The sequence below is a fragment of the Acidibrevibacterium sp. genome (assembly GCF_049965395.1).
Classification (GTDB): Bacteria; Pseudomonadota; Alphaproteobacteria; order Acetobacterales; family Acetobacteraceae; genus Acidibrevibacterium; species Acidibrevibacterium fodinaquatile.
Window position 1 is genome coordinate 112,626 of record NZ_JBMFWJ010000001.1, and the last position, 54,391, is coordinate 167,016.

A 54,391-nucleotide genomic window follows, 5' to 3' on the forward strand; every position below is an offset into this window, starting at 1 on the left:
CTTGGAATTGTCGGCGGTTCGGGCTCAGGCAAATCGACGCTCGGCCGCACGCTTATCCGGCTTTTGGAGCCGACCGACGGGCGCATCGTCTTCGATGGGCGCGACATCACCCATCTCGACGAAGGCGCGTTGCGGCCGCTGCGGCGTCGGTTCCAGATGATTTTCCAGGATCCGCTATCCTCGCTCAATCCGCGCCGCCGCGTGAGTGGCATCATCGCTGCACCGCTTCGTCTTCATGGCCTCGACGCGATTGAACGCCGGGTGGACGAGGCGCTCGATCTTGTCGGCCTGCCGCGCAGCTTTCGCAGCCGGTATCCGCACGAGCTTTCGGGCGGCCAGCGTCAGCGCATCGGCATTGCGCGTGCCATCGCGCTACGGCCGGAATTCATCCTCGCCGATGAGATCGTCTCCGGCCTCGATGTCTCGAGCCAGGCGCAGGTGCTCCACCTGCTTGAGGATTTGGTGAAGGCGTTGGGGCTGACATTGGCTTTCATCAGCCACGATCTCTCCGTCATCCGGCGCCTCTGCGACAACGTGATGGTGTTGCATCGGGGCGAGATTGTGGAAATGGCGCCAACCGCCGAGATCTTCTCGGCACCGCAGAATGACTATACGCGTGGGTTGCTGGACGCGATCCCGCTGCCCGACCCCGATCAGCCGAACTGGCATCATTAATCTGGATTTCTCACGCGGGCATCTGACGACACGGCTGGCGCCGGGTTTGGCGGTGTGACTGTGAGCCCGCGCCTTAAGAGCGCGCCTCCGGCCGTCAGTCGCCGCCGCGTGCCTCGGTCTCGAAATCTCCCTCTGCCTGAGTCCAGATCGCGCTTGCCGGATAAGCCTCGGCGAAAGCGGCGAGGATTTCGGCGCGCGGCACATCGCTGAAGCTGCCACGGGTGCGGACATATTCCATGTGCCGGCGGCCGCTGGCATCGAAGGGATGGAACACCGAATCCTCCCGTCCATCGAACTCGAGGGGCAGGATCCCGGCCTTCTCGCAGAGTGAGCGGTTGAAGGCAGGCGTCGCCTTCACCCACCGCCCGTCGAGCAATATCTCCGTATAGCCATGAAAAACAAAGACATCGGTTTGCATCGTGGCGCGCAACCGAGGGCTGGTGAGGTGGTTTTTCACGTCCGCGAAGCCGAGCCGCGCGGGGATGCCGGCGGCGCGGGCGACGGCGGCGAGCAGGGCGGCTTTGGTGATGCAAAACCCATAGCCGAGGGTGAGGGAGCGGCTGGCTTTGAGCCCGTCCTCGCTGAGATCGATCCGATAAGGATCATAGCGGATCTCATCGCGCACGGCATAATAAAGCGCAACCGCCCGCAACCGCGTATCTTCCTCGTCGGCATGGGCGCGCGCGAAAGCGACGATCGCCGGATGGTCGCTGTCAACGAAGCGGCCAGGGGCGAGATCGGCGGCGCTGGGGCGCACCGCGCGCCCTGTGGCCGCAGCGCTGTGGGCTTGGGCCAAACCGGGGGAAGACTGCATGTCGATGGCATCCATTGCGTTACGGGAAAGCGCCTAAATAACGTAATATCACTCCATTATCCGTGGCGGATGGGGTGGGATTCGAACCCACGATACGCTTTTCACGTATGGCGGTTTTCAAGACCGCTGCCTTAAACCGCTCGGCCACCCATCCCAATCCTCCCCTACCCATGGAGAAGAACAGGAGAACGCATTGCGGAAGCATCCGGCCGTCTCATCAAATCGTGGTCTAATGATCTCGCGCATCATCCCGACACTGCGCGAAGGATTTTCCCTATTGCATCCGTTTCCGTTCATACTGCTCGTTTTGTCGCGTCACGAAGCGGCGGCGCTGGACTCGGCGTCGGTCGTCATACTCGAGCGCATTCATGCCTCCGCCGCAGATGTGGCGTCATCATTATCGAATTGCCGCGGGCCGCTATCTTGGCCTTTGGCCGCCGGATCGCGATCAACCAGCTCGATCACCGCCATCGCAGCGGCATCGCCATGGCGAATGCCGGCTTTCAAGACGCGGGTATAGCCTCCCGCGCGCGACTTGTAGCGATCCGCCAGCGCAGTAAACAGCTTGGCAACAATTTTTTGGTCGCGCAATTCGGCTAATGCGAGACGGCGGGCGTGCAAGCCACCGCGTTTGCCGAGCGTTATCAGTTTCTCCGCAACCGGGCGCAGTTCCTTCGCCTTCGGCAACGTCGTGGTAATTTGCTCATGCTTGAGCAGCGCCACCGCCATATTACGGAACATGGCGTGGCGATGGCTTGAAGTGACACCGAGCTTGCGGCCGGCGATCCCGTGGCGCATGGTCTTTCTCCCCGCAGGCTTAGAACGGCTCGTCGAGCCGTTTGGCCATATCTTCGATATTCTCCGGTGGCCAACCCGGCACCGTCATGCCCAGAGAAAGCCCCATGGTCGAGAGCACTTCTTTGATTTCATTTAGTGATTTGCGGCCAAAATTCGGCGTCCGTAGCATTTCCTGCTCGCTTTTCTGCACAAGATCACCAATATAGATGATATTGTCGTTCTTCAAGCAATTCGCACTGCGGACGGAGAGTTCGAGTTCGTCGACCTTGCGCAGCATGTTGCGGTTGAACGGCAGATTATCTTGCGGCTCATCAGACCGAACATGCTGCGGCTCGTCAAAATTGATGAAGAGCTGCAGCTGATCCTGCAAAATACGCGCAGCCAGCGCGACCGAATCCTCTGGGGTGACGGCACCATTGGTCTCCACCGTCAAAAGCAGCCGATCATAATCCGTGACTTGACCGACACGCGTCGGCTCAACCTTGTAAGAAACCCGCCGGACCGGCGAGAAGATCGCATCCACCGGAATGAGGCCGATGGGGCTGTCTTCCTGCCGATTTTGACTGGCCGCGATATAGCCTTTGCCGAGTTGGACCGTGAATTCGATGCCGAGCTTAGCACCGTCGTCGAGAGTGCAGATAACGAGATCGCGGTTCATGATTTCAATGTCATGCCCGGTCTGGATCTGCCCCGCCTTGACCTCGCCCGGCCCCGTTGCCGAAAGCACCATGCGTTTCGGCCCCTCGCCATGCATGCGAAGCGCAAGCTGCTTGATGTTGAGCACAATATCGGTGACATCTTCACGCACGCCGGGAATGCTGCTGAACTCATGCAACACACCGTCGATCTGCACCGAAGTCACCGCGGCGCCCTGCAACGACGAGAGCAGAACACGACGAATAGCGTTGCCGAGCGTCATGCCGAAACCACGCTCGAGCGGCTCGGCGATGATGGTTGCAACGCAGGACGGAACCGCGCCGGATTCAACTTCCAGCTTTTCCGGCTTGATCAACGATTGCCAGTTTCTCTGGATGACCACGCTTGCCTCATCTGCAATGAATGCGCTCACGAAAGCGCGGAACTTTACCTCGCTGCCGCAGATCTCCGAGCCGAGATCCCGAGCGGAGGCGACGATCAGACGCGACGCCTCTTACGCGGGCGGCAGCCATTATGCGGAATGGCGGTGGTGTCGCGAATGGCGGTAATCGCAAAACCGACCGCCTGCAACGCGCGAAGAGCGCTTTCGCGCCCAGAACCCGGGCCGCTGACCTCGATCTCCAAGGTTTCCATCCCGTGCTCGCGCGCCTTGCGACCCGCCTCTTCCGCAGCCACCTGCGCGGCATAGGGCGTCGATTTACGGCTACCCTTGAATCCCTGACTCCCCGCCGAGGACCACGCGATCGCGTTGCCTTGAGAATCGGTGATGGTCACCATGGTATTGTTGAACGTTGCCGCGACATGAGCAACGCCAGAGATAATATTCTTGCGTTCCTTCTTGCGCGGGCGCGCGGCCTGGGCGGGCTTGGCCATGAATTTTGTCCTATCGGTCGGCTATGGATGATGGCGAGGGCGGGATGATGGCGAGGGCGCGGAGGCGCCAAAATAGGGGCAAGCGCTATTTCGTCACTTTCTTCTTGCCGGCGATCGCGACCGCCTTGCCTTTGCGCGTGCGGGCATTGGTGTGGGTGCGCTGGCCACGGACCGGCAAGCCACGACGATGGCGAAGCCCGCGATAGCAGCCGAGATCCATCAAGCGCTTGATGTTCATCGCCACCTCGCGCCGCAGATCGCCCTCGACGCGATATTCGCGATCGATCAATTCACGGATACGCAGCACCTCATCATCGCTGAGCTGATTGACCCGGCGCTCGTCCGGGATCCCAAGCGCAGAACAGATTTCCGCCGCCTTCGCCGGACCAATGCCATAAATATAGCGAAGGCCAATCGTTACCCGCTTATTGGTTGGAATATTCACCCCAGCGATGCGCGCCACGCTTCTTCACTCCTCACCAGCCGGCCAAACTCAGCCGACATAACCCATGCCTGTCAAAAACAAGAACCGCACCCCGCAACGCCAATGCGCCCAGGTCGCCCAACTTTCCGCCTTAACTTTCCCCACACCCGAACACACCCCATTCCCCGGGGCGCCGTGTGAGGCGCGCACTATACAAGCCAGTACTTAGCTGTCAATCTTGTGCGATCATTTTTTCGTGATTTACGCCTCAAGGCCAGACAAAACCCGTTCCACCGCCACTGTCACGTCGTCAATCGCAGCCATGCCATCGACGCTATAGAGCCGCCCCTGCGCCGCATAATAAGGCAAGATCGGCGCCGTCTGGCGATGATAGGCGGCGAGCCTCGCGGCAACCGTGTCGCGGTTGTCATCGGCGCGGCGGCTAAAGGTCGTGCCACCACACACATCACAATGGCCCGGAATTTTCGGCGGCTTGAACACGTCATGATACCCTGCGCCGCAGGTGGCACAGATGAAACGCCCGGCGATGCGCTCGACCAGCGCCGCGTCGTCAACCTTGAGTTCGATCACCGCGCTCAACGTCAATTCATGTTCACCGAGCATGACGTCGAGGGCCTCCGCTTGCGGAACAGTGCGCGGGAAACCGTCGAGAATGAAGCCTTTCGCGCAATCCGGCCGCGCAATCCGCGCCGAGAGCATGGCGATAATGATCTCATCCGGCACCAATTCGCCGGCTTCCATGATCGCCTTCGCCTTCTTGCCGATCTCGCTCCCGGCGGCGACCTCGCCGCGCAACATGTCTCCGGTTGAAATTTGCGCAATACCGTAACGCTCTTCGAGCCGCTTCGCCTGCGTGCCTTTCCCGGCGCCTGGAGGGCCAAGCAGGATGAGGTTAAGCCCCCTTTTGGCCGTCATCAGCGCACCCGCCCGCGCACCCGCGCCTTGCGAATGAGCCCCTCATATTGATGGGCAAGGAGGTGTGATTGGATCTGGGTGATGGTGTCCATCGTCACGGAGACGATGATCATCAAGCTGGTGCCACCGAAATAGAACGGCACCCCATAATGACTGATCAGAATTTCCGGCAGCAGACACACCGCCGCAACGTAGATCGCACCGATGGTGGTCAGCCGCGTTAGAATATAATCGAAATACTCCGCCGTCGCGTTGCCAGGGCGTATGCCGGGAATAAAACCGCCATATTTTTTGAGATTATCCGCCGTTTCCTGCGGATTGAACACGACGGCCGTGTAGAAATAGGCGAAAAAGATGATCAGCGCAGCATAAAGCGCCATATAGAGCGGCTGGCCATGGGCGAGTTGGCTCACGATCCAGTTCACCCAAATCGGCCCACCGCCATGCGAAAAGCCCGCGATGGTTGCCGGAATGAGGAGGATGGAACTCGCGAAAATCGGTGGAATGACGCCTGACGTATTGAGTTTGAGCGGCATGTGGGTGGACTCGCCGCCAAACATCCGGCTACCCACTTGGCGCTTCGGGTATTGCACCACGACACGCCGATGCGCCCGCTCCATGAACACGATAAAACCAATCACCAAAATCGCGATGATCATGAAACCAACGATGAACACCGGCGACAACGCCCCGGTTCGCCCGAGTTCGAGCAGGCTTGCCAGCGCATGCGGCAGATTGGCGACGATCCCTGAGAAAATGATCAGGCTAATGCCATTCCCGATACCACGCGCGGTGATTTGCTCGCCGATCCACATCAAGAACATCGTCCCACCGACCAGCGTCACCACCGCGCTGAGACGAAAGAACCAGCCAGGATCGATGACGGCCGGACCGAAACTGCCGCGCATGCTCTCCAGCCCCAAAGTGATGCCATAGGCCTGAAACATGGCGATCACCACGGTGAGATAGCGGGTATATTGGTTCATCTTCTTGCGCCCGCTCTCACCCTCCTTCTTCAGGGCTTCGAGCGACGGCAGCGCCGCCGACATCAACTGAACGATGATGCTCGCGCTGATATAGGGCATGATGTTCAAGGCAAACACGGTCATCCGCCGCAAGGCGCCGCCGGTGAACATGTCAAACATGCCGAGAATGCCGCCGCCATGCTGGGCCATGAGTTCGCCCATTACCGAGGTATCAACCCCGGGCAGCGGAATATACGTGCCGACACGATAAACGATCAGCGCACCGAGGGTGAACCAGATGCGCTTTTTGAGCTCGGTCGCCTTGGCGAGAACGCCAAGATTGAGGCTGGACGCTAGTTGCTCGGCTGCCGACGCCATGCGCTTTTCCTTATCATGCCCGCCCCTTTGCTTTCGCCCCCGACCAACGCCGCCCAGTCACCGACCGCCGATCACGGGGAAGTGTGCCTCGTCACGGCCCTTTAAGGCAAGCCTCCGCCAATCATAGCAGCCCCTCGATGAGGTCGGGCCCACCCAACCCGTCTGTCCCGGGCTTCAGGGCCGCCGACGCCGGTCCGGCACGCCACCCACACCGCGCTCAGCGCGGCGCCGGCGCCTCGTTGCCGCTCGCGCTAACGCTGACCTCGACCTGGCCGCCGGCTGCCGCCACGCGCTCGATCGCCGCTGCTGAGGCGCCAGAGACCTTGATGGTGACGGCCTGGGTGATCGCGCCCTCGGCGAGTAACCGAACCCCGGCGACGCCGCTCATGCGCACTAACCCCGCCGCGGCGAGCAATGCCTCGGTGATCGGCTGCGTCGCATCGATCCGCCCCTCGTTGATTGCCTTTTGCAACCGGCCGAGATTGAGCGGGGCATAGGATTTGCGGAAAATATTGACGAAGCCGCGTTTGGGCAAACGCCGATAGATCGGCAACTGGCCGCCCTCAAAGCCGTTCAGCGCGACACCTTCGCGTGCCTTCTGGCCCTTGACCCCCTTGCCGGACGTCTTGCCTTTACCAGAGCCGATACCGCGACCAAGCCGCTTCGAGCGCCGACGCGCACCGGGGTTATCGCGCAATTCATTGAGCAACATTACCGCGCGCCCTCCTCGGCCGCAGGCGACGTCTCAGCAAGATCCGCCACCGTGATGAGATGCGCCACTTTCCGGATCATGCCACGCGTTGCGGGCGTATCCGCAACCAGGCGGGAACGGTGCAGCTTGTTCAGTCCCAGACCGATCAACGTCTCGCGCTGACCCGGCTTGCGGCCGGCCGCCGAGGCGATCTGAGTCACTCGCAACATCTTAGGCATCGGCAGCCTCCTGTGCCGCGGGCGCCTCGCGCCGCCCGAGCAGATCGGACACTTTCTTGCCACGACGCGACGCAACACCACGCGGATTGGTGCAGCGTTGGAGCGCGGCGAATGTCGCCTTGACCATGTTATGCGGATTGCGGCTGCCAAGGCTCTTGGCAACCACATCGCCAAGGCCGAGCGTCTCGAACACCGCGCGCAACGGCCCGCCGGCGATGATCCCGGTGCCGGCCGGCGCCGAACGCAACACGACCGCGCCCGCGCCGAAACGCCCTTCGACATCGTGATGCAGTGTGCGGCCCTCGCGCATCGGCACCCGGATCATGGTCCGTTTGGCACGCTCAGTTGCCTTGCGGATCGCTTCAGGCACTTCACGCGCCTTGCCCGCACCATACCCGACGCGGCCTTTCTGGTCACCAACCACGACCAAAGCGGCAAAGGCAAAACGTCGCCCACCCTTGACCACTTTAGCCACGCGATTGATGGAGACCAGTTTATCCATCAGGTCATCGCCGCTCTCGCGCTCTCGGCTGCGCTCGCGACCGCGGCCTTCCCTCGGTTCCCGTGCCATGTTTCGTTCCCTCAGAAAGCGAGCCCGCCTTCGCGGGCGGCCTCGGCCAGCGCTTTGACGCGGCCATGATAGAAATAGGCGCCGCGATCGAACACGACCTCCTTGACCCCAGTCGCCAAGGCGCGCTCTGCGATCAGCTTGCCGACCGCCGCCGCCGCCACCTTGTCGGCCCCGGTCCGAAGTTCCCGCCGCAATGCAGCGTCAAGCGTTGATGCCGCGACCAAAGTGCGGCCCGCCTCGTCGTCGATGACTTGAGCATAAATATGCTTGCCGGAGCGAAATACCGACAAACGCGGGCGCCCACCACTTTTGTTGCGGAGTTGGAAACGCAGACGCTGGCGCCGGCGTGCCTGGAGATCCTGCTTGGCACTCATTACTTCTTCTTACCCTCTTTGCGCCGGATGACCTCGTCGCTATAGCGCACGCCTTTGCCCTTGTAAGGCTCGGGCGGACGATAGCCGCGAATCTCCGCCGCCACCTGCCCCACCAAGCGTTTATCGATTCCCTCGACCTTGATCGATGTCGGCTTCTCGCAGGATATCTTGATCCCCTGCGGGATAGGATAGACGACATCGTGAGAAAAGCCGAGATTTATGACCAGATTCTGACCCTGCACGGCGGCGCGAAAGCCGGTGCCGGTGATCTCCATACTGCGCTCGTAGCCGGCCGAGACGCCACGCACCATGTTCGCAACCAGCGCCCGCGTGGTGCCCCACATCATGCGGGCGCGCCTCTCACCATCACGCGGCGAGACCGTGACCAGCTTGCCCTCGACCTTGACCTCGACATCGTCGGCAAGATCAAGTCGCAATTCACCGAGCCGGCCTTTCGCCGACAGGCTGCGGCCGGCGATCGCCACCTGCACGCCATCTGGAATGGGCACGGGATATTTGCCTACACGCGACATACGTCCCTCCCTCAGAACACGCGACAAAGAACTTCGCCGCCAACATTGGCGGCGCGCGCTTCGGCATCGCTGAGCACGCCACGCGGCGTTGACAGAATCGAAATACCAAGCCCGGCATAGACCTTGGGCAATTCCCGGATCTTCGAATAAACCCGCCGGCCAGGGCGAGAGACACGAGTAATCTCTTTGATCACCGGCTCGCCCTCATTGTATTTCAGCTCGATACGCAGCCGCGCGACACCCGGGCGCAATTCCTCGGCCGAAAAACCTCGGATAAAGCCTTCACGTTTCAGCACCTCGAGCACGTTGGCTCGCAGCCGTGACGCTGGCGCAACGCAAACACTGTGCCGCGAACGCTGAGCGTTGCGGATACGGGTCAGCATGTCGCCGAGCGGATCGGTAAGCGCCATGATCGCTCCTCTTCTACCAGCTCGCTTTGACCAGGCCCGGAATCTGTCCGGCGCTGGCAAGATCGCGTAAAGCGATGCGGCAAAGTTTGAACTTACGATAATTGCCGCGCGACCGCCCGGTCAGCTCGCAGCGCAACCGCACCCGTCCGGCTGCGCCATTGCGCGGCAACTGCGCGAGCTTCAGCGAAGCTTCAAAGCGTTCCTCAACCGGGCGCGTGCGATCCATGATCGCCGCCTTCAGCGCCTTGCGCTTGGCGCGATCGCGCTCTGCCATCTGCTCGCGCCGCTTATTACGATTGACCGCGGAAAGCTTGGCCATGTCGTTCTCTACCCTCCGGAACCTGTCGGGCGTTCAAACACCCAATGGTTTTCCCCAAAATCCCGTAATCCCCAAACCCGGCCGCTCACGCCGCGAACGGAAGGTCAAAACCCTTGAGCAGGGCCTTCGCTTCCGCATCGGTGCGCGCCGTGGTCACGAAAACGATGTCCATGCCGCGAACGGCATCGACCTTGTCGTAGTTGATCTCTGGAAACACGATCTGTTCGCGCATGCCCATCGCGAAATTCCCGCGTCCGTCGAATCCCTTGCCGGTAATCCCCCGGAAGTCGCGCACCCTCGGCAACGCGATCGTGGTCAGGCGGTCGAGGAACTCATACATTTGCGCGCGACGCAGCGTCACCTTGCAGCCGATCGGCAAGCCCTTGCGGATCTTGAAGCCCGCGATCGCCTTCTTGGCAATCGTCTTCACCGCCTTCTGCCCGGCGATCATCGTCAATTCGTTCACCGCCGCATCGAGCTTCTTCTGATCGGCGGTCGCCTCACCAACGCCCATATTGATGACAATTTTCTCAAGGCGCGGCACCTGCATCGGGTTCTTGTAGTTGAATTCCGCCTGCAGCTTGGCCCGCAACTCCTCGCGGTAACGCCGCATCAGGCGCGGCAGCGGCCGATTTTCCATCTCGCTCATGCCGTTCCCCTCAACTCTCGATAACTTGGCCGCTGGCTTTCGCGACCCGCACCTTACGCCCGTCCTCCAAGACCCGAAAGCCAACCCGCGTCGGCTTGTCGGTTTTGGGATCGATGAGCATCAGGTTTGACAAATGGATCGCCGCCTCACGCCGGTCGATACCACCCGGCTGGCCCATGCCGCGCGGCTTGAGATGGCGTTTGACCATCGCCACCCCCTGCACCACCGCCCTATTCTCACGCGGCAACACGCGCAACACCTCGCCGCGCCCGCCCTTGGCGGCGCCGCTGATCACCGCGACCTTGTCGCCTTTCTTGATGCGTGCCGCCATCACAGCACCTCCGGCGCAAGCGAAATGATTTTCATGAAGCGTTTGGCACGCAACTCGCGCACCACCGGGCCAAAAATGCGCGTGCCGATCGGCTCCTGTTGCTTGTTGATCAGAACCGCCGCATTGCGATCGAAACGGATCGCGCTGCCATCGGCACGACGCACCGGAAACGAGGTCCGCACGATCACCGCCTGATGCACGTCGCCTTTTTTCACCTTGCCGCGCGGGATCGCCTCCTTGATGGAAACGACGATGACATCGCCGACCGAGGCCGTCTTGCGTTTCGAGCCGCCGAGCACCTTGATGCACTGCACACGACGGGCGCCGGAATTATCGGCAACCTCGAGATTGGTTTCGGGATGGATCATTCGCCGCTCCTCAAACCTGCGTCTCGGCGTCCGCGACGGCCTCGCCGTTGCGCTCGATCACCCGCCAGGTCTTACGTTTGCTGATCGGCGGACACTCGATGATGCGCACGAGATCCCCGGCCTTGCACAAATTCTCTTCATCATGGGCCGCATATTTTTTCGAGCGGCGGATGAACTTCTTATAAAGTGGATGCATGACGCGTCGATCGACAAGCACCGTCACGGTCTTGTCCATTTTGTCGCTCGTCACGCGGCCAGTCAGGATGCGCTTGGGCATACGCGCTCGCCTCTCAGGATTGCACGGCGGGAAGACGCTGCTTCTCCGCCAGGATTGTCTTGACCCGCGCGATCTCGCGCCGCACCGCGCGCATCCGTGCCGTACCTTCCTGCTGGCCGACCGCGCGCTGAAAACGGAGATTGAACCGCTCCTTGCTGAGATCGAGCAGCAAGGTGGCCAGCTCGTCCGGGGTCTTGGTGCGGATATCACGCGCCTTGCTCATCTCAGGCATCCCCCATCCGGGTGACAAACTTGGTCTTGATCGGCAGCTTGGCGGCGCCGAGATCGAGCGCCTCGCGCGCGAGATCCGGCGCGACACCATCGATCTCGAACATGATCCGCCCCGGCTTGACCCGGCAGACCCAGAATTCCGGCGCGCCTTTTCCCGAGCCCATGCGCACCTCCGCCGGTTTACGAGACACCGGCACGTCGGGAAAAATCCTGATCCAGACGCGGCCGGCGCGCTTCATGGCGCGAGTGATGGCGCGGCGGGCCGCTTCGATCTGGCGCGCGGTGATCCGCTCGGGCTCCATGGCCTTCAAGCCAAAGGCGCCGAAATTCAACGCCGTGCCACCCTTGGCGAGGCCATGGATGCGCCCCTTATGGGCCTTGCGATAATTGGTGCGCTTGGGAGAAAGCATCCTTCGTGATCCTCAGCGCTGCGGGGCCTGCTCCGCGGCGCGCCGGTCTTGCGCCATCGGATCATGAGCCAGAATTTCACCTTTGAAAATCCACACCTTGACCCCACAGGTGCCATAGGTGGTCTTGGCGGTCGCGATCCCGTAGTCGATGTCCGCGCGCAGCGTGTGCAAGGGGACGCGACCTTCGCGATACCACTCCATGCGCGCGATCTCGGCGCCGCCGAGGCGGCCGCCACAATTGATCCGAATGCCTTGCGCGCCAAGCCGCATCGCCGATTGCACCGCGCGTTTCATGGCGCGCCGGAAGGCAACGCGCCGTTCGAGTTGCTGAGCAATGTTTTCGGCAACCAAAGTCGCATCGATCTCAGGCTTCCTGATCTCGACGATGTTGAGCGTCACCTCAGCCTTTGCCATGGCCGAGAGATCTTTGCGCAATGCATCGATGTCTTGGCCCTTGCGCCCGATCACCACGCCCGGCCGCGCCGCGTAAATCGTCACCCGCGGCTTTTTCGCCGGCCGCTCGATCACCACACGCGACACACCAGCGGCGTGCAGCTTGCTCCGCAGCCGCTCGCGCAACCGCATATCATCATGCAGCAAGCGCGCATAATCGGCGTCCGCGTACCAACGGCTATCCCAGGTGCGATTGATACCGAGCCGGAGCCCGATCGGATTGACCTTGTGTCCCATCGGCTACGCTGCCCCTTCCTCAGTCTGCGCTGCATTCGTCGCCGCGAACTCGGGGAGTTCAGCAACGACGATCCGCAGATGGCTGAACCATTTCTCCACCCGCGCCGAACGGCCGCGGCCGCGCGCGTGAAAACGCCGCATCACCACCGCGCGCCCCACCTCGGCGCGGGTGACGACCAATCGGTCGACATCGAGTGAATGGTTGTTCTCGGCATTGGCGATCGCGCTTTGCAGCACCTTCTTCACATCCCCGGCGATGCGTCGCTTGCTAAACGTCAGCGTCGCGATCGCTTGCGCCGCCGGCCGGTTGCGAATGAGCCCGGCTACGAGATTGAGCTTGCGCGGGCTGACACGCAAATTGCGCATCACCGCCTCCGCTTCGCTCGCGTCCAGTCGGCGTTCATGCTTCGGCTTGCTCATCTCAGCCCCGCTTTGCCTTCTTGTCGGCCGAATGACCGGTGAACGTGCGGGTCGGCGAAAACTCGCCAAATTTATGCCCGACCATATTCTCATTGACCTGCACCGGCAGAAACTTGCGGCCGTTATAGACGCCGAAAGTAAGCCCGACGAATTGCGGCAAGATGGTCGAGCGGCGCGACCAGATCTTGATGATCTCGTTGCGGCCCGACGCGCGCACGGCTTCGGCCTTATTGAGGAGATAGCCGTCAACGAACGGCCCTTTCCAGACGGAGCGAGCCATCGGTTCAGCCCTTCCCCTTGTTGCGCCGGCGAATGATCAGCTTGTCCGTGCGCTTGTTCACGCGAGTCTTATACCCCTTGGTCGGCTTGCCCCACGGCGTCACCGGATGGCGCCCACCGGATGTACGACCCTCGCCGCCACCATGCGGATGATCGACCGGGTTCATCACCACGCCACGGTTATGCGGCCGCCGCCCGAGCCAGCGCTGTCGCCCCGCCTTGCCGATATGGGCGTTCGCGTTATCGGGATTGGAGACCGCGCCGATGCTCGCCATGCATTCCGCGCGCACCATGCGCAACTCACCCGACATCAGCTTAACTTGCGCATACCCCACATCCTTGCCGACGAGCTGGGCGAACGTGCCGGCGGCACGCGCGATCTTGCCACCCGCGCCTGGCTTCATCTCAATATTATGAATGATGGTGCCAACCGGGATCGCCGCCATCGGCATCGCGTTGCCGGGCTTGATATCGACGCGCGCGCCGGAAACCACGACATCACCAACGCGCAAACGCTGGGGCGCGAGAATATAGGCGAGCTCGCCGTCCTGATACTTGATCAGCGCGAGAAACGCGGAACGATTGGGATCATACTCCAGCCGCTCCACCACCGCGGGAACGTCGAACTTGCGCCGGCGGAAATCCACCAGGCGATAGGCGCGCTTGTGGCCGCCGCCGCGAAACCGCGAGGTGATATGGCCGTGATTATTGCGCCCGCCTGTTCCCGTCTTACCGCGGGTCAGCGCCTTGACCGGCTTTCCCTTCCACAGCTCGCCACGATCGACGAGAATGGTGCCGCGGAGGCTCGCCGTAACCGGATTGAAATTCTTCAGCGCCATGGTCGATCCTTCACGCCAGACCAACGGTCAGATCAATGGTCTGACCTTCGGCGAGCGTCACATAGGCTTTCTTGACATCGCTTCGCCGACCCGGGCGGCCGCGGAAGCGCTTGGTCTTACCCTTGGTCACGAGCGTATTCACCGCCGTCACCTTGACGCCGAACAACCCCTCGATCGCGGCCTTAATCTCCGGCTTGGTCGCCTCGGCAACAACGCGAAACGCCATTTGATGGCGCTCGCCGAGCATCGTTGCCTTCTCTGTCACCACCGGGCTCCGAATGATGCGATACATCTCTTCGCGCGAGAGATGCGCCGCCCGTTTGCGCGCCGATTGGCCGAGTTTGTATGGCGACGTCATCGCACGATCTCCCGCGTCAGTCGCTCAGTCAAAGAAGCAATCCCGGCCGCGGTGACGGCGAGCACATCATGGCGCAGAATGTCGTAAACATTCGCGCCGAGCGACGGCAGCACGTCGATCCCCGGCACATTGCGGCTGGCGCGGAGAAGCTCGCCATCAACCTCGTGATCGACAATCAGCGCCGAGCGCCAACCGAGGGTCTTCAACTTCCCCACCAGATCCCTGGTCTTACCAACACCCCCGGCGCTCTCCAACACCACCAACTTGCCTTCGGCCCACTTCTTCGAAAGCGCCGAAATCAACCCGAGACGGCGTACCTTCTTCGGCAGATCATAGCCGTGGTCCCGCACCACCGGGCCATGCACCACCCCACCGGTGCGGAATTGCGGCGCCCGCAAGCTGCCTTGGCGGGCCCGCCCGGTGCCCTTCTGTTTATAAGGCTTGCGCGTGGTGCCCGAGACCTCGCCCATCCCCTTGACGGCATGCGTGCCGGCACGGCGCTTGGCCAACTGCCAATGCACCACCCGCGCCATAATATCCTCGCGCGGGCTGGCACCAAACACCGCGTCATTGAGTTCGGTTTTGCCGACCGCGGTATCGTCCAGCGTTCTGATTTCGATTTCCATCACCCGCCCCTCAGCCCGCCAGCGCCGCCGGATACGGCGCATCCGCCGGACGCGGACGCTTGATCGCATCACGCACCAGAACGAACGACCCTTTGCCCCCCGGCACTGCGCCCTTGACCATGATCAAACCGCGCTCGGCATCGACATGCGCAATCTCGACATTGAGTGTGGTCACCCGCTCATCGCCGAGATGGCCGGCCATTTTCTTGTTCTTGAACGTCTTGCCGGGATCCTGGCGATTGCCGGTCGAGCCGTGACTGCGATGGCTGATGGAAACGCCGTGGCTCGCCTCCAAACCACGGAAATTCCACCGCTTCATCGCGCCAGCAAAGCCCTTGCCCTTCGAGGTGCCAGAGACATCGACCTTCTGCCCGATCGCGAAATGCGCCGCCGACAGCGTCGCCCCCGGCTCCAGCACGGCATCAGGCGCTACCCGAAACTCCACCAGCTTCCGCTTTGGCTCAACCTTGGCCTTGGCAAAATGGCCACGATTGGCTTTGCTGACATTCTTCACCTTGGCGCGCCCGAACCCGAGTTGCACCGCAGTGTAGCCGTCCCGCGCGGGGTCGCGCACAGACACTACCTGCACCTCGTCGAGATGCAGAACGGTGACCGGCACATGAGTGCCATCATCCTTGAACAACCGGGTCATCCCCAGTTTTCTTGCCAATAATCCGGTGCGCATGACGTTTTCTTCAGATCAGATGCTTCAGATTTTGATCTCGACGTCCACGCCGGCAGCGAGATCGAGCTTCATCAGAGCATCGACCGTCTGCGGCGTGGGCTCGACGATATCAAGAAGGCGGCGATGGGTTCGGATTTCGAACTGCTCGCGGCTTTTCTTGTCGACATGTGGGGAGCGATTCACGGTGAATCGCTCGATATGAGTCGGCAGTGGAATCGGCCCACGAACACGCGCGCCTGTACGCTTGGCCGTGTTCACGATCTCCTTCGTGCTGTTATCGAGCACGCGATGATCATACGCTTTCAGGCGGATGCGGATATTCTGGTTGTCCATGGGTTCGTTCCAGCTCTACGTTTCGCGCGATCGCGACCTTACGCCTCGATCTTGGCGACGACGCCGGCACCAACCGTGCGACCACCCTCGCGAATGGCAAACCGCAGCCCGTCATCCATCGCGATGGGTGCGATCAGCTCGACATCCATCGAGACATTGTCGCCCGGCATCACCATTTCGGTCCCTTCCGGCAACTTCACGATGCCGGTGACATCGGTGGTGCGGAAGTAGAACTGCGGCCGGTAGTTGGTGAAGAATGGCGTATGGCGACCACCCTCCTCCTTCGTCAGGATATAAGCCTCGGCTTTGAACTTGGTATGCGGCGTGATCGAACCCGGCTTGGCGAGAACCTGGCCGCGCTCGACCTCCTCACGCTTGGTGCCGCGGAGCAGCGCGCCGATATTGTCGCCGGCCTCGCCGCGGTCGAGCAACTTGCGGAACATCTCGACGCCGGTGACGATGGTCTTCTGTGTCGCGCGAAGCCCAACGATCTCGACCTCGTCGCCGACCGTGACCAGACCACGCTCGATACGCCCGGTCACCACCGTGCCGCGCCCGGAAATCGAGAAGACGTCCTCGATCGGCATCAGGAACGGCCGATCCTTCGGGCGCTCGGGTTGCGGAATATAGGAATCGACCGCTTCCATCAGCTTGAGAATAGCCTGTTCGCCAAGCTCCGGGTTGCGATCCTCGAGCGCGCACAGCGCCGAACCCTTGATGATCGGAATGTCATCGCCGGGGAATTGATAGCTCGAGAGCAGCTCGCGCACTTCCATCTCGACGAGCTCGAGAAGCTCCGGATCATCGACCATGTCCACTTTGTTGAGGAACACGACGAGCGCCGGCACACCCACCTGACGGGCGAGCAGGATATGCTCGCGGGTCTGGGGCATCGGGCCGTCAGCCGCCGAGACGACGAGGATCGCCCCGTCCATCTGCGCGGCGCCAGTGATCATGTTCTTGACGTAGTCGGCGTGACCCGGGCAATCGACATGCGCGTAGTGGCGCTTTTGCGTCTCATACTCGACATGTGCGGTCGAGATCGTGATTCCGCGCGCGCGCTCCTCCGGGGCCTTGTCGATCTGGTCATAGGCGGTGAACGTCGCCCCGCCCGTCTTGGCCAGAATCTTGGTGATCGCCGCGGTCAGCGACGTCTTGCCATGATCCACATGGCCGATCGTGCCGATGTTGCAGTGCGGCTTATTGCGCTCGAATTTCGCCTTGGCCATCGTCTTGTTCTCCGTGCCCGGTGTGGCTCAGAAGTTCGTCGGGGATAGGGTTGCTTGATTACCAGCGGTAATGGCTGAAAGCCTTGTTCGCTTCCGCCATCCGATGCGTGTCTTCACGTTTCTTCACTGCCGCGCCACGGTTGTTCACGGCATCCATCAGTTCGTTAGAGAGGCGGTCTTCCATGGTGTGCTCGCCGCGCTTGCGGGCCGCATCAATAATCCAGCGAATCGCCAGCGCTTGTCGTCGCTCGGCGCGAACCTCGACCGGCACCTGGTAGGTGGCGCCGCCAACTCGGCGCGAACGCACTTCCACCGCCGGCTTCACATTGTCCAGCGCCTCGTGAAACATCCGCACGGGATCGGCATTCGCGCCGCCGCGCCGCTTCATGACATCGAGCGCGCCATAAACGATACCCTCGGCGACTGATTTCTTACCATTATACATCAGCGCATTCATGAAACGCGCGATCACGGCATCGCCGAACTTCGCGTCCGGCAGGGTTTCGCGCTTGACGGCGCGGTGACGGCGACTCATCGCTGTTCCCCCGTCACTTCGGCCGCTTGGCGCCGTAGAGCGAGCGGCGCTGGCGGCGCTTGGCGATGCCCTGGGTGTCGAGCACGCCGCGCAGAATGTGATAACGCACGCCGGGCAAATCCTTGACGCGGCCGCCACGGATCAACACCACGCTATGCTCCTGCAGATTATGGCCTTCGCCGGGGATGTAGCTCACCACCTCATAGCCATTGGTCAAACGCACCTTGGCCACTTTGCGTAAAGCCGAATTGGGCTTTTTCGGCGTCGTCGTATAGACACGCGTGCAGACACCCCGCTTCTGCGGGCAGCCTTGCAGGGCGGGAACTTTGTTGCGCTTGCCACGCGGCTCACGCCCCTTGGCGATCAACTGGTTGATGGTCGGCATAGACCTCTTTTCCAATCCCAACAACGGAGCCACGGCCGGAACCTCGGCGATCTGCCCCAATACGACGCACGCCAGACGCCGCAGCATTGCCTTCACGCCGTTCCCCCGCACTGGCCGAAAACATCCGGCCTACGGAAGATCCGTGTCTGCGGCCTAAGAAGCGGGGTCAAACCAACCGCTACGGCGCCGCGGACCTTGCTGCCTGCGAATAACGGCCACCCCCTCGTGAGAGCGGTTGGCTGAGGGCGCGGAACCTACGAGCCGCGTCGCCTCGAGTCAAGCGCCGCGCCGGCAAAAAACATCGCTCGCCACCCACCATCGCGCCGCCAATGCCGCTCATCTCCCAGCCCGGCCGCCAGTGAGGGCGGCATAGCCGCCGAGATAGAGCGCATGCGCGCCGAATCCGACAAATAAGAGGCCCGCCCCACGGGTGAGCCACTGCTGATAGCGGGCGTAAAAATGTCGGAATGGCCGCAAGCCGACCATTACCACCAACAACAGATCGGCGCCGGCGATACCCCCCGCCACCATCGCAAAAAGCGCCGGCAAATGGGCCATGCCAAGCCCTCCCGGCTGCCCCGAGAGCAGCGCGGCGAAGGTCGCAACGGCAACCGGGTAGCCCTTGGGGTTGGTCAGGCCAAAGACAACGCCGCGCAGCAGCGCTCGCCGCGGCACCATGGCCTGCCTCGCGATACCTCCCGCCCTCAGCGCACGAACGCCGAGCCAGCCGAGATAAAGCCCGGAGATGAGGTCGAGCGCGGCGAACACCCCGGCGCCGATCTCCCGCGCCCCGATCAGCGCCAGCAACGCGAGACCATTCCACACCAGATCACCGGCGAGATTGCCCGCGGCGAACCGGAGCGCCGCGCGTCGCCCGGCCGCAGCGCCGAGCGCAAGCAGGGCAAGAAAAGCCGGCCCCGGGATCAGGATATAGATAGCGCCACCCAAAAACGCCGCGATGAGGGGAGAAGACGTCATAACGCGGTGAGAGTGGCACAAAAGTCCACGCGCGCAAAAAGCGGTGCCAAGAATGCGGCAAAAAAAAGACCGGGGACGAAGCCCCGGTCTGATTGCCACCCCATCCTCTCGCCTTACTCGGCGGCAAGATCGCCGCCCGCGAGCGCCGGCGCCTCCGGCAGACGCTGCTTGTCCCGCCCGGCCGCGATGCTGCGCAGCCGGTTCATCACGCTGCCGGTCCCGGCCGGGATCAGCCGCCCGACGATGACGTTCTCCTTGAGGCCGTTGAGGCTGTCGACCTTGCCAGCGGTTGCCGCCTCGGTCAGCACCCGCGTCGTCTCCTGGAAAGAGGCGGCGCTGATGAAGCTCTGGGTCTGGAGGCTTGCCTTGGTGATGCCTTGCAAAACCGGCATCGCCTGCGCCACCCGTTCGCCTGCCTTTTCGCGCTTACGATTCTCGGCCTCGAACTCGAGCCGGTCAACCTGCTCGCCGACCAGATAGGTGGTGTCACCGGGGTCGGTGATTTCCACCTTCTGCAGCATCTGGCGGACGATCACCTCGATATGCTTGTCGTTGATCTTCACCCCTTGCAGACGGTAAACGTCCTGGATCTCATTGACGAGATAATCCGACAGCGCCTCGACGCCGAGCACCTTGAGAATGTCATGCGGCACCCGCGGCCCATCGACCAGGGGGTCGCCACGGCGGACGAAATCGCCCTCTTGCACCGAAACATGCTTGCCCTTGGGGACGAGGTATTCGGTCTCCTCGCCGGTTTCGTCGTTCTTGACGATGATCCGGCGCTTCGCTTTGTAGTCCTTGCCGAATTCGACGCGGCCATCGGTCTCGGCGATGATCGCATGATCCTTCGGCCGCCGTGCCTCGAACAATTCGGCGACCCGCGGCAGACCGCCGGTGATGTCGCGGGTCTTGCTGCCCTCGCGCGGAATGCGGGCCAGCACGTCACCCGCTTGCACCTCGGCACCGTTCTCCACCGAAAGGATCGAGTCCGGCGCCAGGAAGTAACGCGCATCAGCGCCGCTCGGCAGCCGCACCACCTCGCCCTTGGCATCCTTGAGCTGCAAGCGCGGTCGGAGGTCGGCGCCGCGCGCGCCTTGCTTATAGTCCACCACCACTTTCGAGGTCAGGCCGGTGACTTCGTCAACCCGCTCGATCAGGGTGATACCCTCGATCAGATCGAGATATTCGACCTTGCCATCACGCTCGGTGATGATCGGTAGTGTGTAGGGATCCCATTCCGCGAGCTTCTGCCCCCGGGTCACCCGCACCCCTTCATCGGTCAGGAGGCGCGCGCCATAGGGGACGCGAAACCGCGCCCGCTCGCGTCCACGCTCGTCAAACAGGAGGATTTCGCAGTTACGCGCCATCACCACCGGCACATTCTGGCTGTTGATGACGACGTTGCGGTTCTTGATCGCAACCGTGCCGTCATGGCTTGCCTCGACGCTCGACTGCTCGGCGCCGCGCTGAGCGGCGCCGCCAATGTGGAAAGTGCGCATCGTGAGCTGTGTGCCCGGCTCGCCGATCGACTGCGCGGCGATGACACCGACCGCCTCGCCGGCATTGACCGGCGTGCCGCGCGCGAGATCGCGGCCATAGCAGAGCGCACACACGCCGATCTTGGAATCGCACGTCAACACCGAGCGGATTTTCATGACCTCGACACCAGCGCGCTCGATGCGATCGGCGTCCTCCTCGCTGATCAGCACCCCCCGCCGCATCAGCACCGTGTTGCTCACCGGATCGAGCACGTCCTCAGCCGCGGTGCGGCCGAGAATGCGCTCGGCGAGACTGGCCACGACCTCGCCGCCATCCATCACGGCGCGCACCGTCAAGCCCCGCTCGGTACCGCAATCGGCATCGACGATGATGCAATCCTGCGCGACATCGACGAGGCGGCGGGTGAGATAGCCGGAGTTCGCGGTCTTCAACGCCGTATCCGCGAGCCCCTTGCGGGCGCCGTGGGTGGAGTTGAAATATTCGAGAACCGAGAGCCCTTCCTTGAAATTGGCGATGATCGGCTGCTCGATGATCTCGCCCGAGGGCTTGGCCATCAGGCCGCGCATGCCGGCGAGCTGGCGCATCTGCGCCGGCGAGCCGCGGGCGCCGGAATGGCTCATCATCCACACCGAATTGGTCGGCCGCCCGATCTCCTGCTTGCTGATCTCCTGCATCATTGCGCTGGCGACGGCATCGGTGCAACGCGACCAGGCATCGACCACCTTGTTGTAGCGCTCGCCGGCGGTGATCAACCCCTCTTGATATTGCTGCTCGAACTCCTTGACCTCGGCCTGGGTCTTGCGGATGAGATCGCCCTTCTCGGCGGGGATGATCATGTCATCCTTGCCGAAGGAAAGGCCGGCTTTGCACGCTTGGCCGAAGCCAAGCCCCATCAGACGATCGGCGAAGATCACGCATTCTTTCTGGCCGCAATGACGATAGACGATGTCGATCACATCGGAGACATTTTTCTTGGTGAGCTGCTTGTTGATCACCGCGAAGGGCACTTGCGGATGGCGCGGCAGGATCTGAGCGATCAGCATGCGCCCCGGCGTCGTGATCACCGTCTGGCGTTGTGGCTGGCCATTGGCATCGACACCGTCGAAACGTGCGCGGATCTTGCTGTGTAGCGTGACCACACGGGCGTGCAGCGCGTGCTCGATCTCGCCGATGGTGGCGAAGGCGGGCGCTTTCTCATCCGGGGTCGCGCGGAATTCCGGCGTCTCCAGCGAAAGATAATAAAGCCCGAGCACGATGTCCTGGCTCGGCACAATGATCGGCTTGCCGTTCGCCGGGCTCAGGATGTTGTTGGTCGACATCATGAGCACGCGCGCTTCGAGCTGCGCTTCGATGCTGAGCGGCACGTGCACCGCCATCTGGTCGCCGTCGAAATCGGCGTTGAAGGCGGTACAGACCAGCGGATGAAGCTGGATCGCCTTGCCCTCGATCAGCACCGGCTCGAACGCCTGAATGCCGAGCCGATGCAGCGTCGGCGCGCGGTTGAGCAGCACCGGATGCTCGCGGATCACCTCTTCGAGGATGTCCCACACTTCCGGCCGTTCTTTCTCCACCATGCGCTTGGCCGCTTTGATGGTGGTGGCGTGGCCATATTTCTCAAGTTTGGCGTAGATGAACGGCTTGAACAGCTCGAGCGCCATCTTCTTCGGCAGACCGCATTGATGCAGCTTCAGCTCCGGCCCGACAACGATCACCGAGCGGCCGGAATAATCGACGCGTTTGCCAAGCAAATTCTGACGGAACCGCCCCTGCTTGCCCTTGAGCATGTCGGAGAGCGATTTCAACGGTCGCTTATTCGCCCCGGTGATCGCACGACCACGCCGGCCATTATCGAACAAGGCATCGACGCTTTCTTGCAGCATGCGCTTTTCGTTGCGCACGATGATATCGGGAGCGCGAAGCTCGATCAGCCTTTTCAAGCGGTTGTTGCGGTTGATCACGCGACGATAGAGATCGTTGAGATCGCTGGTCGCGAAGCGCCCACCATCGAGCGGCACCAGCGGGCGCAGCTCCGGCGGGATCACCGGGATCACGTCGAGGATCATCCACTCCGGACGCAAGCCGGATTCGGCGAAGGCCTCGACCAGCTTGAGACGCTTGACGAGCTTCTTGCGCTTGGCCTCGCTCGTCGTCTCACGCAGCTCCGTGCGAAGCCGCGTCTTTTCGGAATCAAGGTCGATCTGCTGGAGGATGTGTTTGGCCGCCTCGGCGCCGATGCCGACCTGAAACGCGTCCTCGCCGAACTCGTCCTGCTTGGCCAGCAGTTGGTCCTCGCTCAGCAATTGGTGCAGCTTGAGATCGGTGGTGCCGGGCTCGAGCACCACGTAGCTCTCAAAATAGAGAACCTTCTCGAGATCCTTGAGCGTGAGATCGACCATCAGGCCGATCCGGCTCGGCAAGGACTTCAAAAACCAGATATGCGCGACCGGTGACGCAAGTTCGATATGTCCCATGCGTTCGCGCCGCACCTTGGCGAGCGTGACCTCGACACCGCATTTCTCGCAGATGATCCCCCGGAACTTCATCCGCTTGTATTTGCCGCAAAGACATTCGTAATCCTTGATCGGGCCGAAGATGCGGGCGCAGAACAAGCCGTCGCGCTCTGGCTTGAAGGTCCGATAATTGATCGTCTCGGGCTTCTTGATCTCACCATAAGACCAGCTCCGGATCTGCTCGGGTGCCGCGATCTGGATCTTGATCTGGTCGAAAGTCATCGCCTGGCCGGTCTGGCCAAGAATCTTCATCAGCTCGTTCATGCCATTTCACTCCGCTCGACCCGCGCGGCGGCGCGGGTGTTGCCAAGGGGAAGCTTTTCCGGAAATCCGCTGAGAAACGCCGCTATCATCCCGCGTTGGTACCGAGGTCGACGTTGAGGCCAAGGGATTTCAATTCCTTGACCAAAACGTTGAAGCTTTCGGGAACCCCCGCCTCGAAATTGTCTTGCTCGCGCACGATTGCTTCATAGACCTTGGTGCGGCCGGAAACGTCGTCGGATTTCACCGTCAGCATTTCCTGCAAAGTGTAAGCCGCGCCATAGGCTTCGAGCGCCCAGACTTCCATCTCGCCGAAGCGCTGGCCGCCGAACTGCGCCTTGCCGCCGAGCGGCTGCTGCGTCACCAGGCTATAGGGGCCGATCGAGCGGGCATGGATCTTGTCGTCGACGAGATGGTGCAGCTTCAGCATGTAGATGTAGCCAACCGTCACGCGCCGCTCGAAGGGCTCACCGGTGCGGCCATCGGTGAGAACCACCTGCCCCGAGGTATCGAGGCCAGCCGCCTGCATCATCGCCTCGATATCCGACATCCGCGCGCCATCGAACACCGGCGTTGCGATCGGGATTCCCTTACGCAGATTATCGCAGAGTTCGAGCAGTTCGTCGTTGGTGAGGTCGGCGACCTGCTCGGCGGCGAATTGCGGCCCGTAAATCGCTTGCAACCGCTCGAGCACCGCCTCGCGATCGGCGCCATGGCGGCGATAGGCATCGACCAGTTCGCCGACCTGGCGGCCGAGATTGGCGCAAGCCCAGCCGAGATGCGTCTCCAGAATCTGCCCGACATTCATCCGGCTCGGCACGCCGAGCGGATTGAGCACGAGATCGACCGGCGTCCCGTCATCGAGAAACGGCATGTCCTCGATCGGCACCACGCGCGAGACCACGCCCTTGTTGCCGTGCCGCCCGGCCATCTTGTCGCCCGGTTGGAGCTTCCGCTTCACCGCGACGAAGACTTTCACCATCTTCATCACGCCCGGCAGCAATTCATCGCCGCGCTGCAGCTTCTCGACCTTGCTCTCGAAACGCTGCTGCAAACGCGCAACAGCAGCATCGAATTCCCGCCGCAACAACTCGATCTCGGCCATCACCGCGTCGTCCTGAACAGCGATATGCCGCCAGGCATTACGCGGATGCTCGGCCAGCACCTCCTCGGTCAGCACGGTGCCGGCCTTGATCCCCTTGAACCCGCCCGCCGCCTTGGCGCCGAGCAGCTTTTCGCGCAGCCGGTTGAGGAACGAGCGCTCCTGGATCGCCCGCTCATCGTCACGATCCTTGGCGAGGCGCTCGATTTCGGCGCGCTCGATCGCCATCGCGCGCTCATCCTTGTCAACCCCACGGCGGCTAAACACGCGCACGTCAACGACAGTGCCCGTGACCCCGGCCGGAAGACGAAGCGAGGTATCACGCACGTCAGAGGCTTTCTCGCCGAAAATGGCGCGCAGCAGCTTCTCTTCCGGCGTCATCGGGCTCTCGCCTTTCGGCGTCACCTTGCCGACGAGAATGTCACCAGGGTTGACCTCGGCGCCGACATAGACGATGCCGGCCTCATCGAGATTGCGCAGCGCCTCCTCGCCGACATTGGGAATGTCGCGGGTGATTTCCTCCTGGCCGAGCTTGGTATCGCGCGCCATCGCCTCGAATTCCTCGATATGGATCGAGGTGAAAATGTCGTCGCGCGCAATACGCTCGGAAATCAGGATGCTGTCCTCAAAATTATAGCCGTTCCAGGGCATGAAAGCGCACAGCACGTTGCGCCCGAGGGCCAGCTCGCCAAGCTCGGTCGAGGGACCGTCGGCGATGATGTCGCGTTCGGAAACCTGGTCGCCGACCTTCACCAGCGGGCGCTGATTGATACAGGTCGATTGATTGGAGCGCATGAATTTGCGCAACCGGTAGATATCGACGCCCTTGGTGGTGCCGTCCTCGGCGGTGGCGCGCACGACGATGCGGGCGCCGTCGATTTGATCGACGACGCCAGCGCGGCGCGCAACGATGGTCGCGCCCGAATCCCGCGCGACCGCCGCTTCCATCCCGGTGCCGACCAACGGCGCGTCAGCGCGGATCAGCGGCACCGCCTGGCGCTGCATGTTCGAGCCCATCAAGGCGCGGTTGGCGTCGTCGTTCTCGAGGAACGGAATCAGCGCCGCCGCGACGGAAACCAACTGCTTGGGCGATACATCCACCGCCGAGACCTGCTCGGGCGCCACCAAGCGGAAATCACCCTGCTGGCGCACCGAGACCAGATCGCTGGTGAAACGCCCCTGCGCATCGGTCGCGGCATCGGCCTGGGCGACGACGAGCTTCTCCTCCTCCATCGCCGAGAGATATTTCCACCCCTCCTGCACGACGCCGTCCTTGACCAGGCGATAGGGGGTCTCGATGAAGCCGTATTTGTTCACCCTCGCATAGGTCGCGAGCGAGTTGATCAGGCCGATATTCGGCCCCTCCGGCGTCTCGATCGGGCAGATGCGGCCGTAATGCGTCGGATGCACGTCGCGCACCTCAAAGCCAGCGCGCTCACGCGTGAGCCCGCCCGGGCCTAGCGCCGAAAGCCGACGCTTATGCGTCACTTCCGAGAGCGGATTGGTCTGATCCATGAACTGCGAGAGCTGCGAAGAGCCGAAAAACTCGCGCACCGCCGCCGCCGCCGGCTTGGCGTTGATCAGATCATGCGGCATCACGGTGTCGATATCGACGCTGCCCATGCGCTCGCGGATCGCGCGCTCCATCCGCAGAAGCCCGATGCGATACTGATTCTCCATCAACTCGCCAACCGAACGCACCCGGCGATTGCCGAGATTGTCGATGTCGTCGATATTGCCGCGGCCGTCTTTGAGGTCGCACAGCACCTTGACGGTGCGGAGGATGTCCTCCTTGCGCAAGACGCGAAGCTGATCATCCGTCTCGAAGCCGAGCCGCATGTTCATCTTCACCCGACCGACCGAGGACAGATCATACCGCTCGGGGTCGAAGAACAGACCGCGGAACAACGCCTCCGCGGTCTCCGGGGTCGGCGGCTCGCCCGGGCGCATGACGCGGTAAATATCGATCAGCGCATCATCGCGGTTGGCGTTCTTGTCCACCGCCAAGGTGTTGCGAATCCACGGACCGTTTGATTGATCGATGGCGAGCGTTGGCAGTTTATCGACCCCCGCAGCCTCGAGCGCGGCAAGCCGCGCCTCGGTCAACTCCTCGCCAGCCTCGATGTAGATTTCCCCGGTCTCGGGGTTGACGAGATCCTCGGCGATGAACCGACCGAGCAGATCCGCGCGCCCGACCAGAACCTCTCGCGTGGTCTCGGCGATCTTGCGCACCAATCGGTTGGTGAGCTTGTCCTCCGCCTTGGCCACCACCTCGCCGGTCTCGGCATCGACGAGCGGCTCCAGAAGCTTCATGCCGCGGAACGCATCCGCCTCGAACGGACGCGCCCAGCCCTTGGGGGTGTGCGCAAACGTCACCCGGCCATAGAAATAGGTGAGGATCTCCTCGGCATCCATGCCGCGGATCTCACCGAGATCGACCATCTCCCCCTGCGCCGCCCGCGCCGCGCGGAGCGCTTCGGTCGCGGCATTGTCGAGGGCGTAAAGCAGCGTCGTGACCGGCAATTTGCGCTTGCGATCGATGCGCACATAGACGAGATCCTTGGCGTCGAACTCGAAATCGAGCCAGGAACCGCGATAGGGAATGACGCGGGCGGTGAACAAAAGCTTGCCCGAAGCATGGGTCTTGCCCTTGTCGTGGTCGAAAAACACGCCTGGGCTGCGATGCATCTGGCTGACGATGACGCGCTCGGTGCCGTTGATGATGAACGTGCCGTTATCGGTCATCAGCGGCATGTCGCCCATATAAACCGGCTGCTCCTTGATGTCGCGAATCGAGCGCGCGCCGGTTTCCTCATCGACGTCCCAGACGATGAGGCGAAGAACCACCTTGAGCGGGGCGGCATAGTTCATGCCCCGCTGGATGCATTCCTCGACGTCGTATTTCGGCTCCTCGAACTCGTAATGAACGAATTCGAGCCGGCCGCGGCCGGCGAAATCATCGATCGGAAAAACCGATTTGAAGACTTCCTGAAGGCCGGAATGCGTCCGGCTGTCGGGAGCGACATGCATCTGGAGGAAGGATTCGTAGCTCGCCCGCTGCACATCGATGAGATTGGGCATCGGCGCGACTTCCGGAATGCGTCCGAAATTCTTGCGAATCCGCTTGCGTCCGGTGAAGGATTTTCCATTGAATGATTTGGTGATCGCGTTCATGCTCTATCCTCAAGATCGCCAATGCGGCGAATTCGCCGCCATGCGCCCCGGAATAAGCCCGGAGAGCGCCCAACCTAGTCCGCCTTCGTCTCGCCCCGACGCTGATCCACCCCGGGCCTTCATCTCGGCCGAACGCCGCACCGGGCGCCCTGCATCGCTGCGATCAGCCCCGACAACAGGAAGTCAGACAGAGATCGCACCCGATCTCCGTCTGACCCCAAACACACCGGGGACAACGCCCCTTTGCGCTACTTGATCTCGACAGTCGCGCCCTGCTCTTCCAGAATCTTCCGCAGCTTCTCCGCCTCGTCCTTGTTGACCCCTTCCTTGACGGTCTTCGGGGCGCCCTCGACGAGATCCTTGGCTTCTTTCAGGCCAAGCCCAGTGATCGTGCGGATCTCCTTGATGACGTTGATTTTCTTCTCCCCGGCCTTGGCCAGGATGACGGTGAATTCGGTCTGCTCCTCGGCCGGAGCCGCGGCGGCAGCCGCCGCCGCCGGTGCAGCCACCGCTACCGGGGCAGCCGCAGACACGCCCCACTTCTCCTCTAGAAGCTTCGACAGCTCAGCAGCCTCGAGCACCGTGAGGCTCGACAGCTCCTCTACCAACTTCGCCAGTTCAGCCATAACGTCAATCTCCTACTTTATAAGCCCTATTCGGTTGCATGCAAGCCCCCAGTCCCGGTTTAGAATTCGCAAGCGAATTTCACGGGCACTCACTCTTTGTTTTCAGTGGCCTGCTGATCCCTGACATGCCAAAGCATGTCAGGAGCAGGACACTAGGGGTCAGTCTCGTCGCGTTGCGATCAAGCCGCCTCGGCGGTCTTGGCATAGGCCCCGAAAACCCGCGCAAGCTGGCCCGCCGGCGCCTGCAGAACGCCGGCGAGGCGCGTCGCCGGGGCATTGATCAGCCCCAGCAATTGCGCCCGCAGCGTCTCCAGCGACGGCAGCTCGGCCAATGCACGTATCCCGGCCGCATCCAGCGTCCGTGATCCCAGCGCACCACCCAGCACCACCAGCTTCTCGTTGGTCTTGGCGAACTCGACAGCCGCCTTCGCCACTGCCACCGGATCAGACGACCACGCGAGCGCGGTCGGCCCTTTCAGCAGCTTAGCGATGCCGTCGAATTGGGTCCCATCCAAGGCGCGCAGAGCCAGCCGGTTCTTCGCGACCTTGAATTGCGCCCCCGCCGCTCGCATCCGGCGCCGCAGATCCGTCACTTCGGCGACCGTCAGCCCGCTATTGCGGGTGACCACCACCATCGACGTCTCGGCGAACACCGCGGCGAGCGAGGCAACGAATTCCCGCTTCTCCGTACGGTCCACACAAGTCTCCTGGTTCTCGCCCGGCGCCAGCGCGCCGAGCCGGGTTGCCCTCAGGACCGCGGCGTTTCCCCCGCGATCCGGTTCGCCTGTCCCTTGCACACGGACCCACCAGGAGACGCCGCCGGACGATGCCGCCAGCCTTTCCGGGCTTCCCCGTCTCCCGCGCGCGGGCGCTCGGCCCCTTAAGATTCTCCCCGATCAGGGAAAACCACGTGCGGTCTCGGACAGGTTCGGGCGGCGGGCGAAGCCCGTCACCCTGCCCGCCGGCTCACGCCGGCGTATTTCGTGCCCCTTACGGGGCTATGGACGCGATATCGACCCGGATCCCGGCCCCCATCGTGGAACTCAGCGCGACCTTCTGGACATACGTGCCCTTGGCGCCGGTCGGCTTCGCTTTCTGAATGGCATCGACAAAAGCGCGAATGTTTTCAAGAAGCTTGTCCTCAGGAAAACTCGCCTTCCCAACCCCGGCATGCACGATCCCGGCCTTTTCGGCGCGGAACTCGACCTGGCCGGACTTCGCGGCCGAAACCGCGCCCTTCACATCCATCGTCACGGTGCCGAGCTTGGGGTTCGGCATCAGCCCGCGCGGGCCGAGGATTTTGCCGAGCCGCCCGACCAGCGCCATCATGTCAGGGGTCGCGATACAGCGATCAAAAGCAATTTCGCCAGCCTGCACTTTCTCCGCCAGGTCTTCAGCACCGACCACGTCGGCGCCAGCCGCCTGCGCTTCCTCGGCTTTGGCGCCGCGCGCGAACACCGCGACCCTGAGCGTCTTGCCGGTGCCGTTCGGGAGGCTGACCAGGCCACGCACCATCTGGTCGGCGTGGCGCGGGTCGATGCCGAGATTCATCGCGACCTCCACCGTCTCGTCGAACTTGGCGCGGGCATTGGCCTTCACCAGCCGGACCGCCTCGTCGAGCGGGTAAGGCTTGTTCGCCTCGATCGTCGCGTACGCCGCGCGCAGCCGCTTATTGTGCGCCATCGCTCAGCCCTCCACCACGGTGAGACCCATCGAGCGGGCCGAGCCGATCAGCATCCGCACCACCCCTTCGATGTCGTTGGCGTTGGTGTCCTGGATCTTCTGCGCGGCGATTTCGCGGAGCTGGCTCATCGTCACCCGCCCGACCGCGCCGCCCTTGCCGACCGTCGAGGAGCCCTTCTCGATCTTCGCCGCCCGCTTCAGGAAATAGGTATTGGGCGGCGACTTCATGATGAAGCTGAAGGTACGGTCGCCATAGGCGGTGATCACCACCGGCACCGGCATCCCGGGCTCCATCGTCTGGGTCGCGGCGTTGAATTCCTTGCAGAATTGCATGATGTTCAAGCCACGCTGACCGAGCGCCGGGCCGACCGGCGGCGAGGGATTGGCCTTCCCCGCCGGGATTTGCAATTTGATGTAGCCGGTGATCTTCTTCGCCATATCCCTGGTTCTCCGCACCTCGTAGCGAGGCCAAATGTCGAGACGAACGCTCCGAATACCGCGACGCTGCACGGCCCGGACAAAACACCAAGGGACCGCGGTACAAGCGGCCGGGCGCGCCCGGCCTCCCGCGTTCCAGATGAAGGCGGGCTCTTATCGAATGCCCGCCCGCAAGTCCAGCGCTATTTCGGCATGACAGGAAAGGAAACGCCATGACTAGCCCAGGCTTGCCGGCCCGCGCCCTCCTCGGCTTCATCGCTGCGGTGCTTTCGACCCTCATTTTCCATCAGGCGATGTGGGCGGCGCTGTACGTTGCGCACATGATGCCGCCACCCTTCCCGATGGCGCCGACGGCGCCGCTGGGTGTGCCAAAAATCATCAGCCTCTGTTTCTGGGGCGGACTCTATGGCGCGATGTTTGGCCTCGCGCTGCCCTCGCTGCCGCGTCCGCTATGGCTCAGCGGTCTCGGACTCGGCATCATCGCCGCCCTGGTCGGCCTGTTCGTCGTCACCGCGATCAAGGGTCTGCCGATCGGCTTCGGCTTCGCCCTGGTCCCCTGGGTCGATTCCTTGCTGATCAACGGTTTCTGGGGCATCGGCGTCGGCCTCATCACGCCGCTCCTCATGCCGCGTGCACCGCGCCCGGCGTAACCGCGCGCGGCGCCGCCGTCTGCCCGAGCACCCAGCCTTCCCAGGTGGCGAGCCAGGGATCGGGCGGCGGCGCGTCGGGGCGGCGGCCGGCGAGGACGCCGAGGACGGAGAGCACACCGAGCAGACAATCAAAACGGTCCTCGCCGGCGGGATCGGCGCCGAACCCGTCGGCGATCGATGCCGCGAGCGCCGGGTTCGCGCACGCCTCGAGCCCGCCGAGCGCCCGCAGCAGCGCCCCCGCGAGCGTTGCGCGGTCGCCCTGGCGGCGCTTCGAGCCAAACCGCCCGATGCCGAGTTGGCGCAGCGCCTCGGCGGGGTAGGTCTCGGCAATCACCACCCGCCCCGGCGCGAGCAGCCGCAAGAGCGGGCCGGCAAACGGCCAGAGGCGCAAGGCGGGATGGGGCGCGACCAGCAATGCCCGCCACGCGTCGATCGCCGCCTTGCCGCTCTGATTGGCGCCGAGCGTCCAAAACAGCGGCGCGCCGGCCGGGCGTTCGGCGGTCGCGCGGTCACAGGCGCGGCTGAGATCGGCGGCCGAGGTCAGCCCAAGGGCCGCTGCATGCGCCGCGCGCGTCATCCCGCGCCGGCCGCGGGCAGGATAGAAAGGCCGCCCCGGCGCAACCGTCGCGAGGCTTTGATTGACCTCGAAAAATTCGGGAAAATCGCCGATTTTCAGGAGAAAATCGGGAAAATCCCGTACCCGTCCGAGGAGATGGCGGGCGACATAAGCGCGCGGCAATCCGAGCGGAAAATCCACCCCGAGCACCACCGGCGCGCCACCGCTCTCGGCCAGCAGTCGGGCCGGCAGGGTCGCGGCATCGCCCACCGGCGTGGGCGCCAAAACCCGCCAGCCCGCTCCCTCACGCCGCGCCCGGCATAGCCAGCGCTTGCCGGCCGCGACGCTCCAATCGGCGTGCGCGGCAAGCAATCCGTCGGCGATCGCGGGCGCGCTCAGGAGCCGAGCGGGCGCTGGGCGCGTTCCAGCAGCCGGGCGAAAAATCCCTGCTTCGCCGCCTTGGCGGGCTTTCCGGCTTTCGTCACATGGGCCATCTCCGCCTTGGCGGCCATGGCCTCTTCCCGCGCCTTATGGGCGAGCCATTTATCGAGACTCATGCCGGCTTTCGCCGCTCGCCGCGCTTCATAGGCGCGCTGGCCGGGGCTCAACCCTGGCGCACCCGCCGCGCTTGCATCCTGCGCTTTCGGCACCGTGTTAGTCTCTCGTTTCGTCATCGCCCCACCTCCGCTCCGCCCTGCATTTCACAAAGCCCCCGCTTTTCGCAAAGCGGGCACCGGCCAGCAAGCGCGCTTACGACCCCGCGAGGGCGTCGCGGAGTTCGGCCTCGCCGACCGCACCGGCCAGCACCTCGCCGCCGGCGACGAAGCTCGGCGTGCCGATCAGGCCTAGATCGCCGGCGAGCGCCCGGGTCGCATCAAGCTGGGCGGTAATCGCCGGATCCGCCATGGCGCGGTCGAAGGCGGCCGCGTCGAACCCCACCGCCGCCACCGCCGCCATCACCGCGGCCGCGTTCTGCGGCGCAGGCCCCGCCATCAACCGCGCCCGCAGCGGAAAATATCGCCCCCGCAGCCGCGCCGCGAGCAAGGCGCGGGCGGCAACATCGCTCACCGGCCCCAGAATCGGCCACTCCTTCAAGACCAGGCGCAGCGCCGGGTCGGCGGCCAGCATCGTCTCGATCGTCGGCGCCATCGCCCGACAATAAGGGCATCGGACATCATAGAATTCGACCAAAACCCGGCTTCCGGCGGGATTGCCGGCCACTGCATCACGCGCATCATTGGCAAGACGCGGCAGCGCAGCGAGAACGGCTTGGCGCCGCGCAGCGTGCGCCCGTGCCAAAGTCTCGCGCTCGATGCGCGAGAGCGCCGCCTGCAATGCCGCCGGGTCGGCGGGCGGCGATTGCCGCAGCAGGCCGAGGATGGCCGCCCCCTCGGCGCCGCTCATCGCGCTTTCGGCAGCCTCTTGTGCATAGGAGATTGCGGGCAACGCCAGAGCAATGCCACAAGTAAGCAGAGACCGCCGCCCGATCAGCGTGTGCCGGCGAGAAACATGACGAGACGATGACCTCATGCGATCCATGATAACGCGGGCGCTGCCGGCCGTCTTGCTGGCGCTGGCGTTACCGCTCGCCGCCTGCAAGCAGACCCAGCGGTTCTTTTTCGGCGGGCCGCCCCTTGGCACGCCGGGCTATGTCATTGGTTTTCTCGGCGCGGTGATCGCCGATGAGCCGCGCGCCGCCCTGGAAGCGCGGGAGGTGCTTTCGGAAGGCGGCAACGCCGCCGATGCCGCGACCACGATCGCGTTGACGCTGGCCGTCACGCTGCCGTCGCGCGCTGGGCTCGGCGCGGGCGGCGCCTGTCTCGCCTATTTCCCGCCGGCCAAAACGCCCGAGGCGATCATGTTCCTCCCCCAGCCGGCCGAAAGCACGGCGACCGATCGCCCGGCGGCGGTGCCGATGCTGTTGCGCGGCCTGCTCACGCTGCAAGCCCGCCACGGCACCCGCACCATCGCCAATCTGATCCAGCCAGCCGAGGGCCTCGCGCGGTTCGGCGTCCCGGTCTCGACCGCGCTCGCCCGCGACCTCAAGGTCGTCGGCCAGGCGTTGACCCTCGATCCCGGCGCCAGCCCCTTCGCTTCCATCACCGGCGGCCCGCTGACCGAGGGCACGACGCTGATGCAGCCCGATCTCGGTACCACCTTCGCCGAAATCCGCATCAATGGCGTCAACGATCTCTATGGCGGCGCCTTGGCCGAACGGCTGGAGCGCGCCTCGGCCAATGCCGGCAGCCCGATCACCGCCGGCGATCTCGCGAAAGCCCGGGCCAGCATCGCCGAGCCAATCATCATTCCGGGTTGGCCGGGCAGCCATGCGGACATCGCCTTCTTGCCGCTCCCGGCCGATGGCGGGATCGCCGCGGCCGCCGCGTTTCAGGCCCTCACCCATAATAGCGAGGACGTTAGCGGCGCCCGTGCCATCGCCCGCGCGGTTGCGGCGCGCTACCGACAATCGGGAGGTGATGCGAAAACCCTGCTCGCAACCCAAGCCGACGGCACCGCCAGCCTGCCCGCGCTTCCGGCCTCGACGGGCTTCGTCGCGCTCGACCGCAAGGGCGGCGCCGTTGCCTGTGACGTCACGATGGGCAATCTCTTCGGCATCGGGCGGATCGCGCGCGGCACCGGGCTCGTCCTTGCCGCCTCGCCCAAGACGTGGCCGCCGCCGCTGCTCTCCGCCGCGATCGCCTTCAACCCCGCGCGCTTCGGCTTCCGCGCCGCCGTCGCCACCTCGGGGCAGGAGGGCGCGCCATTGGCGACCGCCGTCGCCCTCGCCGAAACATTGAGCATGACCGAGAAGCCAAAATTGAAAAAGGGCCAGACGCTGCGCTTCATGCCCACCCCGGTGCCTGACCCAGGGCGGGCCAATGTCGTCGGTTGCTCGGCGGGTTTGCCAGGGGCGGAGAAATTCTGCGCCTGGCAAGCCGATCCGCGCCTCAATGGCCTTGCCACCGGCGGCGAGGATCAGGAGAAAATCGAAATGGAGAGAGCTGAATGATGGCCGCGACCGGCATCCCCCCCGCGTGACCCCCGCGGCCCGCCTGGCGAGCGCGATCGAGCTGCTCACCGCCATCACGGAGACGCCGCGCAAGCCCGCCGACGCGATCGCGAGCGACTTCTTTCGTGCCCGCCGCTTCATCGGCGCGAGCGACCGACGCGCGGTCTCCGAACAGGTCTGGGCGGTGCTCCGCGCCTGGCGCCGGCTCGATTGGTGGCTTGGCGCGGAGGGTGGCGCGAGCCCGCGGCTCCGTCTCGGCGCGCTGATGCTGCTCACTGGCACCCCGTTGGATACCGTGGACGCGCTGTTTTCCGGCGGGCGTTATGCGCCGATGGTGCTCGATGAGCGCGAGCGCGCGATTTTGACGCGGCTTTCCGGCCACACGCTCGCCCATCCGCGCATGCCCGATGCCGTGCATAACGAAGTGCCGGATTTTCTCCACCCCCTTCTCGCCGCCCGCTTCGGCGCCGATCTCGCCGATGAATTGGCCGCCCTCGCCCGCCCCGCGCCCCTTGATCTCCGCGTCAATCTGCTCAAAACGACGCGAGAGGCCGCGCGGGCAGCCCTCGCGCAAGCCGGCATCATCGCGGAACCGACCCCCCATTCGCCCTGGGGGCTGCGCGTTGCTGGCCGGCCGCCGATCACCGCGACCGCCCCGTTTCGTGACGGCTGGGTTGAAATCCAGGACGAGGGCAGCCAGCTCGCGGCGGCGCTGGCCGATGCCCGGCCGGGGATGCGGGTGGCCGATTTCTGCGCCGGCGCTGGCGGCAAAACCCTCGCGATGGCGATGATGATGGACAATCGCGGCCATCTCGTCGCTTGCGACGTCTCGGCGCCACGGCTCGAGGGCGCGCTCAAGCGGCTGCGGCGCGCCGGGGTTCATAATGTCGAGCGGCATCATCTGGTTCCCGGCGACAAATGGATCAAGCGCCATCTCGGCGGGTTCGACCGCGTTTTCGTCGATGCGCCCTGCACCGGCACCGGTACTTGGCGGCGCAACCCCGACGCGCGGCGTACCCTCACCACCAGCGACCTCTCGGAGCTGCTCGCACGCCAGCAGGAAATTCTCGCCCAGGCCGCAAAATTGGTGCGCAAGGGGGGGCGTCTCGTCTACGCTACCTGCTCGTTGCTGGCCGAGGAGAACGAGGCGCAAGTGTCCGCATTTCTGACCCATCACGGCGATTTCGCGCCCCGCGGGCTCGCCGCTATCTGGCCTTTCGGCAGTGCCGCCGCGGCGGCGCTCGGCGTCGGCCTCTATCTCAGCCTAACCCCGCACCGCCATGGCACGGACGGCTTCTTCGCCGCCGTGCTGGAGCGCGCACCATGATCGCCATCCGCCGCGCCCGCCCGGCCGATGCGGCGGCGATCGGGGCGGTGCATGTCGCGGCTTGGCGCAGCGCCTATCCCGGGATCCTCCCCGATGATTATCTCGCCCGACTCTCGGTGCCGCGTCAGGCCGCCTATTATGACAGCGCCATCCGCGGCGGCGCGAGTGTGCATGTCCTGACCGCGTCAGGCCGCGATCTGCCGAGCAGCCTCGTGCCCGGGGCGCGCATCATCGGCTTCGTCACCGCCAATCGCGGCCGCGACCTTGCCGATGGCGAAATTGAAACCCTCTACATTCTCGATGACTGGCGCGAACGCGGGCTCGGCCGGCTTCTGCTCGCAACCACCGCCCAACATCTCGCGGCGATCGGCTGCCGCTCGGTCTTTCTCTGGGTGCTGCGCGACAATCCGAGCCGGTTTTTCTACCAGCATCTCGGCGGCCGCGCGGTCGCCGAAAGTCACACGCGCGTCGCCGGCCAAAAACTGCCTCAGATCGCCTTCGCCTGGGATCCGATCGAGCGCTTGGTCGAATCCGCCTCCCGCGCGACCTGACGGGCGGCGCTGGTGTCATTCGCCGTTCGCCTGCTCACAGGCAGCGCGGAGATCGGTGCTTTGCGATAGCATCTCCGGGTTGTCCGCATTCATATCCGGCAGAACCGCCGCCTCCGCCTGATAGAGGCATTTCTGCTGGATCGGGTCGACGGGCGCGCATCGGGGCGAGCGGGAGCGTGAGGAAAGCCAGCCACCAAAGCGCTCTCACGGCGGACATTTCGCTCAAACATCGGGATACCAAACCTCGGGGACGAAAGCGTAACCGCGCGCGGCGCGCGTGACATGGCCAAATGTCGGAAAATCGAGATGCATGCCGGCAACCCGGGTGCGCTCGCTCGCCGCCATGTCGAAAATCCGCTTGCGCGACGCGCGCGCCGCGGCGGGATCGATGTCGAACACCATGCCGGCCTCGGGCTCGGCGAACTGCACCCCGGGCATATGCACGATATCGCCCCAGATCAGCAGATGCTCGCGGCCAGACTGCAGCGCGTAGCCGGAATGGCCGGGGGTATGGCCGGGCGCGGGGACCAGGGTGATGCCGGGCGCGACCTCGCCGCCGGAAACCGTGCGCAGGCGCTCGCGATAGGGGCCGATGCCCCGCTGTGCGACCCCAAACGCATCACGCAGCCCGTCCGGCGCGCCGGCCGGCACGGCGCCAAGCCAGAATTTCGCCTCCTGCTCATGCACGACGATCTCCGCCTCGGGAAACACGGGCTTGCCCTCGCCATCGACGAGGCCAGAGACGTGGTCGATATGCATATGCGTCACCAGCACCCGCTTGATCGCGCTCGGCGCGACCCCGAGCGCAGCGAGGCGGCGCCCGAACGCCCCCGCCGCCGGCCCGCCCATGGTGCCGCAGCCGCTATCGATCAAGGTGAGTGACTGGCCATCATTGACCAGGAAGGCGTTGATGGTGATGCGCGGCGGCATGCGGCGGAAGGCGGCGGCTTGCAGCGCCTCGGCCTCGGCGCGATCGATATTCGCCATCACGTCGAGCGTGACCTCGAAAATACCGTCATTGATCGCGCTGACGACGAGATCGCCGAGACGGAAATGATGGACACCGGCGATCTGAGCGGTGGGAAGGGGGAGCGACATGTCGGTTGCCTCGTTTCCTCAGATGATCATGGATCTACGACAGTGTGCGAGACGCGGGGCTCGCCGGTCAATCTCCTCCCGATGTCGACGCGGCGCGGATCGCCTTTCCCGGACTTCCCGAAGAGGCTAGAAGGCGGCAGCGATTGGGCGGAGACGATGGCGGCGATGACCAGCACCCTTGCCTCGATGACCGGTTTCGCCCAGAGCGAGGGCGAGCGGGACGGCTTTGGCTTCCTTTGGGAGCTGCGCTCGGTCAATGGCCGCGGGCTCGATCTCCGCTTTCGTCTGCCGCCGGGCTTCGATGCGCTGGAGCCGGGCCTGCGCGAGGCAGCGGCGAAGGTTTTGCGGCGTGGCGCTATCACCGCGAGCCTCACCATCCGGCGCGCGCGCGGCGCGCGGCCGGAGCCGGACCCCGAAGCACTCGAACACGTCCTCGCCCTCGCCCTTGCCCTCGCCCACCGCATCCCTGGCGGCTCGCCGCCGCGCGCCGAGGCTCTGCTGGCGCTGCCCGGCGTGCTGCGCTGGGCGAGCGAACGCGAACCACCGGACGAGGCCGAGACACAGCTCGTCACGGCCGGCTTCGCCACCGCGCTTACCGGCCTCACTGCCATGCGCGGCGCGGAAGGGGCGCGGCTCGCAAGCTTGCTCGGCGCCATCCTCGCCGAGATCGCCGCCCTCCATGCCGAGGCGGCAGCGCTCGCGGACACGCAGCCCGACGCGCTGCGAACACGGCTTGCCGAGCAGCTCGACACCCTCTTGCGTGGCCGCGACATCCCCCTCCCCGCCGAGCGTCTGGCGCAGGAGGTCGCGCTGCTCGCGACCCGCGCCGACATCCGCGAAGAACTCGACCGCATCGCAAGCCATCTCGCCGCCGCCCACGCCCTGCTCGCAGAGACCGGCGCGGTCGGGCGGCGCTTCGATTTCCTGGTCCAGGAATTCCAGCGCGAGGCCAATACCCTCTGCAGCAAGGCGGCGACCACGGCGCTCTCGGCCTGCGGGCTGCGGCTCAAGGCGGCGATCGAGCAGCTCCGCGAGCAGGTGCAAAACGTCGAATGAGCCCGCGTTTTCCCCGCCGCGGCCTCTGCCTCGTGCTCGCCGCGCCCTCCGGCGCCGGGAAAACCTCGATCAGCCGCGCTCTTCTCGCCGCCGAACCCGGCCTTCACCTCTCGATCAGCGCGACCACCCGCGCCCCGCGCGCCGGCGAGCAAGAGGGCATCCATTATTTCTTTCGCGACCGGCCAGCCTTCGACGCCATGATCGAAGCCGGCGAGTTGCTCGAATGGGCGGACGTTTTCGGCCAGTGTTATGGCACGCCCCGCGCGCCGGTCGCGGCCGCGCTCGCGCGCGGCGAAGATGTGCTGTTCGATATCGACTGGCAGGGTCATCGGCAGTTGCGCGCTGCCCTCCCCGGCGACGTCGTCGGGGTTTTCATCATGCCACCGACGCTCGCCGACCTCGAAGCCCGCCTCCGCGCCCGCGGCGATGCGCCGGCGGAAATCGCGCGCCGCATGGCGGCGGCCGAGGACGAAATCGCCCACGCCAATGAATTCGACTACTGCATCGTCAACGAAACACTCGCCGAGGCGATTGCAACGACGGGCGCCATCCTCCGCGCCGCGCGCGCCGCAACCGCGCGCCAGACCTGGCTCGCGAAGGGTGTCACCGGCTGAGGCGTCCCGCCGTCAGAGGCGCGGCGCCAGCCCCTCTCGCGTCAGCTCGGCCAGCAACTCATCGAGCGCGCCGCGGACGGCGGCAAACATCTCCGCGATCTCGCTTTCGCTGATGATCAACGGCGGCGTGAAGGCCAGCGTATCGCCGGGCACGGCACGGCCGATGACGCCGTGTTTTTCGAGGAGTTTCGCGGCGCGCGGGCCGATCTTGAGCGCCGGATCGTAATTTTGCCGCGCCCCCTTGTCGGCAACCAGCTCGATCCCGCCAAGAAGGCCAAGACCGCGTGTCTCACCGACCAGCGGATGGTCGGCGAAGCCATGCAGCGCGCGCTGGAAGGCCGGCGCGATGGCACGGACGTGGTCGATGATCCCGATCTCGTCATAGATTTTCAACGTCTCGATGGCGACCGCCGCCGGTACCGGATGGCCGGAATAGGTGAAGCCATGGCCGAACGTGCCGATCTTGTGTGATTCCTCGGCCAAGGCCGCGAACACCCGCGCATTCACCATCACCGCGCTGATCGGCAGAAACGACGCCGAGAGGGCTTTGGCACAGGTGAGAATGTCCGGCGTCACGCCGAGGGTCTGGCTGCCCCAGTAATTGCCGGTACGCCCGAAACCGCAGATCACCTCGTCGGCGACGAGCAGGATGTCGTATTTGCGCAGCACCGCCTGGATCGCCGGGAAATACCCCTCCGGCGGCACGATCACGCCGCCGGCGCCCATCACGGGCTCGGCAAACATGCCGGCGATGGTCTCCGGTCCCTCGGCGAGGATCAGGGCTTCGAGTTCCGCGGCACAGCGGGCGGCGAAATCGCGCTCGCTCTCGCCCGGCGCCGCGCCGTGATAAAAATGCGGCGTGATGGTATGCAAAAACCCCGGCAGCGGCACATCGAAGGAGCGATGATTGGCGGGCAGCCCGGTGAGCGAGGCGGAGGCCAGCGTAATGCCGTGATACCCCTTGACCCGGCCGATGATTTTTTTCTTCTGCGGGCGCCCGAGCGCGTTGTTGAAATACCAGATCATTTTGATCGCGGTATCGTTGGCCTCGGAGCCGGAATTGGCGAAAAACACCTTGCTCATGGCGACCGGCGCGCGGGCGAGCAGCATTTCCGCGAGCGTGATCAGTGGCTCATGCGATTTGGCGGCGAAGGCGTGATAGAAGGGAAGCTTACGCATCTGCGCCGCCGCCGCCTCGACCAGGCGCTCATTGTTAAAGCCAAGCGAGGCGCACCAGAGCCCGGCCATCGCCTCGATATAAGGCTTGCCGTTCTCGTCCCAGACCCGCACCCCTTCGCCACGCGTGATCACCAGCGGGCCGGTTTCGGCATGGGCCAGGAGATCGGTATAAGGGTGGAGGACAGAGGCGATATCGCGAGCGGCGTTGGAATTGGCGCGGGCTGAAGTCATGTCGTTCATTCCTCGGACGGGCGGGCGAGGAGCGGCCGCCGGCGCGCCCCGATATGAGGCGCTTCGCTATGAGCGCGAGCTTACCACGTCCGCGCCGCTCGGCTAGAGCGCAACGCCGAGCCCGAGCACATCAACGAGACCAGGGGGACGATCACGGTAAAGCTGGTAGCGGCGGGCGGATTTGAACCACCGACCAAGGGATTATGATTCCCCTGCTCTACCGCTGAGCTACGCCGCCACAGCTGGCCCCAGATACCGCCGCCGCCGCCTCGCCGTCAACCTGCGGCGCAACGATGAAGCCACCGCCGAGAACGCGGCTGTCCTGATAAAAAACGCAGGCCTGCCCAGGCGCCGCAAGGGCATGCGTTGCCAATTTGACTTCCGCCCCGCCAGTCGGCAACGCCCGGATTTCCGCCGGCTGCGGCGCCTCGCGGGCGCGCAGCTTCACCGCGCAGGGGATCGGCGCGTGGGGCGGCGGGATCAGCCAATTCACCTCGCGCAGCCGGATGGTGTCCGTCCCGCGGCTCCCGCGCGGGCCGACCACCACGCGCCGCCGCGCCGCATCCAGCGCCACCACCACCTGCCGCTCGCCGCCATCGCGCGTCGCAGCACCGAGGCGCTTGGCTTGGCCGACGGTATAACGCGCGACCCCTCCGTGCCGGCCCAAAACCCGGCCGTCGCCCGCCACGATCTCACCCGCCGCCATCGCGTCCGGCCGCAGGCGCGCAACGAAATCGGCATAATGCCCGTCGGGCACGAAGCAGATATCCTGACTGTCGGGCTTGGTCGCAACCGGCAGGCCAAGCCGCGCCGCCTCGGCCCGCACCGAAGCCTTGCTCGCCATCGCGCCGAGCGGAAAGCGGCAGAACGCGAGCTGCTCGGCCGTGGTTGCGAATAAGAACCAGCTCTGGTCGCGCTCGAGGTCGGCGGCGCGGTGCAGCTCCACGCCGGATTCGCCCTCGATCCTCTGCACATAATGCCCGGTCGCCAGCGCGTCCGCGCCGAGATCGCGGGCAAGCGTCAGCAAATCGCCGAATTTCACGCTCTGGTTGCAGCGCACACACGGCACCGGCGTCTCACCGCCGGCATAGGAGTCGACGAAATCGGCGATCACCGCGGCGCGAAACCGCGCCTCGGCATCGATCACGTAGTGCGTGATGCCGAGATGATCGGCGACACGCTTGGCATCGTGAATGTCCTGGCCGGCACAGCACGCCCCTTTGCGCCCGGCTGCCGCGCCATGGTCGTAAAGCTGAAGCGTGATCCCGATCACCTCATGCCCGGCTTCGGCCAGCAGCCCGGCCACCACCGAACTGTCCACCCCGCCCGACATCGCTGCGACCACCCTCATGACACGCCTATGCCCGGCTGGTGTTCCAAAGAAGGACAAGGCCAGAGGTTCCGCCTCTGGACTCCGCTGGGGCCTCGGGCCCCAGACCCCCATCCTTCACGAGACAGGGTCCAGGGACATTGTCCCTGGCGGGGTCGAGGGGCAGCGCCCCTCGCCTTGCCTCGCTCGGAGCACTGGCCGGCATTCACGTGTCCAAGAGGTTGCGGGTGCCGGCGGGAAGGCGAACGGTGAGGCCGTCGAGCGCCTCGGTCATGACGATCTGACAGCCGAGACGCGAGGTTTTTTCGAGGCCGAAGGCCAGGTCGAGCATGTCTTCCTCGTCTTCGGTCGGGGGCGAAAGTTTGCCGAACCAGGCGGGATCGACGATGACGTGGCAGGTTGAGCAGGCGAGCGAGCCTTCGCACGCGCCTTCGATATCGACGCCGTGGCGATGGGCGATTTCGAGAACCGAGAGGCCGAGCGGGGCATCCACTTCGCGCTTGGTGCCGTCGCGTTCGATGAAGGTCATTTTAGGCATTCTGGGGTTCGCTTTGTCGGGCATGGGCGGCGATCAACATCTCCGCCGCGGTGTCGATCTCGGCCGCCGAGGTAAAGCGTCCGATCCCGATGCGCAAGCTTGCGGCGGCGATTTCCGGCGCGACACCCATGGCGCGGAGAACATAGGAGGGCTCGATCGCCGCCGAGGAACAGGCCGAGCCGGTAGAAAGGCAAAGATCGGGGAGATCGGCGAGCAGGGTTTCGGCGCGCGCTCCCGGAAAGGCAAGGTTGAGATTGCCGGCGAGACGATGTTCGCGGCTGCCATTGAGGGCAATGCCGGGGATGGCCGCACTGAGGCGCGCGAGCAGACGATCGCGAAGGGCGGCGAGCCGCTCGCCCTCGGCTGCCATTTCTGCCCGCGCGATGCGACACGCCTCGCCGAAGCCGACGATGAGCGGCGCCGGCAGGGTGCCGGAACGCAAGCCCCGCTCCTGCCCGCCGCCGGAAAATAGCGGCGCGAGACGAACCCGCGGCCGATGGCGGACATAGAGCGCGCCGATCCCCTTTGGGCCGTAGAGCTTATGGCCGCTAATCGAGAGCAGATCGATCCCCTGCGCCGCAACATCGAGGGGGATTTTCCCGGCCGCCTGCGCGGCATCGGTGTGAAACAGCGCGCCGCAATCGCGGGCAAGGGCGGCGAGAGCGGCGATGTCGTGCAAAACCCCGGTCTCGTTATTCGCCGCCATCACCGAAACCAGAAGGGTCGGGGTCACAAGTGCCGCGCCGAGCGCGGCGGGATCGAGCCGTCCGTCACCACTGACCGGCAGAAACACCGGCTCGAACCCCTCCTCGGCGAGGTCGCGCGTCGCCTCTAAGACGCATTTATGCTCGGTCGCGACGGTGATGACGCGGCGCTTCGGGCTTCCCATGCGGGCGGCGAAGCGCGCCGCGCCCTTGATCGCGAGATTGTTGCTCTCGGTCGCGCCGGAGGTGAAGATGATTTCGCGCAGGCTTGCGCCGATCAGCGCCGCGACCTCGGCGCGCGCCCGTTCCACCGCCGCCTCCGCCTCACGGCCGAGAGCGTGTTCGGCACTGTGCGGGTTGCCAAACGCCTCGCTGAAATAGGGCAGCATCGCGGTGACGACACGCGGGTCGCAGGGCGTTGTCGCTTGGTTGTCGAGATAGATCGGGCGGTTGCGCGGCATGGGGCGTCGGCTCAGGCAGCGTGGCGGGAAAGACGGGCTGCTATCGCCCGATAGGCGGCGGCGAACGCGGCGATATCGTCGGCGGTCGCGTTCCAGGGCAGGGAGACCCGGATCGCCTGGCCGGCGAGATCAGCAAGCCCCATCGCCGTCAGCACATGGCTCTGCGCGATCTTGCCCGAACTGCAGGCAGCCCCGGCGGAGACGGCGATGCCAGCGAGATCGAGCGCGATCACCTGAGTTTCGGCCTTGATGCCCGGGAGGGCAAGGCAGGTGGTATTGGGAAGACGTGGGGCGCCAGCGCCGCAGACCACCGCGCCGGCTTGGACCGCCGCGGCCTCGGCGGCGTCGCGCAGAAACGTGAGATCGACGGCAGTGGCGGCAGCGGCGGCAGCGAAGCCGGCGATCGCGGCAAGCGGCGGGGTGCCACCGCGCCGGCCGCGCTCCTGGCCGCCGCCGGCGATCAGCGGCGCGAGGCGCTTGGCGGCATCGGCCGCAATCAAAAGCGCGCCGGCGCCGGCCGGACCGCCGAGTTTGTGGCCGGAGAGAGCGAGACTCCCGGCGCCGAGGGCGCTAAAATCACACGCGATCCTTCCCGCCGCCTGCACCGCATCGACATGGAGATGCGCGCCAAAGCGGCGGCAAAGTGCCGCGGCTTCGGCGATCGGCTGGATCACCCCGGTTTCGTTATTGGCGAGCATGAGCGCGACGAAGGCCGGCGGTCCCTCGGCGAGCAGCGCCGCAAGCTGCGCGAGATCTGCGATCCCTTGGCGATCGACCGGCAAAATCGCCGCGTCCGGCGCCGCTTCGCGCACCGCCGCATGCTCGATGGCGCTCACGATCCGCCGTCGCCCGGCGCCGAGGCCGGCGATCGCCAGGGCATTGGCCTCGGTCCCGCCAGAGGTGAAAACGAGATCGGCTGGGTGGGCGCCGAAGCGGGCGGCGATCGTCTCGCGCGCGGTTTCCAAAAGCGCGCGCGCGGCGCGGCCGAAACCATGTACCGAGGCTGGGTTGCCGGTGAGGTCGAGCGCCGCGAGCGCTGCCGCCCGCGCCGCAGGGCGAAGCGGCTCGGTCGCGTTGGCGTCGAGATAGACGCGATCAGGCATTCACGCCGCCTCGCGCGGTTGGGGTGGCGCGCGCGTGCCATCGAGGCGGCCGGCCACGACATCGGCCAGGGTGATGGTGTCAAGAAAGTGATGAATATGAAGGCAGAGCGCTTGCCACAGCGCCGCAGTCGGGCAGCCCGCGGCCCCGCCAGCGTCGCCAGCGTCAAGGCAGCATTCCCCCACTGCGCCGGCATCATCGACGGCGCGGATGACGCTCGCAACCGAGACCTCGTCCGCCCGCCGCGCGAGACCATAGCCGCCATTCGGGCCGCGCGCCGAAACCACCAGCCCGGCGCGCCGCAGACGCGCGAAAAGCTGTTCGAGATAGGCCGGGCTGATCCCCTGGCTCGCGGCGATCTCGGAGAGGCTGACGAGACGGGCGGGGGTGTGAGGCTCGCGCGCGGCGAGATCGACCAGCGCCATCACCGCATAGCGCCCGCGCGTCGAAAGCTGCATTGCCTAATCTCCGGCCTGTTCGCTGGTTTTGGTTTCGGCGGCAAGGCGCGCCAATCTGGCCTCGACCTCGGTCAATTCGGCGCGCAGGCTTTCGACGTCACGCAACAAGGGATCGAGTGCCGCCTCGGCGGGCGTGCCGTAAGGATCAAAACAGGGATCGCGGCGCTTGCGGTCGATCGGGCGGGCGGGAATACCGACGACGGTGACGCCGGCCGCAACCGGCTGCACCACTACCGCATTGGCCCCGACCCGGGCATTGTCGCCAACCGTAATGGCCCCGAGAATTTTCGCGCCGGCCCCGATGATGACGCCGTTGCCAATCGTCGGGTGGCGCTTGCCGCGTTCGGACGTGGTGCCGCCAAGGGTCACTTGGTGATACATATAGACGTCGTCGCCGACCTCCGCGGTCTCGCCGATGACGACCCCCATGCCGTGATCGATGATTACGCGGCGGCCGATTCGGGCGCCGGGGTGGATTTCGATACCGGTGAGCCAGCGACTGAGATAGGAGACCAGCCGACCGGTGATACGAAATCCCGCGCGCCACAGATTATGGGCAAGGGCATGCCACATCAACGCATGCAGACCCGGGTAACAGAGCAGCACTTCAAGGCTGGACCGGGCCGCGGGATCCTTCTCACGGTAGGCGCGGATGGTTTCACGCAAAAAAATGAACGCCATGCGACAATTCCGTTATCACTGAGCGACCAATTCGACCTATATTGCGTTTATATGGCAGCGCTGGCGCGGGTGGTTAGCCCCGGTCGGTGCCGCAGAAACGCCGTCAACCCCCGAATCCTCGGCTCGCGCCAAGGATTCGCGCGAAATGGAGGAGTAAGCCAGGAGCTCCGTGCGCAAGACCGTCCCGCCACAGACGCTCTCCCGCCGGTCATCCTGTGGTTCAACGCCTTGGCTGCAACCCAGGTGCCGGTCATCGATGGTCACCCCACTTTCCGATCTACCTTCTCGAGATTTAGTCAACGAAAGGGATCAGCGAAAGGGTCGATATCGCCGGAAGCGTCGGGATTGTCGAATTTGCCGGTGGCGCGCTGCGGTAGCTTCGCGAAAACGTTTAGGATCACTCAATAACTCAATCATAATACTTATGTCCTCGACGCGCTGATAGGCGATAAGGTTGCCGAGTATCATAGTCAGTAGAAATGGAACGCAGAGATCATGCCCGAGGTGATGTTCGCCGGCCCTGATGGGCGGTTGGAAGGCCGTTACCACCATTCGAAAGAAACCGGCGCCCCGGTGGCGCTGGTGCTACACCCGCATCCGTTGCATGGCGGGACGATGAATAACCGTATCACCTATACGGTTTATCAGTCGTTCCAGCGGCTGGGGTTTTCCACCATGCGCTTTAATTTCCGTGGCGTCGGGCGAAGCCAGGGGCGCTATGATGGCGGCATCGGCGAAATCGGCGATGCCGCGGCGGCGCTCGATTGGCTGCAAGCGGTCAATCCGAATGCTGGCGGGCTTTGGATCGCGGGCTACTCCTTCGGCGCTTTCGTCAGCATGCAATTACTCATGCGCCGGCCGGAGGTTTCCGGCTGGGTCAGCATCGCGCCGCCGGCCAGCCATTATGATTTCGGCTTTCTCGCGCCCTGCCCTTGCGGCGGGCTGATGATCCATGGCGACGCCGATGATTTGGTGCCCGAGCCTGCGGTCAGAAAGCTCGTTGATAAGCTGAACACGCAGAAGGGCGTCAGCGTCGATTATCGGGTTCTTGCAGGCGCCGACCATGTGATGGCCAATCACGCCGAAGCGATCGCCGCGGCGGTGGAGGATCATGTCGGCAAGAAAATGGTCGGCCGCCATCTTTCGATGGCCGCAGATTAGAGATGACAGGGCAGCGCCGGCGGCGCTGCCCACCATGCCAAAGTCTTTTTGCTTCTTTTTCTTCAGAAAAAGAAGTTTTTCTTACCCTCCTCTTTCTACCCCTCCTCCAGCGCCGAGGCGGCGGCAAGCCAGGCTTCCTCGGCTTCGGCGATGGCGTCCGCGATGGCGGCGAGGCGCTTATTCGCCCGCACGATGTCGGCCGCCGAGGTTGCGGCATAAAGCGCCGGATCGGCGAGCCGCGCTTCGATCGCTTGGCGTTCGGCGGTGAGGGCGGCGAGCCGTGCTTCCGCCGCTTGCGCAGCGCGCCGGAGTGGCGCCGAAGCGACCCTTTCATCCGCCCGCGCGCGCCGCGCGAGGCGGGCGCTGCTTTCGCGCCGCTCGCTGGCCGCGGCCGGCTCGGGCGTTGCGAGACCGGCGCGATATGCGGCGAGATCGCCGTCGAACGCCTGCACCCGCCCGTTCGCAACCAGCCATAGCCGGTCGGCGATGAGGTCGATGAGATGCGCGTCATGGCTGATCAGCACCACCGCGCCGGGAAACTCGGCGAGCGCGGTCACCAGTGCCTGACGCGCGTCGATATCGAGATGGTTGGTCGGCTCATCGAGCACCAGAAGGTGCGGCGCCTCGCGGGTTGCGAGCGCGAGCGCAAGGCGCGCCCGCTCGCCGCCAGAAAGCTCGCCGACCCGGCGTTCCACCCGCTCGGCATCGAGGCCGAAACGCGCGAGATGGGCGCGGAGAACGGTGGGGTTGGCGCGCGGCAAGACCCGCGCGAGGTGATCGAGCGGGCTCTCCTCGACCAGGAGATCCTCGAGCTGGTGCTGCGCGAAATAGCCGACGGAAAGCCCGCGCGCGCGCTCAATCTGCCCGGCGAGCGGCGCGAGCCGGCCGACCAGCAGCTTCGCCAGCGTCGATTTGCCGTTGCCGTTGGCGCCGAGCAGGGCGACCCGGTCCTCCATGTCGAGGCGCAGCGAAATGCCGCGTAGCACCGGCGTCCCGTCATAGCCGACGCTGACCGCATCGAGCCGCAGCATCGGCGGCGCGATCGGGCGTGGCGCGGGGAAATCGAACCGCGCCGGCGCCGCTTCCACCACCGCGACCGTCTGCGGCAGCCGCTCCAGCGCTTTGAGCCGGGATTGCGCCTGGCGCGCCTTGGTCGCCTTGGCGCGGAAGCGGGCGACGAAGGCCTCGATCCGCGCCCGCTCGCCGGCGACGCGCGCCGCGGCGCGGGCTTCCTGGGCACGGCGCTCGGCGGTGATGCGCGCAAAGGCCTCGAATCCGCCGGGGGTCAGCGAGAGTTTACCGCGATCGAGATGGGCGATGGCGTGGACGGCGCGATCCAGGAGGCCGCGATCATGCGAGACCACGAGCACGGCACCGGAAAAGCGCATGAGCCAGGATTCGAGCCAGAGCGCCGCTTCGAGATCGAGATGGTTGGTGGGTTCGTCGAGCAGCAGCAGATCGGGGGCAAGAAACAGCGCCGAGGCGAGGGCAACGCGCATTCGCCAGCCGCCCGAGAAATCGGCGATCGGGCGCGCCTGCGCGGCGGCATCGAAGCCGAGCCCGGCGAGAATGCGCGCAGCCCGCGCCGGCGCCGCGTCTGCCCCAATGGCGCGGAGGCGTTCATGGATTTCGGCAAGGCGCGCCGGCGCCGCACCTGTGCTCTCGGCAAGCAGCGTGAGCCGTTCTTGATCCGCGGCAAGCACGGTCTCGAGCACGCTGCCTTCGCCGGAGGGCGCCTCCTGGCGCACCCAGGCGAGGCGGGCGCGGCCCGCGAGGCGGATTTCCCCGCCATCGGCAGCGAGTTCGCCGGCGATAAGGCGCAGCAGGGTCGATTTCCCGGCACCATTCGCGCCGATCAGCCCGACCCGCTGGCCGGCGGCGATGGCGAGATCGGCGCGATCGAGCAGCATCCGGCCCTGGATCGCATAGCTGACGGCGGTGATTTCGAGCACACTCATGCGGCATGGATCGCCCGCCTGGCGCCGACGATCAAGGCCCGCGCCTGGATTGGATCGGGGGCGTTATGCCAGATGCGCGCGAGACTCACCTGGCCGGCGGGGCGAGTGCCGCGTTCAGGGTCGCGGCGACGCGGGCGACGTCGTCATCGCTGAGATCGGGATGGATCGGAAGCGCGAGGATGCGGGCGGCGACCGCCTCTGAGACGGGGAGCGGGGTGCCATCGTGATGGGCGCGATAGGCCGGCTGATGGTGGAGTGGCTTGGGATAATAGATCGCGCTCGCGATATTGGCCGCGCGCAGCGCTGCCTGCGCCGCCTCCCGCCTGGTGCCGTCGGCGAGCAGAATGGCATAGACCGCCCAGGCGCTCTCGCTCTCGGGCACCCGCGCCGGCGTCTCGACGAGCCCGGCGAGCGCCCGATCATAAAGCCGGGCAAGGCGCTGGCGAGCTTTGATCTCGGCCGGAAAATGCTTGAGCTTGGCGAGCAAAACGGCGGCCTGGAGCGTATCGAGGCGACCATTCATGCCGGTGCGCAGCACCTCGTAGCGGGACGTGCCCTCACCATGGCTGCGGAGACTCCGATAAAGGGCCGCGCGTTCGGCGCTTTCGGTGAACAGCGCGCCGCCATCGCCATAGCCGCCGAGGGGTTTCGAGGGGAAAAAGCTGATCGCCGTCGCGTGCGCCGCGCGCCCGAGTGGCGCGCCGCCGAGGCGGGCGCCGAAGCTTTGGGCGCAATCATCGAGGGTAAAAAGCTCATGGCGCGCGGCGATGGCGGCAAGGCGCGGCCAATCCGCCGGCTGGCCGAAGAGATCGACACCGATCAGCGCCCGCGGCCGCAGCTTCCCCGCCGCCCGGACCGCCGCGATGCGTGCCTCGAGCGCGGCCGGGTCGATCTGAAACGTCCGCGCGTCGATATCGACGAAGACCGGCGTCGCGCCGAGCACCAGCGCGACCTCGGCGGTCGCGGTATAGGTAAAGGCGGGGAGAAACACCGCATCCCCCGGCCCGATCCCTTCTGCCATCAGGGCGATCTGCAAGGCGTCGGTGCCGGAGCTGACCGCGACGCAATGGGCGGCACCGCAGAATTGCGCGAGCTGCGTTTCCAATTCACCGACCTCGGGGCCGAGAATGAACTGGCAATGCGCGAGCACCGCCTCGATGCGGGCGCGCAAATCGGAGCCGAGGCGCGCCTGTTGCGCCTTGAGGTCGAGGAAAGCGATCGGGTGCGCGGTCATGGGCCCTCGCGAAATCAGGCGCGCGCGGCGCCGGCGGCGTTATGGGAGAATTCCGGCACCAGGCGCGAAAGCAGCGCCAGCGCCTGCCCCTCCTGGCCGCGCGAACACGCGCCAGCGAGCTCGTCAAGCGCGCGGCTGATGATAGCGAGATCGGCGGTGCGGGGGGCTGCCATCAGAAGGCCGGGATAGCGCGTCGGTTTGGGGGGCTCCTGGCCATGAAACATTTCCTCGAAAAGTTTTTCGCCGGGGCGAAGGCCGGTGAAACGGATCGCGATATCGGTTTCGGGGCGAAGCCCGGCGAGCCGGATCATCTGGCGGGCGAGATCGACGATTTTCACCGGCTCGCCCATGTCGAGGACGAAAATCCCGCCCACAGCGGCTTCCGACAGCTCCGGCGCGGTGGTGCCGACGACGGCGGCCTGTAATACCAGCCCGACCGCCTCGCGCACGGTCATGAAATAGCGCCGCATGTCGGGGTGGGTCACGGTAAGCGGGCCGCCGGCGGCGAGCTGGCGCTGAAACAGCGGCACCACCGAGCCGGTGCTGCCGAGCACATTGCCGAAACGCACGGTGATGCAGCGCAGGCCGCCGGATTTTTCGCGCCCGGCGAGATCGAGGGCCTGGCAATACATCTCGGCGAGCCGCTTCGAAGCGCCCATGACGCTGGTCGGGTTGACCGCCTTGTCGGTCGAGATCTGCACCATCACCGCCGCCCCGGCGGCGCGCGCGGCATCGGCGACGTTGCGGGTGCCGACGGCGTTGCTGTGCAGCCCCTCGAGCGGATTGGCTTCCACCATCGGCACATGCTTGAGGGCGGCGGCATGAAAAACGAGGTCAGGGCGGAAACGCTCGCACACCGCGCGAAGCCGCGCCGCGTCGCGGATATCGGCGATCAGGGTGCTGCGGGCGAGCGTCGGATGCGCCGTCGCGAGCTCGAGATCGATCTGCCAAAGCGCGTATTCGCCATTGTCGAGGAGGGCGATTTCCGCCGGCCCGAACCCCGCCACCTGGCGCGACAGTTCGGCGCCGATGCTGCCGCCGGCGCCGGTGATGAGCACGCGGCGGCCGGCGATCAGCCGGGCCATGCCGTCGCGATCGAGGGGCACCTGTTTCCTATTGAGAATATCCTCGATGGCGATGGGGCGGAGATCGAGCCCGGCTTGCGCGCGCACTGTCGAGGCGGCGGCGAGACGGGTCGGGTCGGGGGCGCGGCGAACCGAGACTCCGGCGCGATCGGCACACTCGAGGAGATGACCAAGGGTCTCGCCAGGGAGATCGGTGGTGACGACGAGAAAGCGCGGCGGGGTTTCGGCGACAGCCAGTTTTTCGAGGATCTGTTCGGTCTCGGCGATGGTGCCGAGGATCGGCTGCCCCTGGATCCGCCGCCCGGTCTGGCGGGCCGAGGGCGCGAGCAGGCCGAGCACCCGATAAAGCGCGCCGCGCCCGCGCCCGAGCGCGCGGAGGAACAGATCGGCCCCCTCGCCATCGCCAACCAGGAGGATCGGCACCGCGTCACCCACATCCCCCCCGCCGCGGCCATCGCGGCGATCGCGCCAGAGACGATAGGCAAGACGGGGGGCGGCGAGCAGGATTGCGAGCGCCAACGCATGAATGGCGGGGAAGCTCACGCTCGGCAGCGCGAGGCCGGCGGCCAGGAAGAGCAGCGCATAAAGCCCGGCCCCGAGAACCGCGCTGCCGGCGATCGCGCGCATATCGCCAAGGCCGGCGAAGCGCCAATATTGCGTCGCCAAGCCGAACGGCACGCCGCCGGCGATCAGCGCGATCGCGCCGGCCGCGATCGCGAAGCCGGAGGCCAGCGGCTGCTCCGGGCGCGCGAGCCAGAAAGCGAGCGGCACCGCGAGCGCGCCGAGCGCGCCATCGAGCACGACATTGACCAAAAGCCGGGTCAGCGAAGGATTACGCACCGCCATCCCCCGCCCTTAGAGCATTCTCCGGCCAAACGGAACTGCTGGCGTATGACGGCCGCCGGTTGCGGCGGGGATATGGTGGAGGGGGTTGGATTCGAACCAACGTAGGCGTGCGCCAGCGGATTTACAGTCCGCCCCCTTTAGCCACTCGGGCACCCCTCCAGGTCTTTTAGCGGTGATCGAGTAGGGCCAAAGCGCCGGGCTTGTCAATCGAACCGGCAGCGAGCGGCGGCGGCGCCGCGCGGGCTTGATGCAGATCAACGATCTTCCTGCAAACATTGGCTATTTTTCCAAAATCTGGCGATGCCGCGAGGAAACGCAACCCATCGGGCCAAAGCGAGGGAACCATGTCCGAAAACACGCCGCTCGTCCGCTGGTTCGCCGATGTGCGCGCGAGCGATGTCGCCGAGGTCGGCGGCAAGAATGCCTCGCTCGGGGAAATGTATAGCCGCCTCAGCGCCGCCGGGGTGCGGGTGCCGAACGGTTTCGCCCTCACCGCCCAGGCCTATCGCGAGGCGCTCGCCGCCGCCGGCGCCGAGGCCAAGCTGCGGGCAGTGCTCGATCGCCTCGCGATCACCGACATCGCCGCCCTCGCGCGGGCCGGCGCCGCGGCGCGCCGGATCGTCTATGAGACAACCGGGACCGCGATCCTCCGCGCCGCCATCGCGAATGCTTATGCCAAACTCGCGCGCGAATACGGCCCGGATGTCGCGGTCGCCGTCCGCAGCTCCGCGACCGCCGAGGATCTGCCCGAAGCCAGCTTCGCCGGCCAGCATGAGAGCTACCTCAACATCGTCGGCGAGGAGGATCTCTTCGAGGCGTGCCGCCGCTGTTTCGCCTCCCTGTTTACCGATCGCGCCATCGTCTATCGGGTCAATAACGGCTTCGACCATTTCAAGGTCGCGCTTTCGGTCGGAGTGATGAAAATGATCCGCGCCGATGCCGCCGCGAGTGGCGTGATCTTCACGCTCGACACCGAATCCGGCTTTCGCGACGTGGTGTTCATCACCGGCTCTTACGGGCTTGGCGAAAACGTCGTGCAAGGTGCCGTCGATCCCGACGAATTCTATGTCCACAAGCCGAGTTTTCGCGCCGGGCATCGCGCCGTGCTGCGCCGGACGCTCGGCAGCAAGCAGCTCACCATGGGGCTCGCCCCCGGCCATTTCGGCGCAACGACCCGGAACCTGCCGACCGAGGCCGCGAAACGCCTGCGCTTTTGCCTGAACGACGCCGAAGTGCTCGAACTCGCCGCCACCGCCCTCGCCATCGAGGCGCATTATTCCGCTCAGGCCGGGCATCCCCAGCCGATGGACATCGAATGGGCGAAGGACGGCGAAGGCGGCGCGCTCTTCATCGTCCAGGCCCGCCCCGAGACCGTCGCCGCGCGCAAGACGGCGGAGAGGCTCGACACCTATACGCTGCAAACGCGCGGCACGGCGGTGGTGACCGGGCGGGCGGTCGGCGAGAAGATCGCAACCGGCGTCGTCCGCGTGGTCACCTCGGCCAAGGATCTGGAAATTTTCCGACCCGGCGAGGTTCTCGTCGCCGCGGCGACCAACCCGGATTGGGAGCCGGTGATGAAAACCGCCGGCGCCATCGTCACCGATCACGGCGGACGCACCTGCCATGCCGCGATCGTCGCGCGCGAACTCGGCGTGCCGGCGGTGGTCGGCGCCGGGGTCGCGACGGCGACGCTGCACACCGGCGATACCGTCACCGTCTCCTGCGCCGATGGCGAGGTCGGCACGGTCTATGCCGGCGCGCTCGCCTTCGAGGTCAGCCATGTCGATGCCGGGGCGCTGCCGCTTCCGAAAACGCCGATCATGGTCAATCTCGGCAATCCCGATCTCGCCTTCAAGACGGCGATGCTGCCGAGCGCCGGGGTTGGGCTCGCGCGCATGGAATTCATCATCAACGAGCATATTGGCGTCCATCCGATGGCGCTCGTGCATCCCGAGAAGGTCAGCAACGCCGAGCGCAGCCGCATCAGC

Annotated in this window: 61 protein-coding genes and 3 tRNA genes (2 of these 64 only partly in view); 9 read left to right on the top strand and 55 right to left on the bottom strand. The window is 65.0% G+C overall.

Going from position 1 to position 54,391, the window contains the following annotated elements; translation table 11 throughout:
• Positions 1-675: the 3' portion of an ATP-binding cassette domain-containing protein gene (locus ACP5M5_RS00530; protein ID WP_427934859.1), read on the top strand. Its footprint begins 138 nt before the window's first position; only the last 675 of its 813 coding nucleotides appear in the window; its start codon lies beyond the left edge, outside the window; it ends in the stop codon at positions 673-675.
• A 94-nt stretch (positions 676-769) separates the two neighbouring features.
• Here the strand turns inward: ACP5M5_RS00530 and ACP5M5_RS00535 are convergent, their stop codons facing one another.
• The 39 genes from ACP5M5_RS00535 to rplK form a co-directional block, all read right to left on the bottom strand.
• Positions 770-1,489 (bottom strand): transglutaminase-like domain-containing protein, encoded by a 720-nt coding sequence (locus ACP5M5_RS00535; RefSeq protein WP_427934860.1) that lies wholly within the window; start codon positions 1,487-1,489, stop codon positions 770-772.
• 63 nt (positions 1,490-1,552) lie between these two features.
• A tRNA-Ser gene (locus ACP5M5_RS00540) sits at positions 1,553-1,643 on the bottom strand.
• A gap of 212 nt (positions 1,644-1,855) precedes the next feature.
• The gene (rplQ, locus tag ACP5M5_RS00545) at positions 1,856-2,287 is read right to left on the bottom strand and encodes a 50S ribosomal protein L17 (protein ID WP_427934861.1); all 432 of its coding nucleotides are present in this window, start codon (positions 2,285-2,287) and stop codon (positions 1,856-1,858) included.
• 19 nt (positions 2,288-2,306) lie between these two features.
• Positions 2,307-3,326 carry a DNA-directed RNA polymerase subunit alpha gene (locus ACP5M5_RS00550; protein ID WP_427934941.1) on the bottom strand — a complete coding sequence of 340 codons (1,020 nt, stop codon included), beginning with the start codon at positions 3,324-3,326 and terminating at the stop codon, positions 2,307-2,309.
• A gap of 95 nt (positions 3,327-3,421) precedes the next feature.
• Positions 3,422-3,817, bottom strand: a complete 396-nt coding sequence (gene rpsK, locus ACP5M5_RS00555) for a 30S ribosomal protein S11 (RefSeq protein ID WP_114911485.1) — start codon at positions 3,815-3,817, stop codon at positions 3,422-3,424.
• An 85-nt stretch (positions 3,818-3,902) separates the two neighbouring features.
• Positions 3,903-4,280 carry a 30S ribosomal protein S13 gene (gene rpsM / locus ACP5M5_RS00560; protein ID WP_114911484.1) on the bottom strand — a complete coding sequence of 126 codons (378 nt, stop codon included), beginning with the start codon at positions 4,278-4,280 and terminating at the stop codon, positions 3,903-3,905.
• 222 nt (positions 4,281-4,502) lie between these two features.
• Positions 4,503-5,177 carry an adenylate kinase gene (locus ACP5M5_RS00565; protein ID WP_427934862.1) on the bottom strand — a complete coding sequence of 225 codons (675 nt, stop codon included), beginning with the start codon at positions 5,175-5,177 and terminating at the stop codon, positions 4,503-4,505.
• Entirely contained in the window at positions 5,177-6,520 is a 1,344-nt protein-coding gene (gene secY / locus ACP5M5_RS00570; RefSeq protein ID WP_114911482.1) for a preprotein translocase subunit SecY, read from the bottom strand. The genes ACP5M5_RS00565 and secY overlap by 1 nt, the downstream gene beginning before the upstream one ends.
• A gap of 217 nt (positions 6,521-6,737) precedes the next feature.
• The gene (gene rplO / locus ACP5M5_RS00575) at positions 6,738-7,232 is read right to left on the bottom strand and encodes a 50S ribosomal protein L15 (RefSeq protein WP_427934863.1); all 495 of its coding nucleotides are present in this window, start codon (positions 7,230-7,232) and stop codon (positions 6,738-6,740) included.
• Positions 7,232-7,450: a 50S ribosomal protein L30 gene (gene rpmD / locus ACP5M5_RS00580; RefSeq protein WP_114911480.1), complete on the bottom strand. Its 219-nt coding sequence runs from the start codon at positions 7,448-7,450 to the stop codon at positions 7,232-7,234. Before rpmD ends, rplO begins: the two co-directional genes overlap by 1 nt.
• Positions 7,443-8,021, bottom strand: coding sequence for a 30S ribosomal protein S5 (rpsE, locus tag ACP5M5_RS00585; protein ID WP_114911479.1), 579 nt, complete (start codon positions 8,019-8,021; stop codon positions 7,443-7,445). Before rpsE ends, rpmD begins: the two co-directional genes overlap by 8 nt.
• 11 nt (positions 8,022-8,032) lie before the next feature.
• Entirely contained in the window at positions 8,033-8,395 is a 363-nt protein-coding gene (gene rplR / locus ACP5M5_RS00590) for a 50S ribosomal protein L18 (RefSeq protein ID WP_274964963.1), read from the bottom strand.
• Positions 8,395-8,928 (bottom strand): 50S ribosomal protein L6, encoded by a 534-nt coding sequence (gene rplF / locus ACP5M5_RS00595; RefSeq protein WP_427934865.1) that lies wholly within the window; start codon positions 8,926-8,928, stop codon positions 8,395-8,397. The genes rplR and rplF overlap by 1 nt, the downstream gene beginning before the upstream one ends.
• A gap of 11 nt (positions 8,929-8,939) precedes the next feature.
• Positions 8,940-9,338 (bottom strand): 30S ribosomal protein S8, encoded by a 399-nt coding sequence (rpsH, locus tag ACP5M5_RS00600; protein WP_114911476.1) that lies wholly within the window; start codon positions 9,336-9,338, stop codon positions 8,940-8,942.
• Between the two features lie 13 nt (positions 9,339-9,351).
• Positions 9,352-9,657, bottom strand: coding sequence for a 30S ribosomal protein S14 (rpsN, locus tag ACP5M5_RS00605; RefSeq protein WP_114911475.1), 306 nt, complete (start codon positions 9,655-9,657; stop codon positions 9,352-9,354).
• An 85-nt stretch (positions 9,658-9,742) separates the two neighbouring features.
• A complete protein-coding gene (rplE, locus tag ACP5M5_RS00610) occupies positions 9,743-10,306 on the bottom strand; it encodes a 50S ribosomal protein L5 (protein WP_427934867.1) in 564 nt (187 codons plus the stop codon).
• A gap of 10 nt (positions 10,307-10,316) precedes the next feature.
• Positions 10,317-10,637: a 50S ribosomal protein L24 gene (gene rplX, locus ACP5M5_RS00615; RefSeq protein WP_114911473.1), complete on the bottom strand. Its 321-nt coding sequence runs from the start codon at positions 10,635-10,637 to the stop codon at positions 10,317-10,319.
• Positions 10,637-11,005 (bottom strand): 50S ribosomal protein L14, encoded by a 369-nt coding sequence (gene rplN / locus ACP5M5_RS00620; protein ID WP_114911472.1) that lies wholly within the window; start codon positions 11,003-11,005, stop codon positions 10,637-10,639. Before rplN ends, rplX begins: the two co-directional genes overlap by 1 nt.
• Positions 11,006-11,015: 10 nt before the next feature.
• A complete protein-coding gene (gene rpsQ, locus ACP5M5_RS00625; RefSeq protein WP_427934869.1) occupies positions 11,016-11,282 on the bottom strand; it encodes a 30S ribosomal protein S17 in 267 nt (88 codons plus the stop codon).
• Between the two features lie 13 nt (positions 11,283-11,295).
• The gene (gene rpmC / locus ACP5M5_RS00630) at positions 11,296-11,505 is read right to left on the bottom strand and encodes a 50S ribosomal protein L29 (protein ID WP_114911470.1); all 210 of its coding nucleotides are present in this window, start codon (positions 11,503-11,505) and stop codon (positions 11,296-11,298) included.
• Position 11,506: 1 nt separating this feature from the next.
• Positions 11,507-11,923 carry a 50S ribosomal protein L16 gene (gene rplP, locus ACP5M5_RS00635; protein ID WP_114911469.1) on the bottom strand — a complete coding sequence of 139 codons (417 nt, stop codon included), beginning with the start codon at positions 11,921-11,923 and terminating at the stop codon, positions 11,507-11,509.
• A 12-nt stretch (positions 11,924-11,935) separates the two neighbouring features.
• Complete coding sequence (gene rpsC, locus ACP5M5_RS00640) at positions 11,936-12,613, bottom strand: 30S ribosomal protein S3 (RefSeq protein ID WP_114911468.1); 678 nt, start codon at positions 12,611-12,613, stop codon at positions 11,936-11,938.
• 3 nt (positions 12,614-12,616) lie between these two features.
• Positions 12,617-13,033 (bottom strand): 50S ribosomal protein L22, encoded by a 417-nt coding sequence (gene rplV / locus ACP5M5_RS00645; protein WP_427934870.1) that lies wholly within the window; start codon positions 13,031-13,033, stop codon positions 12,617-12,619.
• Between the two features lies 1 nt (position 13,034).
• On the bottom strand, positions 13,035-13,313 hold the full coding sequence (rpsS, locus tag ACP5M5_RS00650; RefSeq protein WP_114911466.1) for a 30S ribosomal protein S19: 279 nt from the start codon (positions 13,311-13,313) through the stop codon (positions 13,035-13,037).
• Between the two features lie 4 nt (positions 13,314-13,317).
• Positions 13,318-14,151, bottom strand: a complete 834-nt coding sequence (gene rplB / locus ACP5M5_RS00655; protein WP_114911465.1) for a 50S ribosomal protein L2 — start codon at positions 14,149-14,151, stop codon at positions 13,318-13,320.
• A 10-nt stretch (positions 14,152-14,161) separates the two neighbouring features.
• Complete coding sequence (locus tag ACP5M5_RS00660; protein ID WP_114911464.1) at positions 14,162-14,509, bottom strand: 50S ribosomal protein L23; 348 nt, start codon at positions 14,507-14,509, stop codon at positions 14,162-14,164.
• On the bottom strand, positions 14,506-15,135 hold the full coding sequence (gene rplD, locus ACP5M5_RS00665; protein ID WP_427934873.1) for a 50S ribosomal protein L4: 630 nt from the start codon (positions 15,133-15,135) through the stop codon (positions 14,506-14,508). The genes ACP5M5_RS00660 and rplD overlap by 4 nt, the downstream gene beginning before the upstream one ends.
• A gap of 10 nt (positions 15,136-15,145) precedes the next feature.
• Positions 15,146-15,820 (bottom strand): 50S ribosomal protein L3, encoded by a 675-nt coding sequence (gene rplC, locus ACP5M5_RS00670; protein ID WP_274964959.1) that lies wholly within the window; start codon positions 15,818-15,820, stop codon positions 15,146-15,148.
• Between the two features lie 24 nt (positions 15,821-15,844).
• Positions 15,845-16,153 (bottom strand): 30S ribosomal protein S10, encoded by a 309-nt coding sequence (gene rpsJ, locus ACP5M5_RS00675; RefSeq protein ID WP_048860021.1) that lies wholly within the window; start codon positions 16,151-16,153, stop codon positions 15,845-15,847.
• A gap of 38 nt (positions 16,154-16,191) precedes the next feature.
• Positions 16,192-17,382: an elongation factor Tu gene (gene tuf, locus ACP5M5_RS00680; protein WP_114911462.1), complete on the bottom strand. Its 1,191-nt coding sequence runs from the start codon at positions 17,380-17,382 to the stop codon at positions 16,192-16,194.
• 58 nt (positions 17,383-17,440) lie between these two features.
• Complete coding sequence (rpsG, locus tag ACP5M5_RS00685) at positions 17,441-17,917, bottom strand: 30S ribosomal protein S7 (protein ID WP_114911461.1); 477 nt, start codon at positions 17,915-17,917, stop codon at positions 17,441-17,443.
• Between the two features lie 13 nt (positions 17,918-17,930).
• On the bottom strand, positions 17,931-18,302 hold the full coding sequence (gene rpsL, locus ACP5M5_RS00690; RefSeq protein ID WP_114911460.1) for a 30S ribosomal protein S12: 372 nt from the start codon (positions 18,300-18,302) through the stop codon (positions 17,931-17,933).
• Between the two features lie 336 nt (positions 18,303-18,638).
• Complete coding sequence (locus ACP5M5_RS00695; RefSeq protein WP_114911459.1) at positions 18,639-19,280, bottom strand: LysE family translocator; 642 nt, start codon at positions 19,278-19,280, stop codon at positions 18,639-18,641.
• A gap of 113 nt (positions 19,281-19,393) precedes the next feature.
• A complete protein-coding gene (gene rpoC, locus ACP5M5_RS00700) occupies positions 19,394-23,554 on the bottom strand; it encodes a DNA-directed RNA polymerase subunit beta' (protein WP_427934876.1) in 4,161 nt (1,386 codons plus the stop codon).
• Positions 23,555-23,639: 85 nt separating this feature from the next.
• Positions 23,640-27,827: a DNA-directed RNA polymerase subunit beta gene (rpoB, locus tag ACP5M5_RS00705; protein WP_427934877.1), complete on the bottom strand. Its 4,188-nt coding sequence runs from the start codon at positions 27,825-27,827 to the stop codon at positions 23,640-23,642.
• 248 nt (positions 27,828-28,075) lie between these two features.
• Positions 28,076-28,453, bottom strand: coding sequence for a 50S ribosomal protein L7/L12 (gene rplL, locus ACP5M5_RS00710; RefSeq protein WP_427934879.1), 378 nt, complete (start codon positions 28,451-28,453; stop codon positions 28,076-28,078).
• A gap of 179 nt (positions 28,454-28,632) precedes the next feature.
• The gene (gene rplJ / locus ACP5M5_RS00715; protein ID WP_114913693.1) at positions 28,633-29,151 is read right to left on the bottom strand and encodes a 50S ribosomal protein L10; all 519 of its coding nucleotides are present in this window, start codon (positions 29,149-29,151) and stop codon (positions 28,633-28,635) included.
• 292 nt (positions 29,152-29,443) lie between these two features.
• Positions 29,444-30,136, bottom strand: coding sequence for a 50S ribosomal protein L1 (gene rplA, locus ACP5M5_RS00720; RefSeq protein WP_114911455.1), 693 nt, complete (start codon positions 30,134-30,136; stop codon positions 29,444-29,446).
• Between the two features lie 3 nt (positions 30,137-30,139).
• Positions 30,140-30,574, bottom strand: coding sequence for a 50S ribosomal protein L11 (gene rplK, locus ACP5M5_RS00725; RefSeq protein WP_427934881.1), 435 nt, complete (start codon positions 30,572-30,574; stop codon positions 30,140-30,142).
• 212 nt (positions 30,575-30,786) lie between these two features.
• Between rplK and ACP5M5_RS00730 the strand changes: the two genes are divergently transcribed.
• The gene (locus ACP5M5_RS00730; RefSeq protein WP_427934882.1) at positions 30,787-31,224 is read left to right on the top strand and encodes a hypothetical protein; all 438 of its coding nucleotides are present in this window, start codon (positions 30,787-30,789) and stop codon (positions 31,222-31,224) included.
• On the opposite strand, the gene ACP5M5_RS00735 is transcribed toward ACP5M5_RS00730, so the two are convergent.
• From ACP5M5_RS00735 to ACP5M5_RS00745, 3 genes are all read right to left on the bottom strand, one after another.
• Positions 31,196-32,152, bottom strand: coding sequence for a hypothetical protein (locus ACP5M5_RS00735; RefSeq protein WP_427934883.1), 957 nt, complete (start codon positions 32,150-32,152; stop codon positions 31,196-31,198). The genes ACP5M5_RS00730 and ACP5M5_RS00735 overlap by 29 nt on opposite strands.
• Before the next feature lie 23 nt (positions 32,153-32,175).
• A complete protein-coding gene (locus tag ACP5M5_RS00740; RefSeq protein ID WP_427934884.1) occupies positions 32,176-32,454 on the bottom strand; it encodes a hypothetical protein in 279 nt (92 codons plus the stop codon).
• A gap of 76 nt (positions 32,455-32,530) precedes the next feature.
• Positions 32,531-33,184: a DsbA family protein gene (locus ACP5M5_RS00745; protein WP_427934885.1), complete on the bottom strand. Its 654-nt coding sequence runs from the start codon at positions 33,182-33,184 to the stop codon at positions 32,531-32,533.
• A gap of 124 nt (positions 33,185-33,308) precedes the next feature.
• Here ACP5M5_RS00745 and ACP5M5_RS00750 point away from each other — a divergent pair, with 124 nt between their 5' ends.
• Genes ACP5M5_RS00750 through ACP5M5_RS00760 form a run of 3 tightly spaced genes read left to right on the top strand, consistent with a single transcriptional unit; the run spans position 33,309 to position 36,668 of the window.
• Entirely contained in the window at positions 33,309-34,790 is a 1,482-nt protein-coding gene (locus tag ACP5M5_RS00750) for a gamma-glutamyltransferase (protein WP_427934887.1), read from the top strand.
• A 25-nt stretch (positions 34,791-34,815) separates the two neighbouring features.
• A complete protein-coding gene (locus ACP5M5_RS00755; protein WP_427934889.1) occupies positions 34,816-36,117 on the top strand; it encodes an RsmB/NOP family class I SAM-dependent RNA methyltransferase in 1,302 nt (433 codons plus the stop codon).
• The gene (locus ACP5M5_RS00760) at positions 36,114-36,668 is read left to right on the top strand and encodes a GNAT family N-acetyltransferase (RefSeq protein ID WP_427934890.1); all 555 of its coding nucleotides are present in this window, start codon (positions 36,114-36,116) and stop codon (positions 36,666-36,668) included. The genes ACP5M5_RS00755 and ACP5M5_RS00760 overlap by 4 nt, the downstream gene beginning before the upstream one ends.
• A 222-nt stretch (positions 36,669-36,890) precedes the next feature.
• Here ACP5M5_RS00760 and ACP5M5_RS00765 read toward each other — a convergent pair whose 3' ends face one another.
• Positions 36,891-37,766, bottom strand: a complete 876-nt coding sequence (locus tag ACP5M5_RS00765) for an MBL fold metallo-hydrolase (protein WP_427934891.1) — start codon at positions 37,764-37,766, stop codon at positions 36,891-36,893.
• Between the two features lie 165 nt (positions 37,767-37,931).
• On the opposite strand from ACP5M5_RS00765, the gene ACP5M5_RS00770 reads away from it, so the two are divergent.
• The gene (locus ACP5M5_RS00770; RefSeq protein ID WP_427934892.1) at positions 37,932-38,822 is read left to right on the top strand and encodes a YicC/YloC family endoribonuclease; all 891 of its coding nucleotides are present in this window, start codon (positions 37,932-37,934) and stop codon (positions 38,820-38,822) included.
• Positions 38,819-39,436 carry a guanylate kinase gene (gene gmk / locus ACP5M5_RS00775; protein ID WP_427934894.1) on the top strand — a complete coding sequence of 206 codons (618 nt, stop codon included), beginning with the start codon at positions 38,819-38,821 and terminating at the stop codon, positions 39,434-39,436. The genes ACP5M5_RS00770 and gmk overlap by 4 nt, the downstream gene beginning before the upstream one ends.
• A gap of 12 nt (positions 39,437-39,448) precedes the next feature.
• Here gmk and ACP5M5_RS00780 read toward each other — a convergent pair whose 3' ends face one another.
• The 8 genes from ACP5M5_RS00780 to cysE form a co-directional block, all read right to left on the bottom strand.
• A complete protein-coding gene (locus tag ACP5M5_RS00780; RefSeq protein WP_427934895.1) occupies positions 39,449-40,846 on the bottom strand; it encodes an aspartate aminotransferase family protein in 1,398 nt (465 codons plus the stop codon).
• Positions 40,847-41,009: 163 nt separating this feature from the next.
• Positions 41,010-41,084: transfer RNA gene (locus ACP5M5_RS00785), tRNA-Met, on the bottom strand.
• A complete protein-coding gene (gene mnmA / locus ACP5M5_RS00790) occupies positions 41,064-42,197 on the bottom strand; it encodes a tRNA 2-thiouridine(34) synthase MnmA (RefSeq protein WP_427934896.1) in 1,134 nt (377 codons plus the stop codon). Before mnmA ends, ACP5M5_RS00785 begins: the two co-directional genes overlap by 21 nt.
• A 184-nt stretch (positions 42,198-42,381) precedes the next feature.
• Entirely contained in the window at positions 42,382-42,714 is a 333-nt protein-coding gene (locus tag ACP5M5_RS00795) for a ferredoxin family 2Fe-2S iron-sulfur cluster binding protein (RefSeq protein WP_427934897.1), read from the bottom strand.
• Entirely contained in the window at positions 42,707-43,879 is a 1,173-nt protein-coding gene (locus tag ACP5M5_RS00800; RefSeq protein WP_427934898.1) for a cysteine desulfurase family protein, read from the bottom strand. The genes ACP5M5_RS00795 and ACP5M5_RS00800 overlap by 8 nt, the downstream gene beginning before the upstream one ends.
• An 11-nt stretch (positions 43,880-43,890) precedes the next feature.
• Positions 43,891-44,982 (bottom strand): cysteine desulfurase family protein, encoded by a 1,092-nt coding sequence (locus ACP5M5_RS00805; protein ID WP_427934899.1) that lies wholly within the window; start codon positions 44,980-44,982, stop codon positions 43,891-43,893.
• Entirely contained in the window at positions 44,983-45,438 is a 456-nt protein-coding gene (locus ACP5M5_RS00810) for an RrF2 family transcriptional regulator (RefSeq protein WP_427934900.1), read from the bottom strand.
• 3 nt (positions 45,439-45,441) lie between these two features.
• The gene (gene cysE / locus ACP5M5_RS00815; protein WP_427934901.1) at positions 45,442-46,119 is read right to left on the bottom strand and encodes a serine O-acetyltransferase; all 678 of its coding nucleotides are present in this window, start codon (positions 46,117-46,119) and stop codon (positions 45,442-45,444) included.
• 495 nt (positions 46,120-46,614) lie between these two features.
• Here cysE and ACP5M5_RS00820 point away from each other — a divergent pair, with 495 nt between their 5' ends.
• Positions 46,615-47,280, top strand: a complete 666-nt coding sequence (locus tag ACP5M5_RS00820; RefSeq protein WP_427934903.1) for an alpha/beta hydrolase — start codon at positions 46,615-46,617, stop codon at positions 47,278-47,280.
• 95 nt (positions 47,281-47,375) lie between these two features.
• On the opposite strand, the gene ACP5M5_RS00825 is transcribed toward ACP5M5_RS00820, so the two are convergent.
• From ACP5M5_RS00825 to ACP5M5_RS00840, 4 genes are all read right to left on the bottom strand, one after another.
• Positions 47,376-49,238, bottom strand: coding sequence for an ABC-F family ATP-binding cassette domain-containing protein (locus ACP5M5_RS00825; protein ID WP_427934904.1), 1,863 nt, complete (start codon positions 49,236-49,238; stop codon positions 47,376-47,378).
• Positions 49,239-49,323: 85 nt separating this feature from the next.
• Positions 49,324-50,472, bottom strand: a complete 1,149-nt coding sequence (locus ACP5M5_RS00830) for a DegT/DnrJ/EryC1/StrS family aminotransferase (protein WP_427934905.1) — start codon at positions 50,470-50,472, stop codon at positions 49,324-49,326.
• A gap of 14 nt (positions 50,473-50,486) precedes the next feature.
• The gene (locus ACP5M5_RS00835; RefSeq protein WP_427934907.1) at positions 50,487-52,403 is read right to left on the bottom strand and encodes a polysaccharide biosynthesis protein; all 1,917 of its coding nucleotides are present in this window, start codon (positions 52,401-52,403) and stop codon (positions 50,487-50,489) included.
• Positions 52,404-52,476: 73 nt separating this feature from the next.
• A tRNA-Tyr gene (locus tag ACP5M5_RS00840) sits at positions 52,477-52,562 on the bottom strand.
• A gap of 185 nt (positions 52,563-52,747) precedes the next feature.
• Here ACP5M5_RS00840 and ppsA point away from each other — a divergent pair.
• Positions 52,748-54,391, top strand: partial view of a phosphoenolpyruvate synthase gene (ppsA, locus tag ACP5M5_RS00845; protein WP_427934909.1) — the 5' portion only. 768 nt of this gene lie beyond the right edge of the window; only the first 1,644 of its 2,412 coding nucleotides appear in the window; the start codon lies at positions 52,748-52,750; its stop codon lies beyond the right edge, outside the window.

What these genes read in the sequence shown, in the direction of transcription:
- rpsL (WP_114911460.1), bottom strand. Translation starts at nt 18,302, where the DNA reads ATGCCGACCATCAACCAGTTGATCGCCAAGGGGCGTGAGCCGCGTGGC.
- ACP5M5_RS00740 (WP_427934884.1), bottom strand. Translation starts at nt 32,454, where the DNA reads ATGACGAAACGAGAGACTAACACGGTGCCGAAAGCGCAGGATGCAAGC.
- rplX (WP_114911473.1), bottom strand. Translation starts at nt 10,637, where the DNA reads ATGGCGGCACGCATCAAGAAAGGCGACAAGGTCGCGGTGATCAGCGGC.
- rplV (WP_427934870.1), bottom strand. Translation starts at nt 13,033, where the DNA reads ATGAGCAAGCCGAAGCATGAACGCCGACTGGACGCGAGCGAAGCGGAG.
- ACP5M5_RS00765 (WP_427934891.1), bottom strand. Translation starts at nt 37,766, where the DNA reads ATGTCGCTCCCCCTTCCCACCGCTCAGATCGCCGGTGTCCATCATTTC.
- rpsC (WP_114911468.1), bottom strand. Translation starts at nt 12,613, where the DNA reads ATGGGACACAAGGTCAATCCGATCGGGCTCCGGCTCGGTATCAATCGC.
- rpsE (WP_114911479.1), bottom strand. Translation starts at nt 8,021, where the DNA reads ATGGCACGGGAACCGAGGGAAGGCCGCGGTCGCGAGCGCAGCCGAGAG.
- ACP5M5_RS00770 (WP_427934892.1), top strand. Translation starts at nt 37,932, where the DNA reads ATGACCAGCACCCTTGCCTCGATGACCGGTTTCGCCCAGAGCGAGGGC.
- ACP5M5_RS00695 (WP_114911459.1), bottom strand. Translation starts at nt 19,280, where the DNA reads ATGACGTCTTCTCCCCTCATCGCGGCGTTTTTGGGTGGCGCTATCTAT.
- secY (WP_114911482.1), bottom strand. Translation starts at nt 6,520, where the DNA reads ATGGCGTCGGCAGCCGAGCAACTAGCGTCCAGCCTCAATCTTGGCGTT.
- rplN (WP_114911472.1), bottom strand. Translation starts at nt 11,005, where the DNA reads ATGATCCATCCCGAAACCAATCTCGAGGTTGCCGATAATTCCGGCGCC.
- rpsS (WP_114911466.1), bottom strand. Translation starts at nt 13,313, where the DNA reads ATGGCTCGCTCCGTCTGGAAAGGGCCGTTCGTTGACGGCTATCTCCTC.
- rpsN (WP_114911475.1), bottom strand. Translation starts at nt 9,657, where the DNA reads ATGGCCAAGCTTTCCGCGGTCAATCGTAATAAGCGGCGCGAGCAGATG.
- ACP5M5_RS00825 (WP_427934904.1), bottom strand. Translation starts at nt 49,238, where the DNA reads ATGAGTGTGCTCGAAATCACCGCCGTCAGCTATGCGATCCAGGGCCGG.
- ACP5M5_RS00820 (WP_427934903.1), top strand. Translation starts at nt 46,615, where the DNA reads ATGCCCGAGGTGATGTTCGCCGGCCCTGATGGGCGGTTGGAAGGCCGT.
- rpsK (WP_114911485.1), bottom strand. Translation starts at nt 3,817, where the DNA reads ATGGCCAAGCCCGCCCAGGCCGCGCGCCCGCGCAAGAAGGAACGCAAG.
- rplC (WP_274964959.1), bottom strand. Translation starts at nt 15,820, where the DNA reads ATGCGCACCGGATTATTGGCAAGAAAACTGGGGATGACCCGGTTGTTC.
- rplB (WP_114911465.1), bottom strand. Translation starts at nt 14,151, where the DNA reads ATGGCGCTGAAGAATTTCAATCCGGTTACGGCGAGCCTCCGCGGCACC.
- ACP5M5_RS00565 (WP_427934862.1), bottom strand. Translation starts at nt 5,177, where the DNA reads ATGACGGCCAAAAGGGGGCTTAACCTCATCCTGCTTGGCCCTCCAGGC.
- rplE (WP_427934867.1), bottom strand. Translation starts at nt 10,306, where the DNA reads ATGAGCGAGATGGAAAATCGGCCGCTGCCGCGCCTGATGCGGCGTTAC.
- ACP5M5_RS00750 (WP_427934887.1), top strand. Translation starts at nt 33,309, where the DNA reads ATGCGATCCATGATAACGCGGGCGCTGCCGGCCGTCTTGCTGGCGCTG.
- cysE (WP_427934901.1), bottom strand. Translation starts at nt 46,119, where the DNA reads ATGGCGTTCATTTTTTTGCGTGAAACCATCCGCGCCTACCGTGAGAAG.
- ACP5M5_RS00660 (WP_114911464.1), bottom strand. Translation starts at nt 14,509, where the DNA reads ATGACGTCGCCATACAAACTCGGCCAATCGGCGCGCAAACGGGCGGCG.
- ACP5M5_RS00780 (WP_427934895.1), bottom strand. Translation starts at nt 40,846, where the DNA reads ATGACTTCAGCCCGCGCCAATTCCAACGCCGCTCGCGATATCGCCTCT.
- ACP5M5_RS00805 (WP_427934899.1), bottom strand. Translation starts at nt 44,982, where the DNA reads ATGCCTGATCGCGTCTATCTCGACGCCAACGCGACCGAGCCGCTTCGC.
- rplF (WP_427934865.1), bottom strand. Translation starts at nt 8,928, where the DNA reads ATGTCGCGTGTAGGCAAATATCCCGTGCCCATTCCAGATGGCGTGCAG.
- ACP5M5_RS00745 (WP_427934885.1), bottom strand. Translation starts at nt 33,184, where the DNA reads ATGAGCGGCGCCGAGGGGGCGGCCATCCTCGGCCTGCTGCGGCAATCG.
- ACP5M5_RS00795 (WP_427934897.1), bottom strand. Translation starts at nt 42,714, where the DNA reads ATGCCTAAAATGACCTTCATCGAACGCGACGGCACCAAGCGCGAAGTG.
- tuf (WP_114911462.1), bottom strand. Translation starts at nt 17,382, where the DNA reads ATGGCCAAGGCGAAATTCGAGCGCAATAAGCCGCACTGCAACATCGGC.
- ACP5M5_RS00810 (WP_427934900.1), bottom strand. Translation starts at nt 45,438, where the DNA reads ATGCAGCTTTCGACGCGCGGGCGCTATGCGGTGATGGCGCTGGTCGAT.
- rplO (WP_427934863.1), bottom strand. Translation starts at nt 7,232, where the DNA reads ATGTTGCTCAATGAATTGCGCGATAACCCCGGTGCGCGTCGGCGCTCG.
- rpmD (WP_114911480.1), bottom strand. Translation starts at nt 7,450, where the DNA reads ATGCCTAAGATGTTGCGAGTGACTCAGATCGCCTCGGCGGCCGGCCGC.
- rpoB (WP_427934877.1), bottom strand. Translation starts at nt 27,827, where the DNA reads ATGAACGCGATCACCAAATCATTCAATGGAAAATCCTTCACCGGACGC.
- rpsQ (WP_427934869.1), bottom strand. Translation starts at nt 11,282, where the DNA reads ATGCCCAAGCGCATCCTGACTGGCCGCGTGACGAGCGACAAAATGGAC.
- rplL (WP_427934879.1), bottom strand. Translation starts at nt 28,453, where the DNA reads ATGGCTGAACTGGCGAAGTTGGTAGAGGAGCTGTCGAGCCTCACGGTG.
- rplQ (WP_427934861.1), bottom strand. Translation starts at nt 2,287, where the DNA reads ATGCGCCACGGGATCGCCGGCCGCAAGCTCGGTGTCACTTCAAGCCAT.
- ACP5M5_RS00800 (WP_427934898.1), bottom strand. Translation starts at nt 43,879, where the DNA reads ATGCCGCGCAACCGCCCGATCTATCTCGACAACCAAGCGACAACGCCC.
- rpmC (WP_114911470.1), bottom strand. Translation starts at nt 11,505, where the DNA reads ATGAGCAAGGCGCGTGATATCCGCACCAAGACCCCGGACGAGCTGGCC.
- ACP5M5_RS00830 (WP_427934905.1), bottom strand. Translation starts at nt 50,472, where the DNA reads ATGACCGCGCACCCGATCGCTTTCCTCGACCTCAAGGCGCAACAGGCG.
- rplP (WP_114911469.1), bottom strand. Translation starts at nt 11,923, where the DNA reads ATGCTTTCTCCCAAGCGCACCAATTATCGCAAGGCCCATAAGGGGCGC.
- rplK (WP_427934881.1), bottom strand. Translation starts at nt 30,574, where the DNA reads ATGGCGAAGAAGATCACCGGCTACATCAAATTGCAAATCCCGGCGGGG.
- ACP5M5_RS00535 (WP_427934860.1), bottom strand. Translation starts at nt 1,489, where the DNA reads ATGCAGTCTTCCCCCGGTTTGGCCCAAGCCCACAGCGCTGCGGCCACA.
- ACP5M5_RS00760 (WP_427934890.1), top strand. Translation starts at nt 36,114, where the DNA reads ATGATCGCCATCCGCCGCGCCCGCCCGGCCGATGCGGCGGCGATCGGG.
- ACP5M5_RS00835 (WP_427934907.1), bottom strand. Translation starts at nt 52,403, where the DNA reads ATGGCGGTGCGTAATCCTTCGCTGACCCGGCTTTTGGTCAATGTCGTG.
- rplR (WP_274964963.1), bottom strand. Translation starts at nt 8,395, where the DNA reads ATGAGTGCCAAGCAGGATCTCCAGGCACGCCGGCGCCAGCGTCTGCGT.
- rplA (WP_114911455.1), bottom strand. Translation starts at nt 30,136, where the DNA reads ATGGCGCACAATAAGCGGCTGCGCGCGGCGTACGCGACGATCGAGGCG.
- rpsJ (WP_048860021.1), bottom strand. Translation starts at nt 16,153, where the DNA reads ATGGACAACCAGAATATCCGCATCCGCCTGAAAGCGTATGATCATCGC.
- rpsH (WP_114911476.1), bottom strand. Translation starts at nt 9,338, where the DNA reads ATGGCGCTTACCGATCCGCTCGGCGACATGCTGACCCGTATCCGCAAC.
- mnmA (WP_427934896.1), bottom strand. Translation starts at nt 42,197, where the DNA reads ATGAGGGTGGTCGCAGCGATGTCGGGCGGGGTGGACAGTTCGGTGGTG.
- ACP5M5_RS00730 (WP_427934882.1), top strand. Translation starts at nt 30,787, where the DNA reads ATGACTAGCCCAGGCTTGCCGGCCCGCGCCCTCCTCGGCTTCATCGCT.
- rpoC (WP_427934876.1), bottom strand. Translation starts at nt 23,554, where the DNA reads ATGAACGAGCTGATGAAGATTCTTGGCCAGACCGGCCAGGCGATGACT.
- rpsG (WP_114911461.1), bottom strand. Translation starts at nt 17,917, where the DNA reads ATGAGTCGCCGTCACCGCGCCGTCAAGCGCGAAACCCTGCCGGACGCG.
- gmk (WP_427934894.1), top strand. Translation starts at nt 38,819, where the DNA reads ATGAGCCCGCGTTTTCCCCGCCGCGGCCTCTGCCTCGTGCTCGCCGCG.
- rplD (WP_427934873.1), bottom strand. Translation starts at nt 15,135, where the DNA reads ATGGAAATCGAAATCAGAACGCTGGACGATACCGCGGTCGGCAAAACC.